This is a genomic window from uncultured Vagococcus sp. (assembly GCF_963518325.1).
Classification (GTDB): domain Bacteria; phylum Bacillota; class Bacilli; order Lactobacillales; family Vagococcaceae; genus Vagococcus_D.
In genome coordinates, this window is the sequence record NZ_CAUQJB010000039.1 from 1 (window position 1) to 41629 (window position 41629).

Annotated in this window: 38 protein-coding genes; 7 read left to right on the plus strand and 31 right to left on the minus strand. The window is 39.2% G+C overall.

All coding sequences use genetic code 11. The annotated features are described in order from the left end of the window. Positions 1-731 precede the first annotated feature (731 nt). Entirely contained in the window at positions 732-1370 is a 639-nt protein-coding gene (locus RWN13_RS20780) for a type 1 glutamine amidotransferase family protein (protein ID WP_314067650.1), read from the plus strand. A 50-nt stretch (positions 1371-1420) separates the two neighbouring features. On the opposite strand, the gene RWN13_RS20785 is transcribed toward RWN13_RS20780, so the two are convergent. The 4 genes from RWN13_RS20785 to RWN13_RS20800 form a co-directional block, all read right to left on the minus strand. Next, positions 1421-2107 (minus strand): T7SS effector LXG polymorphic toxin, encoded by a 687-nt coding sequence (locus RWN13_RS20785; protein ID WP_314067652.1) that lies wholly within the window; start codon positions 2105-2107, stop codon positions 1421-1423. Next, positions 2097-2447 carry a DUF3958 family protein gene (locus RWN13_RS20790; RefSeq protein ID WP_314067654.1) on the minus strand — a complete coding sequence of 117 codons (351 nt, stop codon included), beginning with the start codon at positions 2445-2447 and terminating at the stop codon, positions 2097-2099. The genes RWN13_RS20785 and RWN13_RS20790 overlap by 11 nt, the downstream gene beginning before the upstream one ends. Then, the gene (locus tag RWN13_RS20795; RefSeq protein ID WP_314067655.1) at positions 2447-2734 is read right to left on the minus strand and encodes a TIGR04197 family type VII secretion effector; all 288 of its coding nucleotides are present in this window, start codon (positions 2732-2734) and stop codon (positions 2447-2449) included. The genes RWN13_RS20790 and RWN13_RS20795 overlap by 1 nt, the downstream gene beginning before the upstream one ends. Before the next feature lie 568 nt (positions 2735-3302). Beyond that, complete coding sequence (locus RWN13_RS20800) at positions 3303-4235, minus strand: YafY family protein (RefSeq protein WP_314067656.1); 933 nt, start codon at positions 4233-4235, stop codon at positions 3303-3305. Between the two features lie 99 nt (positions 4236-4334). Here RWN13_RS20800 and RWN13_RS20805 point away from each other — a divergent pair, with 99 nt between their 5' ends. Continuing rightward, entirely contained in the window at positions 4335-4826 is a 492-nt protein-coding gene (locus RWN13_RS20805; RefSeq protein ID WP_314067657.1) for an isochorismatase family cysteine hydrolase, read from the plus strand. Positions 4827-5115: 289 nt separating this feature from the next. Here the strand turns inward: RWN13_RS20805 and RWN13_RS20810 are convergent, their stop codons facing one another. The 5 genes from RWN13_RS20810 to RWN13_RS20830 all read right to left on the minus strand — a co-directional run bounded on the left by RWN13_RS20810 (position 5116) and on the right by RWN13_RS20830 (position 10828). Then, the gene (locus RWN13_RS20810; protein ID WP_314067658.1) at positions 5116-6045 is read right to left on the minus strand and encodes a hypothetical protein; all 930 of its coding nucleotides are present in this window, start codon (positions 6043-6045) and stop codon (positions 5116-5118) included. 228 nt (positions 6046-6273) lie between these two features. After that, a complete protein-coding gene (gene arr / locus RWN13_RS20815; RefSeq protein WP_314067659.1) occupies positions 6274-6687 on the minus strand; it encodes an NAD(+)--rifampin ADP-ribosyltransferase in 414 nt (137 codons plus the stop codon). 498 nt (positions 6688-7185) lie between these two features. Then, on the minus strand, positions 7186-8397 hold the full coding sequence (locus RWN13_RS20820; RefSeq protein WP_314067660.1) for a PTS transporter subunit EIIC: 1212 nt from the start codon (positions 8395-8397) through the stop codon (positions 7186-7188). Between the two features lie 107 nt (positions 8398-8504). Further along, the gene (locus RWN13_RS20825; RefSeq protein ID WP_314067661.1) at positions 8505-9452 is read right to left on the minus strand and encodes an ROK family protein; all 948 of its coding nucleotides are present in this window, start codon (positions 9450-9452) and stop codon (positions 8505-8507) included. After that, on the minus strand, positions 9449-10828 hold the full coding sequence (locus RWN13_RS20830; RefSeq protein WP_314067663.1) for a glycoside hydrolase family 1 protein: 1380 nt from the start codon (positions 10826-10828) through the stop codon (positions 9449-9451). The genes RWN13_RS20825 and RWN13_RS20830 overlap by 4 nt, the downstream gene beginning before the upstream one ends. Positions 10829-10943: 115 nt before the next feature. Between RWN13_RS20830 and RWN13_RS20835 the strand changes: the two genes are divergently transcribed. From RWN13_RS20835 to RWN13_RS23725, 3 genes are all read left to right on the plus strand, one after another. Then, positions 10944-12029, plus strand: a complete 1086-nt coding sequence (locus RWN13_RS20835; protein WP_314067665.1) for an AraC family transcriptional regulator — start codon at positions 10944-10946, stop codon at positions 12027-12029. Between the two features lie 226 nt (positions 12030-12255). Further along, on the plus strand, positions 12256-12606 hold the full coding sequence (locus RWN13_RS20840) for a cupin domain-containing protein (RefSeq protein ID WP_314067667.1): 351 nt from the start codon (positions 12256-12258) through the stop codon (positions 12604-12606). 150 nt (positions 12607-12756) lie between these two features. Beyond that, on the plus strand, positions 12757-13095 hold the full coding sequence (locus RWN13_RS23725) for a helix-turn-helix transcriptional regulator (protein ID WP_399553709.1): 339 nt from the start codon (positions 12757-12759) through the stop codon (positions 13093-13095). A gap of 159 nt (positions 13096-13254) precedes the next feature. Here RWN13_RS23725 and RWN13_RS20845 read toward each other — a convergent pair whose 3' ends face one another. The 20 genes from RWN13_RS20845 to RWN13_RS20940 form a co-directional block, all read right to left on the minus strand. After that, positions 13255-13926 (minus strand): hypothetical protein, encoded by a 672-nt coding sequence (locus tag RWN13_RS20845; protein ID WP_314067669.1) that lies wholly within the window; start codon positions 13924-13926, stop codon positions 13255-13257. A gap of 580 nt (positions 13927-14506) precedes the next feature. Beyond that, on the minus strand, positions 14507-15151 hold the full coding sequence (locus tag RWN13_RS20850; RefSeq protein WP_314067671.1) for a type II CAAX endopeptidase family protein: 645 nt from the start codon (positions 15149-15151) through the stop codon (positions 14507-14509). A 299-nt stretch (positions 15152-15450) separates the two neighbouring features. Continuing rightward, positions 15451-16965 carry a LysM peptidoglycan-binding domain-containing protein gene (locus tag RWN13_RS20855; RefSeq protein ID WP_314067673.1) on the minus strand — a complete coding sequence of 505 codons (1515 nt, stop codon included), beginning with the start codon at positions 16963-16965 and terminating at the stop codon, positions 15451-15453. A gap of 30 nt (positions 16966-16995) precedes the next feature. Beyond that, positions 16996-17232: a hypothetical protein gene (locus RWN13_RS20860; RefSeq protein ID WP_314067674.1), complete on the minus strand. Its 237-nt coding sequence runs from the start codon at positions 17230-17232 to the stop codon at positions 16996-16998. Further along, on the minus strand, positions 17232-17804 hold the full coding sequence (locus RWN13_RS20865) for a recombinase family protein (protein ID WP_314067676.1): 573 nt from the start codon (positions 17802-17804) through the stop codon (positions 17232-17234). The genes RWN13_RS20860 and RWN13_RS20865 overlap by 1 nt, the downstream gene beginning before the upstream one ends. Before the next feature lie 197 nt (positions 17805-18001). Beyond that, the gene (locus RWN13_RS20870) at positions 18002-18643 is read right to left on the minus strand and encodes a hypothetical protein (protein ID WP_314067678.1); all 642 of its coding nucleotides are present in this window, start codon (positions 18641-18643) and stop codon (positions 18002-18004) included. Beyond that, entirely contained in the window at positions 18640-19266 is a 627-nt protein-coding gene (locus RWN13_RS20875) for a hypothetical protein (RefSeq protein ID WP_314067680.1), read from the minus strand. Before RWN13_RS20875 ends, RWN13_RS20870 begins: the two co-directional genes overlap by 4 nt. A 6-nt stretch (positions 19267-19272) precedes the next feature. Continuing rightward, positions 19273-20358 (minus strand): pilus assembly protein PilM, encoded by a 1086-nt coding sequence (gene pilM, locus RWN13_RS20880; protein ID WP_314067682.1) that lies wholly within the window; start codon positions 20356-20358, stop codon positions 19273-19275. 13 nt (positions 20359-20371) lie between these two features. Beyond that, a complete protein-coding gene (locus RWN13_RS20885; protein WP_314067683.1) occupies positions 20372-21145 on the minus strand; it encodes an A24 family peptidase in 774 nt (257 codons plus the stop codon). An 80-nt stretch (positions 21146-21225) separates the two neighbouring features. Then, positions 21226-21681 (minus strand): prepilin-type N-terminal cleavage/methylation domain-containing protein, encoded by a 456-nt coding sequence (locus tag RWN13_RS20890; protein ID WP_314067684.1) that lies wholly within the window; start codon positions 21679-21681, stop codon positions 21226-21228. A gap of 150 nt (positions 21682-21831) precedes the next feature. Then, positions 21832-23046 carry a type II secretion system F family protein gene (locus tag RWN13_RS20895; RefSeq protein ID WP_314067686.1) on the minus strand — a complete coding sequence of 405 codons (1215 nt, stop codon included), beginning with the start codon at positions 23044-23046 and terminating at the stop codon, positions 21832-21834. Beyond that, positions 23046-24197: a type IV pilus twitching motility protein PilT gene (locus tag RWN13_RS20900; protein WP_314067687.1), complete on the minus strand. Its 1152-nt coding sequence runs from the start codon at positions 24195-24197 to the stop codon at positions 23046-23048. The genes RWN13_RS20895 and RWN13_RS20900 overlap by 1 nt, the downstream gene beginning before the upstream one ends. 80 nt (positions 24198-24277) lie before the next feature. Next, the gene (locus RWN13_RS20905; protein WP_314067688.1) at positions 24278-27130 is read right to left on the minus strand and encodes a hypothetical protein; all 2853 of its coding nucleotides are present in this window, start codon (positions 27128-27130) and stop codon (positions 24278-24280) included. A 98-nt stretch (positions 27131-27228) separates the two neighbouring features. Continuing rightward, positions 27229-28842 carry a pectate lyase-like adhesive domain-containing protein gene (locus RWN13_RS20910; protein WP_314067690.1) on the minus strand — a complete coding sequence of 538 codons (1614 nt, stop codon included), beginning with the start codon at positions 28840-28842 and terminating at the stop codon, positions 27229-27231. Between the two features lie 44 nt (positions 28843-28886). Next, positions 28887-30575, minus strand: a complete 1689-nt coding sequence (locus RWN13_RS20915) for an ATPase, T2SS/T4P/T4SS family (protein WP_314067692.1) — start codon at positions 30573-30575, stop codon at positions 28887-28889. A 49-nt stretch (positions 30576-30624) separates the two neighbouring features. Further along, positions 30625-32745, minus strand: coding sequence for a hypothetical protein (locus RWN13_RS20920; protein WP_314067694.1), 2121 nt, complete (start codon positions 32743-32745; stop codon positions 30625-30627). Position 32746: 1 nt separating this feature from the next. Next, positions 32747-33259, minus strand: a complete 513-nt coding sequence (locus RWN13_RS20925) for a hypothetical protein (protein WP_314067696.1) — start codon at positions 33257-33259, stop codon at positions 32747-32749. Positions 33260-33274: 15 nt separating this feature from the next. Next, entirely contained in the window at positions 33275-35497 is a 2223-nt protein-coding gene (locus RWN13_RS20930) for a helix-turn-helix domain-containing protein (protein ID WP_314067698.1), read from the minus strand. Positions 35498-35526: 29 nt separating this feature from the next. Further along, positions 35527-36474, minus strand: a complete 948-nt coding sequence (locus RWN13_RS20935; RefSeq protein ID WP_314067700.1) for a hypothetical protein — start codon at positions 36472-36474, stop codon at positions 35527-35529. Positions 36475-36653: 179 nt separating this feature from the next. After that, the gene (locus tag RWN13_RS20940; RefSeq protein WP_314067702.1) at positions 36654-37019 is read right to left on the minus strand and encodes a hypothetical protein; all 366 of its coding nucleotides are present in this window, start codon (positions 37017-37019) and stop codon (positions 36654-36656) included. A gap of 880 nt (positions 37020-37899) precedes the next feature. Here RWN13_RS20940 and RWN13_RS20945 point away from each other — a divergent pair. Next, a complete protein-coding gene (locus tag RWN13_RS20945) occupies positions 37900-39384 on the plus strand; it encodes a helix-turn-helix domain-containing protein (RefSeq protein ID WP_314067703.1) in 1485 nt (494 codons plus the stop codon). A 226-nt stretch (positions 39385-39610) separates the two neighbouring features. Beyond that, positions 39611-39820 (plus strand): double zinc ribbon domain-containing protein, encoded by a 210-nt coding sequence (locus tag RWN13_RS20950; protein WP_314067704.1) that lies wholly within the window; start codon positions 39611-39613, stop codon positions 39818-39820. 686 nt (positions 39821-40506) lie between these two features. Here RWN13_RS20950 and RWN13_RS20955 read toward each other — a convergent pair. Continuing rightward, the gene (locus RWN13_RS20955) at positions 40507-41181 is read right to left on the minus strand and encodes a putative ABC transporter permease (RefSeq protein WP_314067706.1); all 675 of its coding nucleotides are present in this window, start codon (positions 41179-41181) and stop codon (positions 40507-40509) included. Positions 41182-41375: 194 nt separating this feature from the next. Continuing rightward, positions 41376-41567, minus strand: a complete 192-nt coding sequence (locus tag RWN13_RS20960; protein WP_314067708.1) for a CsbD family protein — start codon at positions 41565-41567, stop codon at positions 41376-41378. Positions 41568-41629: the final 62 nt, after the last annotated feature.

Consider the following 41629-nt stretch of genomic DNA (forward strand, 5'->3'; position numbering starts at 1 on the left):
TTATTCTATTTTGAGTAAAAAAAACTGACATGTAACCTTTAAGCGTACATTCAAACGGCTGTTTTCGTTATGTCTAAACGTCGCTAACAACTGAGACACATAGGGTATCTGAATGAAAATAAGTCATGAAAGGTTGTTTCAACTAATCCCTTTAAACGCGACATCCCTTCAAGTAGCTCAAAGTCATTTGTTATGTTAATATCGTGCTAACTTTTGGTTTATCACGTTATGACAATTGAAAACACGTCATGAGAAGTTGTCTCTATCATTCCTGCTAACGATACAGTTATTACTATTTATATCATAATCAGCTAATAGATGTCGAAGTTCTAACTTTCCAATAGAGAGCTTAACTTTCCAGAAATGGGCTTAATCTTCCAGTTCTTTTTCTGTTGTTGTTTCTCATTGTTGATATTAAGGGTATTTGGTTTTATTTTTAAGAAAGTTATCCTGAAAAATGGAAAGTTAAGGCTTTTTCTGGAAGGTTAGATTGGTTAGAACTCCATAAGATGGAAAACAGTTAACGGATAGTTCAACAAGGTTCTGCACTGGTACCGATTATTAATCAATATATAGAGCCAAAGACATGGACCTGTGACTGTTTGGTCTCAATCGTACCGCATTTATCTCAACCTTATTTTTATATTGTTGCCATACTGTTGTCAACAATAGACTTGTATACTAATAACAGAACCATCAATCAACCTATCACAACTAAATGGAGGATTATTATGAAAACAATTTATATCTATGTACTGGATACTTTAGCTGACTGGGAACTGGGGCATGTTACCTCAGAATTAAATTCTCGACGATTTTTCAAAAAAGATGCGCCAACCTTATCAATTAAAACGATTAGTTACTCCCTAGAGCCCATCACGACGATGGGAGGAATGACCATTGTTCCTGATGGCTTAATTGACGATATTCTTGTAAGTGACTCAAGCATGCTGGTATTACCAGGAGCAGATACATGGAGTGACCCTAAGCATGAGGCTATTCTCCTAAAAGCCGACGAGTTACTGTCTATAAATGCAACAGTGGCTGCTATTTGTGGCGCTACTGCTGCACTTGCCAACGTAGGCTTGCTAGATACACGCCTACATACAAGTAATGGTTCAGGTTTCCTTGAAATGTTCTCCCCTCACTATAAGGGTCAATATTTCTATAGAGATCAGCCATCCGTAATCGATACTAATCTGATTACTGCTGGTTCAACTAATGGGTTACTGTGGGCGAAACAAATTATTGAACAATTAGGTGTCTTTCAATCAGACACGCTAGAATCTTGGTACAAGTATTTTAGTACTGGTGACGCCAACTATTTCTTTGAACTTATGCAAACTCTGCCTTCTAACAATGAGGACTAAATTAATTGAATCAAAAGAAACCTACTAAAATTAGTAGGTTTCTTTATTTTTTAAGCATCTGTTGCCTGCTTCTTATTGTCGAACTCTGTCCATTTATCGACAATTGTTTTCTGCCAGGTCAAATCTGCTTGAGATGGTACACTAAAAGAGCCACTTTTTGAACTGAAAGCTGTTTTTGTTTGTGCCAATCCTTGATTAACGGCGGCTTCTAAAGTCTCAATGTCTGCAAAAAGACTTGGTGATGTAACATTGAAAAGCATTAACTTTCGCAGTTTTTCTTCCAAATTGCCTTTGAGCGCTTCATACATACCAAGCATCAGTCTATTAGATGACAGTTGGGCGCTCTTTGTCGCATCTGGTGTCGAATAGTCGTATAATTCTCGACTGATTTCTTCGGCTTGTGCAATTAAATTATTAACTTGTCTGATTTTTTCTTCCAGTTCCCATTGTTTTAAGTCACCACTGTCTACATCCGAGATGTAAGCTTCTGGAAAATTTCTAACAGCTTCTGCCACGGCTTCTGATAATAGGATCCCACCCTGGGCCAATGGATAAAGGACTTGAGCAAAATACGCTTTAGCAGAGTCATAAGCTTGTCCTGTTAGGAAAGGGCTGTTCAGGGTAAATTCATTGATGGCATTTTTCAGTTGTTCATAACCTTGAATTTGTTTTTGTGTCATGCTACTAACACTGTCTGCCTGAGCTTGTGAAGCAGACACATACATGTCAACGCTCATAGTTTGGCTCCTCTATCGCTCCTTTTTTTTCATGAGCTACATCGTCAATCTCTTGTTGCACCTTCTTTTTAGCGCTGATTAAGTTATCCTCATCATTCTCCAAGTCGCTCATGATCTTGCGTGATTCTTTTAAATAATCGTCTCTAATTGATTCGTAAAAATAATTGCCGTCATTTTTATAAAACGTGTGATGTAATTCGGACATAAAATGGCCCGATTCATGAAAATGTGCTTCGTATAATTCTTTGATTTGTCTGACTTGTTTAATCTCTCTCGTTAAACGGTCTTCTTTTTCCAGCAGTCGCCGCTCTTGCTGGTCCAGTTCATCCCAATGTTTCACTAGAACAGCCCCCCAATATTGTTCCTTAAGTTTTGTCCCACTTGATTATCCATTGCTTCAAAATTTTCTGCCACGCTTTGAATATTCGCTGACGCCAGTGACACGGCACTGGCTATTTCTTGAGCTGTTATTTGTGCTGAAGTTATGGCTTTCAAGGCAGATGCATTGCCTAAAACTGTTGTTTGAGTGTCCGTCGCCACAACTGATTGGCTAATGCTATCAGTTGCGGCTTTTAGTGCCGTTGCTTTAACACTCGCACCATCTAAATCACTCTTAATAGTTGACATAACTACCTCCTTTTTATATCCGTTTTTTATAACTAATTTTATCATAGTTTTATGTGCATTAATACAACAATAACAAATTATCACCTTCTATCATAAGAGTAAATAGACATCTTAATTATCTAAAGTTATCCTCACCCTCTCGGACATCACTAACTGAACACTCTATTCCCTCCCCCTCTAGGTCATACATAATCATTATTTCTGATCAAAAGCATGGACTCTCTTACTGATCACTCTCTTATCTTTCAATGTTTGCCGTTTTATTAAAACACCGTAATGACATGAATCCATGCATGTTTATCTCATGGCTCCTTCCTCAGTATTCTTACTATTAATCGATTACCCCATAATAGTCATCTAAACGAAAACTGATTATATAATCGATTTGTGGAATATGCATCACTTGTTGGGCTACTATCGACAATCAAAAACCGGTTCACTCTCAGAGCATATTACAAATGAACTGTCCTATTTTCAAGTCAAAAAAGAGAGAGCTAAGGCCCCCTCTAGATGCTTAATCAGTTAGTTTTAAGTTACTCGCTTCTCTTTTTCAATTTAGTTCAGTCATTTAACTCTCATATAACCTAGCTAGCTCATCGATTCGACGCTTCATTTCTTTACGGATAGATGATGGCCCTAAGCACTGGCATTTATTGCCAAAACTTAAGAGAATATTGTAGTAATAATCGTTCTCTATAAAAGGAAACTGAACCACGTAATGCTCAGGATCTTCTGGCAAAAAGTCTTCGTAGTCACAAAAATCCAAGACCCTATCCATAATAGAATGATGAATCCGAATGTTGATCTTGGTTTGCAGACTTGCAAGCTCATCATTAAACTCCAGTTGGGGCGTTTGAAAGGCTCGTGGTAAAAAAGACTCTTCTTCAATGCGCAGATTGGCTAGGCGAGTTAATTTGAATAAACGAAAAGCCTTTCGCTTAAGGCAATAGCCTTGACAGTACCAGTGGCTACTTTTTAAGACAAGCTGATACGGTTCCGCTCTTCGGGCAGTTTTAGTTCCGTGACGGTCGGCATAATCAAAAGACAGTAGTTTTTGTTCCTGTAAGGCCTTTTTAATCAACTCCATATGAGGTTTGATGTTCCTGTTGCCCATCCACGAACTTAAGTCGATATGAACGTGATTAGCTTTTAGTTCAATATCCTTGGCTTTCTCAGCTGGGATAACCCCCTTAACTTTCACAAGGGCGTTTATCAGTTCATCCCCTCCCATCATCGTGGAAAGACCGGAAAGTCCCATCAAAATAGTAGAAAGATCGGCTGTCGAAAAAAACTGCTTATCAATTTTGTATTTTGGCATAATCTCAAAGCCACCTCCCACACCGGAGGTTGAACGAACAGGAATCCCCGCCCGATCAATGGCATCGATGTCGCGATAGATTGTCCGCGGTGATACTTCAAATAGCTCTGCTAAAGCCTGGGCGCTGATGCGCTCTTTATCAAGGAGGATCATAATAATGCTGATCAGTCTCTCTAATTTCATACAACTGCCACCTTTATGGTCATTTTATTTTAGATTGTTGCCATACTAGTGTCAACAATAGCATGATATAGTAGCACTATCAAGAGAGGAGTCCCTATTATGACTAAAAAAGCTTTAGTTATCAGCGACATTCAAAACGACATCACAAAAAATTACAAAGAGATTATTCACAAGATCAATCGCGCCATTGATTGGGCTGTCAGCTTGGGGATTCCCGTTGTTTATATTCGACATGAAAATTTATCACCTGGTACAAGGACTTTTAAACCTAATACAACTGGGTCGGAACTGGCTTCAGATTTGAAGGTGGTCTCCCAAACTATTTTTACCAAATACAAAGGAAATGCCTTAACCAGTCAGGCCTTTATGGCTTTTATTCGTGAAAATGACCTGTCTGAGTTTTATATTGCCGGAGCCGATGCGGTGGCTTGTGTGAAATCAACCTGTTACAACTTACGCAAAGCCAATTACGGGGTGACGGTTCTGTCTGATTGTATGACCAGTTATGATAAACGAAAATTGACTGAGATGCTCCACTATTATGAAAGTAAAGGAAGTCAGGTCAGCACTTTAGACGAGCTATTGCCATGAGCTTATGATGATTAACTAATCTTAACTAAATAATCTCACTTTTACTATTTCATCTTCACAGCTTTTTCATACTTTCAGGCTATGATATACCTATACCAACAAACAACCCTAACAAAACTTTTTCATTAACAAATCTCCGGCCCTCAGTTCTCCAACTGAGGGCTACTCCTTTGTATTCAATGATAACTTTTGATTAACTCTCTAAATAAATAACCGAACTAATTTCAACCTTAAAAGGCAGATTCTCTTAAGAGTCTGCCTTTTTGCTATTATCTTAAAGTCATAAGTGCTAATTAAACCGGTCCATCCCTTGAAGGTACAAAAGATTTTCAATAATAAAATGGGTCTGTGACCAAATGCTGCTGATTGCAAATTCCTTCGGGTATTTATCCCATGACCACGTGATCGGCCACGCCCCGTTCGCCTCTTGTGTCTTAAGGATGGACTCACATTCGTAATCTGCCACGTCTTTATTTTCCAAATAAAATAAACTGTTTTTTGTTCTAAAAAAATGGGAGGGTTTCGCTACATAATTCGTCCACTTAGTAACATCTTTCTCGATCCCATTGTGGACGGCGCTTTTCAAATGTGTTTTTAACACGCCCAGCTCAATCTGAGATGGCAGGTCATCTGTTCGTTCAAGAAAATCTAACAACCGGCAAAAACAACTGATTTCATGCATTTCAATTGTGCCATTCTGAACTATTTTGGCAATGGCCTCTTGAACGATCTTGAGTGCTTTCTGATAGAGCTCTGAAGAACTATCGGCTGTTTTCAGTATAAAACCTGCCAGTATCGCCGTTGGGTTATAGCCCATGCCACCATAAAAGCTCATTTCGGTTTCTTTTGAATACTCCCACCAAGCAGCATGAGGTCCTTCGTTATTAGATGGGACTTTTAAGAACCACCCTTTTTCAGTTTGAAAGGGCGTCTTTTCCAAATAAGTCAGTATGCCTTGAACCATGGGATCTGCCGGGTCAAAAAAATCAATATCTGATAAGATACTTATTGCCGTCGACGTTGCCAAAGGAGACGATTGACTGTTCCAAAGGTCAGGCTCTATTCCATGTGCAAACCCACCATCCTCATTTTGGTAGTAAGCCAACGCCTTCAACACGTTTTTCTGATTGCCCTTTTCAAATTGATAGCGCCAGAGGGCTAAATCCACTGGTCTGGCATTTCTGTAGATAAATTTTCTTGCCTTATGAACGGCTTCCACACGCTTCAACCTCCTTGACTGTTTAATTAAATCCTCTTTATCTTTTCATTATATAATGAAACCGCTCTATTTGCTATCCTCTATTGATAAGTGGTCTCACGTTATATCGGAATTATTTTGGAGTCCTTTAGTAGTCGGCAACTTATATCATTCCTTAAAGAGGAAGCCAATCACGTCAGCATGATTGGCTTCCTCTTCATGGTTGTCTCTAATGTTGTTAGAACAGGCTTAATCCAAAATTTCCGCCAAGCCATCTTTTCGCAACTGTTCAAGATTAGCAAGCATCTGATTAATCACCTCATCTGAATGGCGTTCCCATGTTGCTAGTTCGGCTACTACTTTTAAGGGTAACTGACTCCGAAACGAACGGGTCGGATTTCCCGGAAAACGTTTATCGGTTAGGTTAGGATCATTCTCAAAGTCTCCCAATGGCTCCACCACATAAATTCGCTCTTGTCCATCTCCCTGAGCTAATTCTGCTCCCCATTTAGCGGCTTCCAATGTACCAGTAAAATAAACATAATTAGAAATCCGTCCTGTTTCAAAATTAGACCCATGTTTAGGATTTAACTCGTCTCCTAGCTTTAGTTCTGCTTTGGTGCCATGAAAAAAAGGGCCGTTGTCAATTAACGTTTGTGTCATCCCTATCGCTCCTCTCTTTCTCTCAATTATAGCATTATTGTTCTATTTTGATACCTGATAATACCTGTCCCCTTTTAAGGTGAGAGACTTACCTCTTTCTTAACCCTTTCGTCTATCTTTTACTGATTCTCCTTCACAGCTTTTTCATATTTTCAGGCTATTATTAAGACAAACCAACAAACAACCCTAACAAACTTTTTCATTAACAAATCTCCGGCCCTCAGTTCTCCAACTGGGGGCCACTCCTTTTTTCTATAGATAACAAGTATAATAATTCCTACTAATCTATTTTCCCTAACATCACTCAGTTGACGCCCACACGTTGAAGCATATGCTATCAAACCAGAAGGTAAATGGAATCAGCTAAAATTCGCCTTAGCCATTTATAATGCGAACAATTAGAATCCCCTTCGATTAACTCAAGCTAAATAGAGCCCCCTCGGACTCTTATCCTAAGTCTGAGGGGGCTCCTTCTAAAAAAGATGATCTATCTGAGGACTATTCAACTGGTAATTCCTCTTCCAAGGCTTTTTTATCGGCTATTTTAAAGAATGGGTACCAAATAACTACGGTCATCGCTAAACAAGCCAAACCAATAAGCAATAAGGTGATCCCACCTCTAAATAGCATGATAACAAGAGCTGGTGTTGTCCATGGAAACGAGACTGTTGGATTGTAATTAGCGACCTTAATAAAGGTTGCAAATAGCCAGCCTGTTGCTCCCATAACTAATGGCCCTACTGCCATGGGGACAAAAAAGATTGGGTTCATAATAATTGGCATCCCAAAAATTAAAGGCTCATTGATATTAAAAATTGAGGGAACCACAGTTAGTTTAAACATCTCTTTATAACGCTGAGACTTAGCTGTGGCCATGGCAATCACCAAACCTATGGATGAGCCTTGTCCGCCAAAGCCTGTTCCGCAGGCTAATCCTACCAACGAAAACATTAAGTATGGTATTTTTTCACCAGCTGTATAAGCCGTAATGTTAGCGATGGCGTTAGCCATTAAAATAGGGGTGATGACACTGTAAACCACTTGTGGATGAATGCCAAAATACCAGAAAAAATTAGCTAATGTTAATATTAAAATAAGCGACAACGGCGAGCCAACAATGTCTTGTAACGGTATTTGAATAACTCCTGTAATGAAACTAAAAATATTCCCATAAGTTGAAGCAAACGGCACATACTTAAAGAATAGTCTGATAGCAAAGGCTAAAATCATGACTGTCCCAGCAATAAACGATGGGCTTAATGACTCAGACACATTTGTTGGGACACTCTCTGGCAGTTTAATGACAAAGTGCTTCTTATTTAAGTATATATACAGCTGTGACACTAGATAACCCATCAATATGGCCACTAAAATACCTGATGCGCCAATATAATCCGTGGAAAAGGCATGTAATTCTTTGACAGCACTGACTGTTACATCTGCTGGCAGTTCTGCTACGCCACCATCCACTGTATGAAGGACGTATTTTTGCGGAATTAAGATCAAAAAACTAGCCAGTGAAAGCAACCCGGCAATAAATGGGTTATACTCCTTTGCGTTAATTTTGACAAAACTATAGGCAAATGAAAAAGCCAAAAACAAACCTAGGGCATTGATGGTGGCATTCTGTGCGGCAATAAAGTCTTCGTATAGCCCGACTTCCGTCAACCATGTTTGCCAGCTTGGAACCGGAAAGAATCCCACAATCATCAGAACAGAAGCTCCTAAGGTAATTGGTGTCATTCGCAGAAAGGCATCTGTTAAGGCTTTTAAAGAAGGGACTGCTGTTCATATATAAAGCAATTGGTCCAAAAAACTTATCGATAAATTTTTCCATTTTTTCCATCTGATTCATTCCTTTCAATTAATTGAGAGACAGCCCCAATCATACCTGCTGTATTGCCTAATTTAACACGTGATAGTTGGGGGAATCCTAAATTTTCAATGACCGTATATCGGGCGAGTAACTGCTTCACGGCTTTTTCGATACCAGCCATGATGATTGGGCTGTCACTTACCCCACCTCCAATTAAAATCTTTTCAGGGTCAATAGTGACCGCGATATTTAGCAATAAAACGGCTGTATTTTGATAAAACTCACCCAAACTCTCCGTGGCTTTTTGGTCTCCCTCTTCAGCTAATTTTAAAATATGAGGAATATCGACTGTCCAATCGGCTGCGTTTGGTTTCCCTAATTTTGTGCTGTAAATGCGACACAGACCAGCAACAGCACCACAGTATAAACTAGCCGATTCGTATGCCACTGGTTCTGTTTTTCCCAATCCCATCAATGCCATCCCAAACTCACCAGCAGCACCTGTCCGCCCTTTTAGCAGTTGCCCATTCACGATAATTGCCCCACCCACGCCTGTTCCTAAGGGAAGACAAACAAAATTCTGACAATTTTTGCCATTGCCAACCCACTGCTCCCCATAACCAATGGCATTAGCATCATTCACTAAGACTATGGGTTTCCCCGTTTGCCTAGCTAGGAGTTGACTAACCTCTATTTCATGAAGGCCTACAATTGCACCTGAGGTAATCAGGCGATTCTCATGGTTGATAACACCTGGGATACTAATGCCTATCCCCTTGATCTCATACCTTTGTTGCAAGAGGGAACTAATAGCGACAATCGTTTGAACCACTGCTTGGGGATTGCTTCGATCGGTGGATTGTTTATCGGAAAACAACAACTGCCCTTTCCGATTTACCACGCCATATTTGATGTATGAGCCACCTACATCAATTCCAATATACGTCATTGCTTCTCCTCCATTAGGCCATTCGCTTCAATCAGTCGCTGATACCAGTAAAAGCTGTCTTTCTTATGACGACTTAAATCCTTTAGCTCTTCATCGTCTCGATTCACATAGATAAAGCCATATCTTTTTTTAAACCCTTCATGAGTACTGATTAAATCCAAGGCACTCCAAGGACAGTACCCAATAAACTCAACGCCGTCATCAATGGCTAACTTTAATTGTTTCACATGTTCCGCCAAGTAATTGATGCGATAGCTATCGTGAATATTATCTTCTTCCGTTTTCCTATCCTCTTGGCCTAACCCATTCTCAGTAATCAACAAGGGTAAACGGTATCGCGTATATAACTGATTCGCCGTAATTCGCAAACCTACTGGATCAATCGGCCAATTTGAAAACTCAGTTGATTGTAAATAATCATTAACTTCTGTTTTAAAAAATCCGGCAAGTGAAAAACCTGACTGCTGATCTTTGATTTCCTTTTCCTCATTATCTGAAGCGGCTGCCGTCATGGAATTATAATAATTAAACGCAATAAAATCAGCGGTATTTTCTTTCATTACTTGACGGTCCTCATCTGTCACATCAGGTTCTGCGTCTAAGGCTCTTAGTAGTTGCATGGCTTGATGATTGTATACCCCATAAACGGCGGCGTCCAAATATAACCAGTTTCTAAAAGCACTCAGATACTCGGCTGCCATCGTATCTTCGGGCTTTTCCGTTTTAGGATAGACACAAGTAATGTTAGGCGCTGGTCCAATCTTTCCGCCGTATTGTCCCTCATGATAGGCCTTCATGACCTTCGCCTGTGCCACTAACATATGATGATTACTTTGAAAGACTTCCTTCCAACTTGGATTACTACCATCTAAAACTTTACTGGCCAATACCAACATATTTTGTTCGTTGATTGTTTGCCAGTAAGTAATGCGGTCACCAAAGTGATCAAACAGCACTTGACAATAGCGAACAAATTCATCAATCGTTTGCCGATTATGCCATCCTCCTTTTTCAGCTACGGATGCGGGTAAATCAAAATGAAAAACCGTTGGGATTGGTTCAATCCCATTTTTAAGAAGTTCATCGATCAAGTTGTTATAGAATGCAATCCCCCTTGGATTAAGCTTTCCATATGGCATAATACGGGTCCAGGCAATTGAAAAGCGATAGGCTTTTAATCCCATTTCTTTAAATAACGCCACGTCCGCCTTATAACGATGATAATGATCGGCTGCTACTTTAAAATCGGTGGTATTAGGAAATGGCTCCCTAATATCTTGGACAGACGGTTCTTTGCCATCCTCGTTCCAAGCTCCCTCCACCTGATACGCACTTGTTGATGCTCCCCATAAAAAATCGGTTGGAAAAGTTGTCATCAGTTCCTCTCCTCTCATGAATTTAGCTTAATTATAGTTGAGAAAGCGCATTATTTATATTATAATTCTCATATCTATATCATATTTATAAGCATTTAAAGGAATGGAGGACCCGATGTTTAATCAATTACAATTAGTTAAATCATTTTTAAATTACCCTTTTGCTTTGTTTCAGAATAGAGATTGTATTTTTGACAATCAGATTGATGATTCAGATGTACTGATGTCCTTTTCAAAACATTTATGGGATTTATCTGATACCGATCACATTTCTTTGGATTACTTTCGGGGGTTGGTATTTGCTTCGATTAAATACATGCTTCACCTTGAATCATATATGTTGGTGCTAGCCCTTAGGGAAAAAGAAACCGAGTCATGGTCTGATCATGAATGGACCCTTTTCGGCCAGAAAATCACCTCCGCTGTGGCTATTTTAACCGAAACAACCCCTTTCCCTATTAAACGAATAGAAACGGGGTTACAGACTAATACAGCCACTGTCATTCAACAGACGGAAAAAAAAACAACGAAGCAGTCCCAAGATTTTCTTGATAACTATCAACTAGAAAAAATTTTTTCAAAACAATTAAAGAAAGGGGATACCATTGCCCTTAACCAACTATTATCCAGTATGGTCAAAATTAATGACAGTCAACTGTCTGCTAATAAATTAACCGAACAAAAGTATCGTCTGGTTTCGTTGATTACCTTAATGACCCGTTCGGCTATTCAATATGGGTGTCATCCTAATGTGGCTTACCCTTTATCAGATAAACTAATATTAAAAATGGATGGACTGACTGACGAAAGGGAGGTTAAGGCTTTTCGGATTTACATTATCAATGAACTTTCTATCCTTATTCGAACCCGGTCAACTCGTTATTCTTCCGAGGTTGCCAATCTTGCTGCTGAGTTCATTCAGCGAAATTTATACGAAAAAATTCAACAGTCTGATATAGCTGATTACGCCTCTGTACACCCTAATTACTTATCCTCTGCTTTCAAAAAAGCTACAGGTAGTTCCTTGCATCAGTTTCTTATTAACGCTCGTATCGATGAAGCGAAATATTTACTGAGCTATACAGAGCTCTCTTTGAAAGAAATTTCAGAGGAACTTTGCTTCAGTAACCAAAGTCATTTTTGTAAATTATTCAAGGCTCAGACAGCTTATACCCCTAAAGAATTTAGAATTCTTTTTTAACCAATCTGATCCAAAAGGTTACCATTCTTCTATTGACACCACTCGCTAAAAAACGGACGTTAACAAGTTGAATATCAATTTATCTAAGATATCTTAATAGCTTGATATCACTAGTTTATCAGAGTATCTCTGATCTAAAACCATTTTAATGAACGGATATATATTTATTGACAATAAAAAAAATAATTCCTCCCTAAGTTAAATTAACTTAGGGAGGAATTTAATTGTGGTAGCAGTCTCACCTTCACAAAACTTAAATGCTAACAAAGCACTAGATTTATTGCCCTATAAACTATTGACTTTTTCGACACGCGCTACTGATGAACTAACTTTGTATCACTGGCAAGAGGAAGCGGAACTTATTTTTTGTGTCTCTGGATCATTCAAGGTCTATTCATCAAGTGAGTCTTATTTCTTAGGTGAAAATGATTTTATTTTCATCCGGTCAAATAGGACCTACGCAATTCGTGGTTCTGGTATTAGCCACTGCCTAATCATTCATTTCCCTCTAGAGTTGTTGAATTCGTTCCGTCAATCTGACTACTTAAAGTTAGTCAATCCTCCTATTCCGCAATAAAAAGCAGAAAAAATAGAAGGTCTATTTAAATCCATTTATTGCGATCTTATGGGAGATTGTTTTACCAATCATTTAGAGTCAATAGCTAGTATCCTTGATGCCCTTTTTTCAATAACTAGTTTCTACGACGTTCCTTTCTTAGCTTTAAATATGGATAATCAGACTCAGTCTAAAACCCAAAATAGAAAAATAACTGAATTTCTTCACCTGAACTATCACCGTGACTTAACCATAAAAGAAGTTGCTAACCATTTTGGTTACAACCCCTCTTACTTTTCTAGATTATTTAAACGTAGTATGGGGATGACTTATTCAGATTATTTAAGCTCACTCCGTTTACAAGCTGCTACCACTCAACTAAGAGAAACCGACATGTCCGTTTTAGATATTGCGCTAACCAATGGTTTTTCTACTAAATCACTTAATCATGCATTAAAAAAGAAATACAACCTTACTCCAGTTCAATATCGAAGAACATACTCCCTATGATAGCCGAATGACTAATTAGCCAACTCCTCATCAATTAATTAATGACGTCTCCACAATCGGTCTCTCAAAAAAACACCAGGATCTAATTTCCTGGTGTTAAAAATTTAGTCCTTTCCAGTTAGTTAACCACCTCACAGGAGTAAAAAGGCCTAACTGGTTTTAATCAATCACGGTGTCAAAAAGGAATAGCAAATAGATCGTTGGGTATGCCAACGCTTTATCGCTCAAAATTCGGAAGGTATGTTTTCCTTTCTCTCCATACTCTATTTCAATCACGTTTTCTCCCGTGACATAATCTTGAAAATAATACGTTTCGCCCATTTCTACATACTTCAACCCATTTTCTTCAAAAAGTTGCCCTTCTGCTAAATTTTTTGCGACGTTATTATTTCTCACCAAACTAATCTGCTTATTTCCCCTTTGCCATGACTTATAAATATAGAACGCTCTGATGCCCTCCGCTTTATCCTGTTCCTCAAAGGATAAGAACGAAAGTGACTCTATATTATTGTCAAAGAAATTTAGACCTTGTTCTTTAATTACATAAAAGTCTCTGTAGGATGTGTTTTTATTGTCAATAACACCGATATACTCATGATTATAAATAAAATAATCTCGATAGAAACTTCCAAATAGTGCATCAATTCTTTTATGCTTAATAATGATTTTACTTCCTTTATCCAATTTAATCCGATTATAATCCTCAACTGACTCAAAATCTGAATTAATAGTTGGAACTAAGATATTCCACATTACAATAATAGCAATCACTCCACCAATAAAACAATTCTTTTTAGTAAATAACACTCTCTTTTTGATTTTGCTTTTCATCTATTCTCCTTTTACTATTACCACCCTTTGTAACAGATCAGTATGTTGCCAGGTTCTCTGCCCCCTCTATTTTACAGACTTATCCAATCAGATAACATAGGCTTTCGACTCATAATTTTTCCCCAAAACGTCAAATTATGAGTCGAACCAGTCTTGACTTTTATTAGAAACATTGCTTATTCCCACTTAATGACCATAAAAAAATATTAAAACACGTTATGCTTCTAAATCTCCATTTATCAACAGAATTAACTTCACATCCTAAAGGAAAAGACAAAATCCATTAGACCTTCATTTACTCTTAACCCTTTCGTCTATCTTTTACTGATTCTCCTTCACAGCTTTTTCATATTTTCAGGCTATTATTAAGACAAACCAACAAACAACCCTAACAAACTTTTTCATTAACAAATCTCCGGCCCTCAGTTCTCCAACTGGGGGCCACTCCTTTGTAAAAAAGCTCTGAACTAGCCGTCAATTTAGACGATTCGTTCAGAGTTTTTTTGGTTGAACGAGTGATAATCGACTCTCATGGTTACTAACAACTTGCTGGTGACATGATAGGCAGCCCCCGACTGATTTACAGTAAGGAAAAAGCCGCTGGTAAGTTATTAGCAATATGAATGATCATCGATGTTCCCAGTCGTTTACTCTTCAGATAGACAATACCAAAAATTAGGCTTGAGACACTATACAAAGCAACCATAAAGATATTACCCGGTGTATGGGCGAAGGTAAAGGTAATGATGCTCACCAACAACCCTATTTTAGGGGAGTCTTTAAACCAGTTGTTCATGATATATCCGCGAAACACAATCTCTTCAAGAATAGGAGCCACAATCCCAATACATAAAAATAAAGCACTAGTTGGAATATTCTCAAAGGCATTATTAAGTAATGTGGTTCGATGATTGCCATTGTCCACTTGAAAAAATAAAAGGAGATTGCTACTAAGTTGCATGACGACATAACTGGCAATCATTAACCATCCATTTTTTTTACTGACTAAACCTTTAGGTGAGCGCAGTAGCTCAAATTTTTTAGCAATAGCTAGGCCTATCAATAACAAAGTAAAAACACCTATCAATGATAGCAGTGCGACAAGTCCTTTATTCCATCCATTTAATTGTCCAACATTGCCTATTATAAAGGCTGTCCCCTGTGGCAGTTGGCAGAAGAGAAAAAGTAAAATAAATAATAATCCTTTTTTGATATGATAGGTCATTTGTCTTAACTCCTTTAAGTTATTTGTGTCTACATCATATCAAGCTATCGACAGGTCCGGTCCTTTTATTTCTTGAATGGTCGGCTTTACATCCTAAATAGTTCTCATTGTTTAGTCAATAAAACCACCTTCAATTGAGTGGTTAATTTAAGTATGATTGGACCTGTTTTTATTTACAGATGATCTTTTATTAGTCGCTTGCTCTCTCAAAAAGAGTGTCATTGATTGTGTGTTGTTCTGGTGAACAAAAAAAAAGACTCTATAGACTAGTCTTCACTAATTGATAGAGTCTTCGATGATTAGGGAATGGTTAAGACCTGCCCCGGATAAAGATCTGGTGTTTGGAGGTGATTTTCACGTTGGATGGTCATCACATCCACGCCGTAACGTGACGCCAACCGGTATAAGGTATCCCCTGATTCAACGGTATAGGTTTTCGTCGCAACTGGTTCAGCCGCCGGAACTGCTTCTGTGTTAGTGGGCGCGTGATTGTTCGTTTCTGCCTGTTTTTGCGGTTCTTCTCGTTTCACTGCATTTGCTGGTAGCCACAATTTAGCGCCGGCAAATATGCCGTCTTCTTTTAATTGGTTGACTGCCATTAAGTCTGCGATGCTGATGTTATAGGTGGACGCGATTTCTTCTAATGTTTCACCTGATTTAATCGTATGATCAAAGGAAGCTTTGGCAACTTTGACTTCTAGTGGTACCTCTGACTCTGGTGGTACAGCCGTCTCTGGTAGCCTTGAGGCGCTGGTTGCAGTTGTTTCCTGCGAACTCTCCCTTTCTTTACTGGTGGACAGCATAGGACTGGTTGAAACCATCGGCGTCTTGCTGGGCTTTCCTTCGCCAATTTTTTCCTCTGTTAACAAACCGCCCAGAATGAAGAAGGTCGTACCAATGACACCGGCCGTTCCTAATCCTATGACAATTTGAAGCCATCTACTGCCAAGTTGATGGCGATGACGTTTCTCTTTCACCACCGCTCGAGTAACCGATCCTGATCGGCGGCTTCGACGAGAAGTCGGAATCGTTTCCGGTTCCTCTACTTTGCGCTCCATTTGACTGGTTAGGCCATCTTCAATAAACGCTTGTTGTTGTTCGATGGACATTCCTTGGAGCGCCACTAAATAATTTTGATAAGACTCAACGACTGTGTCACAGGGGCCAAACTCTCTCAAACGACCGAACTCCAGCCACAGTAGCTGATCACAATAAGGGATGAGTTTTTCCATATAGGGGCTAAACAACCAAATGCTGCCACCCATTAATTTTAATTCCTCTAAGCGAGCCAGCACTTTTAATAGAAAGCGCGTCTTTAAAAAGGCCAGACACCCGTCAATCATGATGACCTGAGCGGTTCCTTGTAATTTAATGCTCAGTTCCAACTGAGCTCGCTCTTCCATGGTGTATTGGCTAATTTTTTGGTAATAGCGCTGGCCTAGTTCTGAATAGGCTTCACAGCGTTTAAGTAATTTTGAGGCCTTTTTTTTGGAATAGCCTTGGGATTGATAAACCTGCTGGGCATAAGCATCTCCGGTCTGTTCGCTGCGGGTGACCCCTTCTAAATCGATGTTAACAATCGGCCCATCGTATCCAGCAAGGGTTCCTTTTGAAGGTGTTCCTTTTCTTCGCAGTATAGCCGATAAGGCGTCCATGCCGGAATCTTTCTCGCCAATAACCCCTACAATCTGACCAAAAGGTTGCTCCAGTGTAATGCCATCTAATAGTTTTAATTGATAGGTGCCAGTTTTAATCGTGGTTCCCGTTGCTTCGTACATTGTAACGTTATCCAGTTGCCATGATTGTTCGTCCAATTTATCCCCCCTTTCCAAGTATCTGTGTCTTTACTCACCGCTGGCAATTTGAACCGGCGACTGATTCTCTGAGATAAGCTCCTCGATGGTGGCTTCTAATTCACTGATGTATAAATTGGCCTGATCCAGGGTCTTTTTCTGAGCGTCAATGGCTCCTTCTAATTGACAAATCTGATGGTCTTTTTTCACTAATTCGGCTTCAAGGGTTGCCACAATGGTTGCCATGGTTTCTTTTATCTCACCTGCTAATTGATTGACTGCTTCCATTATTTCGTGCTCCTTTCGCTTAAAGTTGAAAGGGTAAAGACACTGGGGCTTTCTACTAGTTCACGAGTATACTTATGGGCCGTTCCCAGTGACACTTCACAGGCATTGGCGATTTCCCGTAAAGATTTTTTTTGCTTGGTAAACATAAATTGAATGCGATCTATCTTTTGCTGACTTAACTGTGGTCGGCCCCCTTTTTTGCCTTTTTTTAGAGCCCGTCTTAAACCAAGTTGTGTACGCATGCTAATTAACGATTTTTCTCGATTGGCTAAAGATTTAAGCAAGAAAAAGTAGGTTTCATCTGACTCCACCTCTTTTTCGATGAAATGAATCTTAACTTTTTCATGTTCCATCAATGTCATAATGGGTAAAATCTGGCTAATCTGCAAACCTATACTTTCAAGGTTAACCACGACTAACTCATCTTTGGTGTGCGCCATCACAAAATCTGAGAAGGAGGCCAGTGCCGATTGACCGTCCACTGCCTGAACTACTAAATCACAGTTACCTTCTTCGTACAACCTTTGCCATTCTAATTCATCGTGCTTGTTTATTGTGTATCCGATCTTCATGAGTGTCTCTCCTTTGGCTATGGCCATTTTATTTGAACGATGCTATATCACTGTTTTTCTGTCGCGCTTCCCCTCAGGTTCAGGCGCTTAACTCCCCTTATATGAAACAATAGCTTGTCCATTTACTCAATAAAACTGAAGCTTAGTCTCCTCAGCTCTTTCAATAGGGGGACAAGCTACACGGTTGCTTGTGCTCCTTACTGCTGTTCATCCTTCGGCTTCGACTCTACTTCCTTCATGTAAAAAACGTCATAAACTACTGTTAGCTTAAACTTTTCATCGTCCACCTCTGCTGGTTCTTCTGGTGTCTCCTCCAGAGCTTCGGCTATTTTTTCGAAAATGCTTTCTGTCTCATAGGTATAAGAATGAAACCGAATGAAACGCCCATCGGCTTCCAAGGCTTCGGCAAACGTAAACAGCTGTTCCTTCGTCTCGGCACTAAAATCAAAGGAATAATTACCTACTTGTAAGAGTTTACTGGGGTCCGTCTCTGCTTGGAAAAATTCTTTTTCTTCCAGTGTGGCTCTGCTAATCCTAGCGCCCTTAGTCGCTAAATTAGTTTCAATCATCTCAAAGTAACGACGCACCTCAATTTCTGAAGGGATTCCTTGGATGTGGGCTGAATCATATAAGCCAGGTTGTTCGGATAATAATTGTTTTTCAGCTTTTACGACTTGGATTTTTTCCATTATGTCAGCCGTCTCTTTTTCGATGCTGTTAACTTGTGTGTGTTTTGGTGCGACAAAAAAGAAATACATCCCCACCATTGCCACAACAGTTGCTAGAAGCGCAATAATTGTGACAAACTTAATCGTCGTTGTAAATACTACTTTTTTCATTTGCCCGCTTCTCCTTTTATGGCCAGTCTTTCAGGTACTATGTTTAATAGATAGGTTGTATTGGCTACGGTCAGCTTGTCACTTTTTTTATCACCTGTCATCGTTTTAAAATGAGCGCTATCCACCCAACCAATACTTGACAACTCATCTAATGTGGCGCCAATATGCGTCAATGTTAAACTTTCAGCCTCTAAGGTGACCGGCATGATGTTTTCTCCTTGACTGGTTTGTTGAACAGCCGATTCAGCATCTGCAACTTGATTATCCTCTTCTGCTACCGCCAATGAATAGGTCAAAACTGACATCTGGTTCTTTGTGACTGTTTGATCAATTTCACGCAACAAGGGTGAAAACAAATAGCTAGTGCTTTTTATTTCAGCTAGTTTGGCTTGCATAAGACTGGCTTGTTCTTTTTTTAGCTGATCAATTTCCCCAGTGGTTCGGGCTAATACGAGACTTTGTAAATTCTGTTCTTCTTGCTTGGATCTAATCTGGCTTTCAGTAAGCAAACTACTTAGAAACAACGCAATGGCTCCCACGATTAAGACAATCACCACCACCACTGCTGAGTACAATGGGGCTCGATTTTGTATGTTTTCTTGTGGCAATAAATTCACGTTCATGGATGATTACACCTCTTTCATTGCCAATCCTAAGGCTAAATTGTAACGGGCCGGAATTTTTTTACCGGAACTATCCTTGGCCATCCCTGATAGGATCTCAAAGGAAATATCCAACTCTTGTTTAAACAATTTTTTGACGGTGGTTTGCAACAGGGGATTATCGCCAGTCACCATCATTTTGCTCAATTCTTTGTTGACTGAAATAACGGATGAATAGTAATAAAGGACATTACTAACCACCTCGCAAAGCCGTTTGAGGGCTGCTTTTTCGACTTCTTCGTCAAAAAGCCACTTAATTCGGTCATCATCGGCTTCTATATCGTTCCAGTCGACTGACTTAACGTCACGATTTAACAACCAATCGACTTCTTCAGAGTCTTCTGGTGCCGGTGCCCAGTGTCCAGGATTGTATTCTTCGTATTGGGTATAGATCGGAATGTCTTTTTCAAAAATCGTAAATGTTGCCACACCACAATCCACTTCCAACAGTAAAAAGCTGTCGCTGCTTTGTTTTTTGCGTTTTTCTTTTATGATCCGTTGATAAGCGAGGGAGGTAATGTCAACCGCTGCGGCATATTGCTTGACCTTTTTTAAAGTCGTGGCTACTAAGTTCAAGGATTCTGCTGGAGTTGCCACAAAATAAACCACTTGATTGGTTTCCACTGCTTTACTTTTGCCGCGTTTTTTCTTGGTTGAACTACTAGTTTCCGTCACTTCAATTAAATCAAAAACGGGATTCTCGAAGGGCATTTGAATGCCATCTCCTAATTCCAAAAAGAGAAACTTTTTTATTTCATCTGCTTTCATTCCTGCTGGTAATTCAACGGACTTAATTAAAACATTTTGGTTAAAGGCAGCATAGACCATCCCTTGATTGCTTAAATGGTAACTGGAAAAGATCTTTTTAAAGGCTTGCCTTAAGGCGGAATCGTTTTTTATTTTGCCGTTTTTTATGATACTGGATGGTAAGGTCTTTTCACCGTATTTTTTTACGACTGGTGGGTTGATACTTTTCATTTCCACAAAGCGAACGATATTTTTTTTAATATCTAGGCCAATATAGGTTGGCCTGGTTTTCTTGATTAATGCCATGTTCTCACTTTCCTCACGTTAACATCTCATTTATAATAAATTTGATTCTGTCAAATTGCCCACTTAGTACGAAATAGGTCAGATAGGCACCGATTGCAATAAAGGGGCCAAAGGGAATATAGCGACTTTTATCAACCTTGCGAATCAGTTGATATAGGCCATAGATCAATCCCAAAACAGATGCCACTACTAGTGTGATCAACGTTCCTTGCCATCCCAAAAAGAGCCCTAAGACACCAAATAATTTGATATCGCCACCGCCCATGCCACCTTTGCTTAAATAGCCTAATAAAAATAAAAGTCCAAATCCTATGACGGCGCCTAAAATGGATGACCACCATGGATTGAGTGGGATAAACAGACGCTCGACCACAACTAAACCTAAAAAAAACACTAGAATCTTGTTGGGAATTAACCGAGTGGTAATATCCGATACTGAGATTATCACTAACAGACAAACCATCGTCAGACAGACTAAGGTTTCCCAATGCCATGACAACAACCAGGGCGTAACCGCAAATGCTAGTCCCGTTAAACATTCGATTAATGGATACACGATGCTCAATTTAGCGCCACACTGCTTGCATTTCCGACCAATCAGAAAATAAGAAACAATTGGAATTAATTCGCCGATTCCCAATTGGTGACCGCAGTCTGAACAGTGTGATCGAGGTTTGATAATGGATAACTTTTTAGGAACCCGCTGCCCCACAAGCATGCAGAAAGAGCCAAAGACCGTTCCTACTATGAAGAGATAACTATATGTAAAAATAATCTTAATAGGCATTTCAGGACTCCTTATCCAGTTAATAATTTTTTTGATAAAGGGGATGTCTATAAAATCCAACATCCCCATATTTTTACAATTTATTCAGCAAACTTGAAATCAGCTCTTTTTAATGAACTAATTTGCTTATCATTCACTGTATGTGCTTTATTCTTTTTCTTGCCAGCAAGTAAAGCATCATCTGCCACTGCAATACTAAGCACACCATTTGCATCTTTTGTCACAATAATCTTTGCTGAATCTGCAAAGGTTACTGCTTTTAATAGGCCATCAGTTATTAACTTTTGAGCGTCTACTGGCGCATCTGTGACCCAAGCTTTAGTTTCATCCGTTGCATTTTGAGCATCGTAAACTTGTGCAGCAGCCATTACTTGTTGAATAGCTGCTACCTGTCCATCTTCACGAGCATTTTGAATAACTGTACCAATTCCAACAGCCCCAATTCCTAGAATCACTGCTAAAATAACGACTACCGCAAGTAACTCTACTAATGTTAAACCCTGTTCATCCTTCATTACATCTTTCAAACGTTTCATTTGTATTCCTTCTTTCATTTTTTATTAGTTTATAAAAAGGCCTTTTTTATAACACAGTTAACTTTATCAAGTCCATTCACTCATTACAATATCCTTTCGTCGCAGTTTTCGTCACTTTTGTGACAAAATATGGAACAAATATTTAATTGTTTATCCTTGCATTTGTTGGTACAACGAAAACATCGGTGTCATAATGGCTGCAATAATGAAACCTACAACTACTGCAATAAAAATGATAATTAAAGGTTCCATGATTGATTTAAAGCGTTCAGAAGCAACAGCTACTTCTTCTTCATAAATATCAGCTAACTTAGTTAGCATCGACTCAAGGGCTCCAGTCGATTCGCCAACTTCCACCATCTGAGTGACTAACGCAGGAAATGCCCAACTTTGATGAAGGACAATGCTCATAGAACTCCCCTTCTCAACCTCATTGCGGCACTTTAGCATGATATTTTTCATATACAGATTGTCAACTGTTCCTTGCGCCATTTCCAATGCGGTGACAACCGAAACTGAACTAGATAGTAAACTTGCTAAGGTACTCATAATGATTGAAATATTACTTTTTTGTATTAACTCACCAAAACCTGGTAAACGTAACTTGAATATGTCGATCTTTAATCGAAACTCTGGACTTCTCAATAATAATCGAAAGATAACAAAAGCAATAATGAGAAACACTACAATAAGCCATCCTTTGGTTTTTAAGAATATACTTACATCTCGTGTCACGACCGTTATACCTGGTAGTTCACCTCCCATTTGATCAAATACATCAACAAACATCGGCACCACATAAACCATTAGAAATATCGAAACACAGACTGCCATAACCATCAAGATTATAGGATAAATCATCGATGATATCAGTTTGTTTTTACTTCTGTTTTGCTTATCAAAAAAAATCGCCATTCTTAATAAGGTGGCCTCTAACGTCCCCGAAGCTTCGGCAGCTTTAATGACATTCGTCAGCATCGGTGGAAACACTTTGGGAAATTTCTCATAGGCACTTGATAATGTTTGTCCGGCTTTTAAATCATCCACCACACTTTCCAAGGCATTTTTTAAGACTTTACTGGATGTCTGTTGAACAAGCATCTCATTGGCCCGAATCACTGTAATACCCGCGCTGATCAATGTGGAAAACTGTGTTAGATAGAACACCAAATCCTTTAATTTTACTTTTGGTTCTAGAAAGGTTATTTCTTTTGTGGCCAATGTCTCGGGCATTTCAAAGACTTCAATGGGCTTTAGGCGCTTGCTTTTTAGCTTATCTCTAACTGTCGAACGTGAATCGGCTGACATTCGACCTTTGCGAACGTGGCCGTTTATGTCTCTGGCTTGATAACTGTACTGTGCCATTAGTCGCCTCCTTCCATCATGGCTTCTGCGACACTGACATCTACGCCATGATTTTGTATTAATTGAGTTAGACTGCTTTCCATTGTATGCATGCCAAGGTCTCTCCCCATCTGTAACATATTCGCAATCTGATGGGTTTTATCGCTGCGAATCAAGTTGGCAATCGACTTGGTGTTAACTAACATTTCTGTTGCCACTACACGGCCACTGTGATTTTGATTTGGCAATAGGCGCTGAGCTAAAATCCCGACCAACGCACCGGCAAGTTGCGTGCGGATTTGTGATTGTTGTTCTGGGGAAAACACATCTACCAACCGTTCAATCGTCGAAGCTGCGCTGGAGGTGTGAAGTGTGCCTAATACCAAATGCCCTGTTTCCGCTGCGGTTAAGGCGATTGATATTGTCTCAAAGTCCCGCATTTCTCCTACTAGGATAATATCGGGATCTTGACGCAGTGCAGCTCGCAACCCGTTAGCAAAACTTTGGGTATCTACGCCCACTTCCCGCTGATCAATGATGCTTGATGCGTGATTGTGGACATACTCAATGGGATCTTCCAAGGTAATCACGTGTTTCTTTTGGGTGCGATTCAAGTGATCGATCATGGAGGCTAAGGTCGTTGATTTTCCAGAACCCGTTGGACCTGTGACTAAAAATAGTCCTTGATGCTTTTGGATCATTTCTTTCAACACTTCCGGCAAAAACAAACTGTCCATTTTGGGAATTGCCGTGGGAATCAAGCGGATGGCGATTGACGTGTTGCCTTTCTGCTTGAAGATATTGACCCGATAACGACTGACTGCTTTAATTTCATAAGCCAAATCCACTTCTCCCATGGCTTGATAAGTGTCCCAACGTTCTTTTGTGCAAAGTGCGCGAGCATAAGACAGGGTCTGATCATTGGTGAGTATTCCTTCTTCGTCTAATAAACGTAGTTCACCATTTTTCCGGAAAATAGGTGGGACGCCAATAGTGAAATGAACGTCCGACACCTTGGATGTGACGGCTAATCGTAAAATGTCCTCAATGTGAGTATCTGCTTGTTGTGACTCATAAGAGCTCTCGCTCTCTTTGTTTTCTTTTCGACTTTTACGTTTTTTCTTTGTCTTCTCACCCATCTGGTCAAAGTGAGTACTTCTTTGATCGTCCATCTTGCCCTCCGACTACCCTTTTTATTTATGCCTGTTTATTACTTCTTCTCATCTTGATTATCTATCCTTTAGTTGAAAAACTAATTCATACGTCCGTAACCGACTTCTTCACCTTGGTAGAATCCCCTAACTTCGATAATATCTCTAGAGCTAATTCCAGAATAAATTATTATCCTTCTAGAAAAATTTTCCTCATAGCTAACTTTCATAATTTTAGCGAGAATGCCATCTACGAATAACTCTAACTTATCAGCTTTCATGTAATCAATTACAATATCTCCAGCTTGAATCGACACCTTATACTCATTCTCCACAGGCCATTTCAAACTGCCAATAGGTCGCTTCAACAGATTAAAGTCCGCTTTTAAATCAAACGTATTTTTCATCTTCAAACGGGCTTTCGCCGTACCTTGTAACCCGTATTCACTTGAGAATCGTCCTTCAATATCTTTAGTCAACCACTGATTATTAAGCAGATCGTAGGTCAACGTGGCTTCACTGGTCATCATGGTGTCGGCATAACCACCTATTTTGATAAGAGCGGGCATTAGACTGTCCAACATGACCCCAATGCCAACATTTAGCCCTAGTTCGGTTTTCATCTGTCCTTTTAATTGTGCCTCCAGCGTGCTGCTGCTGACTTCTTTTTTATCGTAGACATCTACAACATAGTCAGTTGTGCCGATTTTGATTTCTTTTGTTTGACTGCCTTTATTGTCGTCAGTCGTTTTATTGTCTTTGCCTTTGTAATTCTTTTTCTGAATGTTTAAGCCCGTCAGATAATCGGTTGTTGAACCTAGAGAAAATGTCCCTTGCAGATTGGTTGACCCTTTGGCATCACACAAAATCATAAAGGTCACCATGGGACTAAATCGTTGGAGGCTCTTCTCGTTTTCAGCTAAATATTTGGTTAAGCTCATGCCGTATTGAATGTCCACAGCGTTGCCCGTTTTAAAGCCCACAAAACCTAGCACGATGCTGTCACTCATTTTAACCCCTTCAAACTTAAACAAGTTGGCGAATTTTAATTCATTTTTATAGTTAAGATTAGTGGCATCTTTAAACTGCTTCAACGCTTTGCTCATATTCATGGTGCCACTTCCTAGATTTTCTGAAAAATCACCGCCGAATTTTAGCCCATTAGTCGTTTCTTCTTGAAATTCCATGGCAAATCGCAGTTGATTTACCTGTCCTTTTTTCAAATTAAGATCCACAGCCGAATCGACTGTCAACTTATTTAAACTCAATTCTGCCAAGAGACTAATTTGATCGTTTTTCGTCTCTGAATTCCCATCATGATCGTAAATTCTCAAGCCACTTTTACCGTCTCCCAAGCTAAATTTGCTGGTTTCCCCTAATTCGATTTTAGGGCTTATAAAGTCTGCCAGTTCTCCCCAGTCCACAAAATGATTAGGTTTCTTACTTCTTTCCGCCACCGTATCCGGTGTCACTTGCGCTTCTTGATACTCACCACCAACGATTGAGCCATCTGCCGTCATGACATAAGCCAATCCTTCAGTCAGGGAGACCGTCTCATCAATATCCCAACTCAACTCTTCTTCAAATAATTCGCTAATATCCGGCTCAGAAAAGACATAACGAATCCCTTCTTTGACTTCCTCACGTCTGATTAACTTACCGCTATAGCCTGCTGGAATAACGGGTGAAGATGGCAGATATATCATGTGCCCAATGGTCAATTTCTTATCTTGATAGGCTTTTTCGATTAAATTGTCTCGATGCAACGTCATCTGCAACTCGTCATCGCTGACGTCCGGCGTATTTTTCGTATCGACGACTTGTGACACAAAGGAATTGGCTAGTTCTATGGCTTCCTCATCCGTCACAAACACATTGCCTTCTTTTAAGGTCACTTCCGTTGTGACTCGTTTAATGGTTAAAGACTCTTCCGTCACATTCCCTTGCGCATCTTCTGCTCTGATGGTGACATAATTCATCCCAATGGACAGAGGCAATGACTGTTGCCACGCCGTCGTACCAGTCATGGTACCTTCGGCTATCTTCTCTTGATCCCCATTGTAACTGTCGTAAGTCACCTGCTTAAGCTGTTGGTTGTCTGAAGCTACGCCAGAAAGGTCAATAGTTGCTTCTGGTGTTGTCAGGTACCCTTCTTCAGATTGAGGTTCCGTTAGCTGTAAGATCGGTGGCTCCGTATCGATTTCAACAGGTTGATTTTTAATAAAGGCGGCCACCTCTTCACTGCCCGTTACATGAAGGGTATCTGCTACCAATGACAATTCTTTGGCGTAAATCGCCCCAGTCAGGTTGATCTTTTTGCCAATAATTGTGACTTTGCCATTAGGGGCGTAAATAAAACCATTAAGTGACAAATCAGTGGCTGACAGTGTGATATTTCCTTTTTCAGCATATAAAATACCCGTTTGTCTTAATTCTTTAGCAGTGGCTAACACACTATCTTGGGCCCCGATACTATTATTAATCGTTAACAGCCTGAGACCTGCCAGGTAAATATTTTTACTGTGAATCACATTAGACACCACTAGTTGACTTTTTATTTGAGCCGTTAACCGGTCTTGATACTGCCCACCATCTGATAGACGAGTCAACACAGCTTGATGGAGTTGAGGGTCCTCTAGAGGTGGTGCCCCCAAGACTTTATCTGTTAGTTCCAATTTTTTAGTCAAATTTTTTAACTGGCCACTAACATTGGCTTGACCACTCACTTTGACATTCTTACCGGTTAGTAGAAGATGACCATTACTCTGAATATCACCGGTAATATGGCCCTCTTTTATGGCGGTTAACACAAAACTATTGCCCGTTTCTTGTGTTGAAACCAACACAGGCGGGCTCTCTATCATCGGTTGGGTCTCTGCACCATTGGCGGTCAGACCACATACTAAACCACTCACTAGCAATCCCATACTTATTACTTGCCTAAACTTTTTCATCTCACCACATCACATTCTATTTTTCTAAGAAACAAGACTAATTTCTTTAGCTACCATACAAGAAGATACACAGGGGAGGTTATTTTCTTCTCGCTAGACTAGTTCCAGCGACCGTAGCCTACTTCTTCACCTTGATAAAAGCCTTTAACTTCAATAACAGCTCTGGGGCTAAGACCTGGATAACTAACCATAATACTTGATAAAATCTCTTCATAGCTAATATTTATTATCTTAGCCAGATCACCATCAACATAGAGCTCTAAGCGATCGGCCTGTATATAATCGATAACTATTTGACCAGCTTCAATTGCCACTCTATAATCATTCCAAATTGGATTAGGTGGCACCACATTTGATTTTCCTTTTAGGGAAATCTTGCCGTAGTTTTCCATTCTAAAGTTCCCTTTAGTTGCAGTATCCGTGGCATTAACGCTTAGTGTTTGACTATTACACAATTTACCAAAGTTGACGTTAAAGAGATTATTCTCGCCAAAAGTTCCCGTTGGATTGACGTTATAATCGCCACCTAATTGATTCCAATAGTTAATCTCAGATAAATCAGTGGCATTGATTGTGGTATTAGTCGAATAAAACAACTTATTGCCTGGTTCTTTATTGGTAATTTCAAAATTACCTGGTGCCGTTAAGTTAAAGGTAGCGCCTTTATACTCGCTCTCCACTACACCTTTTTTACTTTTACCGGTCACAACTAATTCTGCCCCTTCGTTCACGTTAACCCGTGATCCGTAGTACTGTAGTTTCATCGTGGCATAATTTCCGCCACCACGACCATTAAAGTAAGCTTTACTGTTTTTGGCTAGATTTAAGACGGGTGATTTATAACGTTCTTCAGGAATATCACCTAAATAATCCGCTCGCGGAATAAATTGAAAGGCAACGCCAGCAGCATCAACATCTAATGTGGCATTTTCATCAATGTCCACTTTGTAAACTTTGTCGTAAAAAACTGGGTAATAATAGTTGACGTTGCTTTGCGGTCCTATTTTTACGGTTACTTGGGCATCGGCCCCAATTTTGACGGTCCCTACGGCTTTGCCATTAACGAGACGACCGTTAAAATAAAAGGCCGAAAATTGACCATGATCCTTATTGGCTGCGACACCGTTATAGATTGAATTAGGTAAAAACTCCAAGGAGTGAACCCAAGCATTTTCTGCACGAGTATTAATTGTATTAGTGCCACCAAAGGTTAGTTTCCCTTCGCTTAAGTGGATAAAACGAGCACCTGTATACGTTACGCCCTCAGCGTAAACATCCCATCCTCTACTTGATGGCCCGTTTCCTGCTCCACCTGTAAAGAATCGGCCAACGGCTGCATCCCCAGCAATCTTGGCATTTTTAATGGATAAGAGGTTCGTGCTGTTGTAATTTTGTTTGCCATAAATTGAATTAATTCCTGAAGTAATCACAACTCCCTTATCAGCATTCCCATTAATGACTAAGTCACGGTTGGGAATATTGTGAATATCTCCTTTAAAACTAAAACTTTTAGTGACATTAATTTCTGTGACGTTGCTGTTAAGTAGCGCAGACTTAAATTGATCCAAACTGGTCACTTCTGCTGTTTGAGCAGCTTCAACTACTGTTGGCGATTGTCCAAGTATGCTTGATGGTGTGATGAGTATTGCCGCGGACAAAGAGATTGTCATACCTGCCAGCAACATGCCCTTAATAATGCGTTTTTTCTTCATTTATTATCTCCCTTTTCCCCTGTGCATCTTCTTATATGGTTGCATTACTCACTCGTTGCGACTCTTAATACTTCTTTAATCGTGGTGTAACCTGCGATGGCTTTAGCCAAGCCATCTTCTAAAAGTGAGGTCATCTTTGATCTCCGAGCACTTTCGACCAACTCATCTTTCTCTGCCTCCTGAGTAATCAAGGTTCGAATTTCTGGCGTAATCACAAATAACTCGTGAATTGCCATTCGCCCTTTATAACCTGTCATGCCACAAGTCGGACACCCGGCACCTTCATACAAAACAGATGCAGACAAGTGATGTTTTTGCAAAAACGCCTGATCCTCCTGACTGGCTGGGACTTCTTTTTTACAGTTTAAGCAAATGGTTCGCAATAAACGTTGAGCCACAACCCCCGACAAAGAGGTTGAGACTAAGAACGGATCCACTCCCATATCGGTTAAACGATTGACGGAGCCAATGGCGTCATTGGTATGCAAGGTGCTTAAGACCAAATGACCAGTCATGGAAGCCCGCACTGCCATTTCCGCAGTCTCCGTGTCCCGAATTTCCCCCAACATGACAATGTCCGGATCCTGTCTTAAAATTGACCGTAAACCAGCAGCGAAAGTTAAGCCGATTTGACTGTTGACTTGAACTTGATTAATTCCCACCAACTGATATTCCACCGGATCTTCTACCGTGATAATATTCACATTAGGATGGTTAAGTTCCCCAAGGGAGGCATATAGCGTTGAGGATTTCCCTGATCCTGTCGGGCCGGTAATCAACAACAAACCATGTGGTTGCTGAATCAAACGCTCATATTGGCTTAATGTAGCCGCTGAAAAATTCATATTGCGCAATCTTTTTAAGTTCGCCGACATCTCCAACACTCGAATGACCACTTTTTCACCAAAGACCGTAGGTAGAAAAGACACTCGTAAATCCACCCGCTTTTGACCCACCGTGATTTTAGCACGACCGTCTTGAGGCAAGCGATTTTCGGTAATGTCTAGCGAAGAGATGATCTTGATCCGTGATAAAATGGGGTTTTGTATGTTTTTAGGCAACCGTCGTTCTTCGACTAATTCACCATCTACTCGAACACGGACAACCAATTCCGTTTCCTGAGGATCAAAATGAATATCACTGGCTTGTTGATCCACGGCATTTTCTAAAATAGCATTCACTAATTTAATGATCGGTGCATCTTCAGTCTGGCTCAGGATCGCTCCCGTTTGTGGGACAGCAACTTGCTGTTCCTCTAGCATCCACTCTTCCAAATTGGCATCTGTAGTAAAGTTTTTGGCAATCGCCAAATTAATGGACGCCCGTGTGGCAAACACCGGTTTAATTTGCAGGCCTGTCAACAAGCGTAATTCAGTCGTCGCTGAATAATCCAGAGGGTCCGCCATGGCTACTTTTAAGCGACTGTCTTTTTTCGATAAAGGAATCAACGCTCTTTCTTGAGCAAATTTTTTACTGACTAACTTCAATACTTTTTGAGAGAAGGAGTAGCTGTACAGGTCAACAATTGGAATTGCCATTTCTTTACTTAGCAGTTCCATCAGTTGAATTTCACTAAGTAGCCCTTCTTCAATGACCAACTGTTCTAATTTTTTTGTAGCAGTCGTTCGTGCTTTTAAGTTTTTTAATTCTGATTCAGAGATGACTTTGGCTGCCACCAATAGGTCATCGATACGCATGACTTTTCTTTTTTTCCGACTTCTACGTCTGGCCATCATGTCCTCCTTTTACTTCCTTGTATTAAACATAGAAGACTGTCATTATTTAATACTTAATATTCTCAATGAAGGCACTGGTTCTGTTGATGTATTGTAGCGTATCCTGATTGCCAGTGTTTGAGTAAACTAGTGTCACTTTACCGTTACTGGCTGCACTGTCATCATAAGTACCTGTGGACTGATTAACTGTATTTGAAGAAACCCCTAGGTCCGTTAATAATTTTTTTACTTTCGTTAAATCAGAGCTACTGCCTACTTCCAAAACGATTTTGCCATTTGATCCCTTGGCTTTCCAATCTTTTAAAAAGGTGGTATCAAAGAATAGAACATTCGGAACAACCTTCATGCGAAAGACCGTATTGTTTTCCATGGCTAGTTCAAAAGGTTCCACACTTGTGTAACCTAATTGGATACGACTTTGATTTTTTAATTGGATTAGTACTTGTCCATCAAATCCTTTAGGTACCGTAGATGAAAAAGCTATATAATTTTCAGTTGCAAAATTAGGTTCTACTAGCTGATTAGTCAGTACTTTCTTTTTATTATGTTTTGGAGCATCGATGTGCGTCACCCCTTTAACATTCAAACTTGTATTTTTACCATCCAAAATCAAAACACTTCTCTTATTTGATAATAGATTTGATAGATATTTTCCATCAATATCATTTGATAAAATTCTATAATGCATATTACTTAATAAAAAATTTCCCTCTACATTAATTTGTCTTGTATCAGTTAAATTGGTTTTAGACGTGATCCCATTAACTTTATATTCAGCTGGACCTAATGTAACCAACGAGTTAGTAATCATGAGTGAGCCCCCTTCAGAATGCTGAAGTTTATTCCACTGCTCCCCTTTTAATATTGGACCAAACACACTGGAAGGGCGGTACTCATCCAGATTCACTTTATTCAACGTTTCTTTCACTTGAACGACGCCTCTTCCTAAAATCAAACCAGACTCATCGCTCTTTTGATTATTAATAGCACCATTGACCCAGAAATTAGGTGAAGTAATTATATTTTTATCACTGTTATCAACAACTAAGCGACTATTCGGTTTTACGGTTGCTTTAATGCCATCACCATTTAAATCAGCAATCTGCCCTCCACTGTTTAACTCATTTTCTCGAGGATTCAAGCCAATATAGATTCCCGAACCAGCATTTAACGTTATATCCTTCACATAATTTTCAGTTGTACTGCCTTCATTAAGATTAGACAGTTTAAGAACGTTATAAATATCCAGTGAGGCAGTGGGCATAACCGTTGAATCACCTAATAATGACACGCCCTTTTCAAAAATTAGAGAGCCCACAAATGTATTATTCGTTCCCACTCGATTTAATTTTGAAAAATCAGCAACCTTGTTTTTATCGCCATAATCTACCAAATACTCTCCTCGTTTACCATAAATCTGATCTGAAACTATTCCTGGTGGTAAATTCGTCAGCTTTAAATCTTGATAATAACCAGTTTCTTTTTGTGACTCCATTAAATTCAAAAATGTACGGGAAATATAGTTAGGATTTGAAAAACGGAACCCCCGATTTACATCAATCGCTTTAAAATTACTCGCCCAATAATCAGCTTGGACAGCTATTTCTCCAGCTTTTTTACTGACCCATTGCAAAGAATAGTTATAATCACATGTTAGTTTCTTGAGCTCTCCTTCTTCTGACACGACTGAAATCCTTAATGGAAAAGTCGTTCGGTATGCATAAATATTATCCTCTAAGGCTTTTTCATCTGATATATTTACTTGATCATACCCCTTGGCTTGGGTTTTCCCGACCGAAATCGGCTCAATTTCCATCTTATAACTTGGCGTTGATGAACTTGATAGCGGATGTTCGCCTGATAAAGTTGTATTCCACTTTGTCCTGATCTTATTCATTAGGGCTGTCAGTTTCACTTCGTTCTCGCCAAAACTTTTTACTTCACCACTTTCAGGTGAAATCTCATCATAAATCAGTTCGGCTAATTGCAACTTCGCATCTTGAATGGCTAGCTCTCCTATATCAAGCTTTTTTTGATGTTGGTCGACTTTTTTGATTTGAGCACTCGTTGATAATACTGCCGATAAAATAACAAATGCCAATAGTGAAATAAACAAAGAAAAAATTAAAACAAACGCTAATGTATACCCTTTTTCATTTTTGATCATCTCACCACCATCCTTTGCTCCCTTTTTCGACGTATGTTGTTAAGTCGACGCGTCTCGTATAAATCAATTGATTGTCTTTATTAAAAAAATCCAAGGTCACCATATTTAAATTCGTGTTATTCTCCCGATAGTTGGGTTTACCAAGCCCCTCGGGATTGGTAACAATCAACTTCGGATTAATTTCCTCCTTATCAATCAAGATGCGATTGTGGGAATTTGTCAACCTAATTGTTTTTCTGCCACCACTCTTGTTTACTAAACTAATCTCTGCAGTATTATTATCTTCAATGGTTAATCCTTGATTATGCTTTAACATCGTTGTCATTTTAGCCACTAGAATATTGGCTGTTTGCTGACATTCGGCTTGAAGGGTCTGTTTACGGGTAATCGCCATTACGGAGTTTAGCACTTGCATGGTGCTTACAAATAAAATAGCCGACACCACTACTACTGCTAATAACTCAACAAGGCTCAGTCCCTCTTCCTCAATGACAATTTGTCTAAGTGTTTTCATAGTGACCTGCCTCCCCTACTCAGCTATTGGATTTTTATCCTCATCATTGATAATCACCCACTTAAAGTAGGTATCCGTTAATTGATCACCGCTCTGGCTGTCGTATATGGTTAATTGAATGTTTAAGCCATATGGAACGGATTCGTCCTTGGCAACGACTCTTGCCCCTACTAAATAGCGGAGATCCCCACGATAATAACCTAAACGTTCAGGTAAACTAGTCAATTTACTTGGCAGGGTGACCCCATCATAAGTTACCTTTCGCAAAGGCACTCGTGGCACTGTATTTCCTTGTACGTTGACATAGGAGGTGCGAAATTTTTTCTCACCAAACCCACTGACGTTGGTAGCTGGATCAACGACAAAACCGGTATCATCCAGCAACAAATACTTACTTCTAGCCACCTCGGCCGGATCACTGGAGCCCACACCGGTAAAACAAGTCCAATTAATATCACCTACGTCAATGGAAACGGCTCGGTTCATCAGCCATTCTTTGACATCTAATTTAACACTTTGTGCCTCGGTCAATTTAACATTATAATTCAACGCTTTTTGGTTGCTGACGAAAAAGCCTGCCATCGATGTGATGACCAAACTCAAGATCACAATGGCTCCTAAGACTTCTATCAGGGTTGCCCCATTTTCTTGTTGCAGTCGATTCAACTGGTGCCCGTGGAGGTCTTCTTTTCTTAGCATCTTGGTTTTGGCTCCTTCAATCTTAGCGCCGTATAACTTGGCTATCCGTTCTTTAATCCGTCTCATATCAAAAGCCAGCATTGGCGAAGAGACGTACAGCACGCTTTGGTCTGCGGCTTTCCGCTCAAAGGAGTCGATGGTCGTCACAATTAAATCAGCTTGGTGCCGGCCGGCGTTTCCAGATTCGATTACATAGTTACTTGTGACATTTTCTTCAAGATAGCGACCGATTTCTTGTTTAAACAACCCGTTAGACTCCAGCTTAAGGTTGAGCGAAAATCCTAGTTCGTAGTCGCTCATGTCAATCACTAAGCTAAAGATACCGATTAATATTTCTTTCAAATAACTATCGGACAATTGAATATCCTGTGAAAATGTCGTTTTGACGACTTTTTCGAAAAAGAAGTTGAATTTTTTTTCGAACAAGACGTGCCGTTGATAAGGTGAAAAAATGTAGCGGCGCAATGTTTTTTGAGCAATTTGACTGTTGATGGTCGGATGCGCATAGACCATCACATTGGTTAGTTCTTCAATTAAGCCTTTCTTACTATGAAAGCTTTCTTTGACAAAAAAAGTTTCAAATTCACTTACTAACTTTTCTGCCGTGTCGTAAGGATTGGTTTTAAAAAAGGAAAAATAAAAATGTTTTAATTCTAATAAATAAGCTTGGTAGTTCTCACATGGTCTTTGAAAATAAAGGAATAAAAACATCTGTAAATCTTTTGTCAAACTGACTTTCCCTTTGATTTTATGCTGATAGACGATGCTAAATTCTCTTTCGAAAAATTCCTTTAAAGGTGAGAGTCTGCGCCTTAATTTTGCTGTTTTGGTCGGATTGGCCTCGGTATAGACAAAGGATTCTGCTTCGATGACTTTCTTTTCAGTTCGCTGGTTAATTCTCAAATAGAGAACTGCTAATTGAAAGAGAAACTGTTCTTTTTCAACATCGGCTAAGCCACCATCGGTTTGGCACTCAAATTGTTGGTAAATCCGCGTTATTTTTTCTTTCGACACGATTTCGTCAAAGGGCCAGGATATCCCACCATAGACATCCCAGAATAGTGAGCTGTAAAACATGATGATGTTATATTCGTCTCCTTCAATTCGCAAAGGTCGATTGGTGAGAATTAAATCATAATGGGCCAATTGTTCCTTTAAATAATTGCATTTTCTGGTGACACTGGACCGGGCTAGGAACATGAGGTCAGATAAGATGGCCATTTTGGAAATGCCATAAAAGAGCATGGATTTCAATATAATAAAATAATCGGAGGCTTCGTAAAAATACTTGTAAACGCGCTTCAAATGAAAGGATTCCGAAACGGATAAAACTATCTTGTGTTCTTCTTTCTCAATTACCACTGAGAGGTTCTCTTCATCAAAACTTTTATTAAGAACATAAATCAATTGATTTAGGGTTTTCGAACTAATATTCAAACAGTCTTTGGCTTCGCTGTAAGAGGACTCACCTGCTTTTGATAAGAGCAGCTCAACCAGCTCCAATTCTTGTTGTTTGACTAGAGGTAATAAAAATCTCATGCTTAGTTGCTCCTTTCCCTAATGCTTTCTTACCTTGAGCGGCTGACTAACTCCACTTTGGCAATGGCGTCGGTTTTTATCAGCATCTTTTCTAGTAAATAGCGTGTTTCTGATTCTAAAACAAATAGTTTCTCTTTTAGAAAAACCAGATCTTCCTGATAAGCAGCCTTTTCACGTTCAAATTTTTCGGTTGATTTCTTAATGTCAAAATTGGCTCTCATGATTAACTGGTTGGCGATGTCTTTTGCTTCCAGCATGACTTGTGCAATATCGGCTTTTTCCTGATCTGCTGGTTGACTGGTCTTTTTAATCGGAACAGATTGAACTGGTTGTTGGTTCAGCTGATGCTCCAAACTTCTGATTTTCTGATCCCGTCTCGCTAGTTTTTGCTGAATATCGATGGTTCGATTATTGACCAGTTGGGCTATTTTATCGTTAATCGCTAAGCTGTCCTGACTTTGTTTCTGGATTCGTTCGTTAAGTTCTTCTTCTAATTTCTTGATTTCTACTTCTTTATTTGCAATAACCTGGTTTAAGCGGTTGACTTCTGGTTCATTCACTGTGGAAGTGAGTTGCGGTCCCTTTTTATGGCGATGAGCGTCTACTCGCAATACTAGGTTTTCTTCAATTAATTTACGGTTGGCCTGTTCCACTCGTTTTTTTGCATCGAGATATCGATCAGCCAATTCTTTACTCTCACGTAAGGCCTCAATCTGTTGGTGAGCCTCCAATAAGTCCTGTTGACTGTTGTCACTGACGGGTTTTTGTTGTTTTTCCAAATGCTTGAGGGTCTTTTTTAATTGGCCATTAGCTTTAGTCATGAGTTGTAACTCGTCAACACATTCGGCTAATTTTTGTCGCAAAGACTTGTTTTCACTCTCTAATTCATCCTTTAGTCCTTGTAACAATTTGACTTCTTGACTGATTTCACTGTTTTTTACCGAACTGGCTGAACTTTTTCGTCTATTAATCTGCATGATAGGTGATTGGCTCCTTATGACTTTGATTATGGTTCTTTTTTGATTTTCATTTCTAACGGTCTAACTGTTGTAAAAAAATCAGCACGATAACGCCATTTGATTATTTTGTCCGGGCTAGATACCCTTTAAATAAATTACCCCTTTTTGAAAAAGACAAATAAAAAAAACTGCCTTAATCATTCTGCCCCTTTTTTGATATACTGGGTATTTTCCAATACTTCATCGTAGTTCATTACACCAAAGGGCGGGTACTTAAGGACGGCTTGTAAATGAGCGCTAATCTCAGATAGTTCAACTAAGCGATGATAGGTCTGCTCCGTCATTTTTGCACGTCTTGTAAATAGTTTGAAGCGAATAGTTGAAAACAGTGCTTCTTCCTGCTTTTCTTCAGACAAAAACTTTTCCACCACAAAATGGTATTTAAATTCATACCAGTCATTTGGTTTTTCTTGTAAAAACTTTCGCCAGGTAAAACTAAGTAGGCGAATATTTTGCTTAATTTCCTTGTACTCCGAATAGGATATCGTCACGTTTAATTTCATATACATAAACTCCTATCTTTTATTCTTCAATTTACACTTTTATATATTTCATTTCACAAGTGCCTCTGCACATGGCCAATTAACATTTAAACCCATCATACACGGCTAAGTCTCCCTTTGCTAGTTCACAATTTAGTTTTTTTAACACTCGTTAATGAATGTTATTTTTATACTTACCTTCGCATCTAATCGGCGAAAAGTTTCATATTCATGAAATTCCGCAGGGTAATTCGTTTTTTTTACAAAAACTGTTCAAAAAACCTTACCTGTTCATAAAACATCTTTTTTTAAAGTTAATCGACTTTCTCTTCTGATTTTATTGTCTTTCCAAAATAAATGCCTTATGGTTGTGTCAATAATTAGTTTTTTTAGACCCAATTTTTGATTTGATTAATTTTTTAATATCTATTTAAAAATGAACTCAAATGCTTTATGGTTATAGATAGCCTTAGCTAGATGTTTGTGAGGGTGTTCAACAAACTGTTGATTAATGTTATAACTATTGGGTAAATGAATCGCTAACCGTCTTGCTCACACCGCTTACGCCTCTTTTGACTGATTCGCCAGTCGACCTCTGGACTGAACAAACCTTTTACTTGCTGAGGTTTAATCACAGGTCTCAATTAGGATGGCAATACCTGTCTTGATTAATTTGCTTTACAATTGTCCCAGTCACCACAATTGTCGCTAGTGGAACCGAGTTGTGGCATTGAATTGATTAGATTATTGACTAAAGTTAAAATACCCCTCTTTGAAAACGACTCAAACTCGTGACACACACGGATTGAGTGCAGGAAAACTGCGATGACTAAAGGTCAACGGTTTTCCACTTGATTACCAGATGCTGCATTAAGACAACCCAACACTTGGAGGTGCTCGGATGAATGAATTACTAGATGGTGTAGAGAAGCGGGGGCTGCTCTTTTTAAAAGCGCTATATGCTGAAGAACGCTGGTGGACTGAAAAGGAATTATCGGCTGTGGGCAATTGCTCATCGGAAACAACCTTTCGCACTATTGCCTTTTTGAAAGAATTTGCAGCTCAAACGGATCAATTTTTCACTATCACATCGAAAAAAAATAAAGGACTTTTCCTGGAAACTTCGGCCTCACATTCAATAGGGGAAATTGAGGGTCACTATATCAAACGATCCCTCAGTTATAAAATATTAGACAATCTATTCCAAAAGAGGAACTTAAACTATCAGCGCTTGGCAAAATTATTATTTGTTTCTCCAAGTACGATTTACCGAAAAGTCAAAAAAATTCAATTATTTTTAGAAGAAAATGGACTGTCCTTAAACTTGACGAATTTCTCAATCGCAGGTCCTGAATGGCAAGTCAGAGAGTTTTTTTACCGGGTATACTGGTCTGTTCTCAAAAGTGGTCAATGGCCTTTTAATGAGTTTAGCTATCAGCAATTAGCCCACACGTATCAACGAACGATTAAGGGCATGTCACTGAAATTAAGTAAAGTAGAAGATATTCAGTTCTATTATCGTTTGGCGATTAATAAAATCCGTCATCGTGCTGGCTTTTTTATTCAGGATGCTATTGTTCTTGACCCTTATTTTCACTACTATCGGCCAATTGTCGGGGCCTTTATTCCAGCTGTAATTCCACCAGTTTATCTGGACTATGAGACCACCTTTTTAACCTTTGCTTTAGTCGCTAATCCAATCTTTGACGAACAGTCTGACAACTCAGACTCCAGATTATTTTGGCATCAACACAACCCAAGCGATGCCTATTTATTTTCAAAAGGGATTTTAGATTCCGTCAAAGAAAACTGTCCCCAAAACCTGATTCACAACGAGGAACGACTTATGTTTAAATTGTTAAATCTCTATTACTACACCATGCTTTTTTCAAAATTAACACTGGCTCACACTAATATAGAAGCATTTATCAAAAGCTTCTCACAAGAAAACACCTATTTTTATCAGCACATCATCAACAGCATCAACAATATTCGCCACTTGCTTCCCAAAAGTGTCTTAAGTTCAAACATCAATTATTTGCTTTACCACTTATTGCTTATCTTTAGCTCAGAAATCGATGTTAATTTCATGAATAACCGGATTTATGTTAAGTTATCTTGTACGATTGAGCCTTTGAATGAGGAGTATTTAAAGCAATTTCTGATAAAAAAAGCGAACCAGCCGCTTATTGTACACACGAGTCATTCCTCTGATATTCCTCTCAATCAATATGACTTACTGATTACAGACAACTTTATGGCTGAATATGAGTACCCTTCAGCCATCACTCATTGCATTTGGGACTATCCGCCAACGCAGCGGGATTGGCATAACATTTTAGAAAAAATTGACACCATTGCCTCTCATACTTTGGTATCCCTCTAGCATCACTTAAAAGAGCCTTCTGATGGCGATCAGAAGGCTCTTTTAAGTGATGGATTAAGTTATGTTTTCCTCTTTGGACACGTGAATTAATTACAATAATCGCTCTTTCTTATGAGGTGGGTTTGTTTGATACGCATGGCTTGCAATCCGCCAATTTTCAATTCGCTTGTGAATTATCTTTCAATAGGTCCGTTTTATTGATAAACTAGATAAAAGGAGGTGATAGATGATGACAGTAGCGTGTTTAGAATGTGGCGTTAAAGGAAACCGAAGCGATGCTGAATTTTGCTCCAATTGTGGTGCTTCTTTAGCTGAAAATATGTGTTCAGACTGTGAAGAAGAATTGGCTCCTAAGGATTGCTATTGCTACTCTTGTGGCTCTAAATCAACTTTTTATGAAAGCGGTAAAATTAAACCAATCGAGTCTCTTTCATAAGTTTGATTCAGTGTGATAATCCAACCATTCGATTGCCTTTGCTGAAGGCAATCGTTTTTTATGGTCAGCTATGACTTCCTCCAGTAACAACGGCTCTTTTTAACTGTTTACTAAACAGTTCTTGTCACTTCCAGCAAATAAGTCGTTATTTAATCTAACTGAGGTCGGAGGATTAATGTTAGATTTCAACTCTTATAACAGCAGTTATAATTCTTTTTAGTGAAAAAAAATTCAAATAAGCCTCTCTCTCTTTATTACAAATGATAATAACTGTTTACTGACAATTGCCATTATCTTAAAGTTTATATCGCTAAAAAGGTCTAAAGTCTCGCCTTTTTCTCTTCCCGCTTAATCATTTATTCACAATCGTTCCTTATTAGGAGAAAGTTTGTATATTATGATTGTGTCTCAGTTATGTTACCTCTGTTTATTTAAGGGTTATTTATGATACAATTTTAGCTACAATATTTTATGGAGGGGGCTAACGTGTTACTATTTATTTTATTTTTTATCAATCTTAACCCTTTCGTGTTATTTTTCTTTTCCAAAACCTTTAACCACAAACCTTTACGCCAAGCAGCGATTTTCCTATTTGTTTTAGCCCTTTTTCTGGATTTATTTTTTATATGGAGACTTTCTTAAAAAACGCCTCGTGGATTTGTAGTGAACCAATCCATCGTAGCGTTTTATTTTTTGGGCAACATCATATTTGGGTAAATGGTTTTCATCATGGCATCTGGGAAAGTTTGATCCAGTCGTTGCTCAAACTTAGTTTCGGCTTTGATTCCGCTATTTCGTTCTGTCCAGCGTTTAACAGCTACAACGGATAAGCCAATGTTAATTGCCAACAAGATGATTAATAATTTCGTGTAGCGTGTCATCCTTGAAGCTGTGACTCTACTTAACACCTTCATCACTTGAGGATATCCATAGCGGACGAAAAGTAGCCCTAAGACACCCCAAAAAAGCATGTAGATTACGCTAGTGCGCCCATTAAAAATCCCCAATGCATAAGGTGGATAATGCCAGGATATACTGCCAACCACACTTTCCTGAACATAACTGCACACTACTTCATAAAGTCCACCTAGAATACTACTTGCCATAAAAATAATCCCTTTGTTCTTTTGTAATATTGGAGTAAACAAGAGGGTCATCAATACAACGGCGATCCCATAAACTGGACTCAGAGGCCCAAATAACAATCCCTGACGGCTTTCAAAGATCCCGTTCTTCACCAAACAAAAGGCGGTCTCAATCACATAGCCTAAAAAAGAGCCCAGAAGAAACAACCAAAATACAGTTACCCAATCCATTTTTTCTATGGTAACTGGCCTTGTCTGTCTGCTAGCAGATGCCATTCTTAACGCCTCCTTCATGAGTAGTTGTTTCACCTTTAACTATAAAGAAGTTGCTTCAGCTTTACCTCATGCTTAAGTCGGAACTCTCCCTCAAACTTATTGTGTATAAACAAAAAAGACGGCCGGCAGACCATTTTCGTGGTCTAACCTACCGTCAAGCAGTCCTATTTTTATTAAATGCTGCTACTTATTAATTATTTTTTATGTTTGATTTTATCGATGACTTCTTCTGCTTTGTCTTCTACTGCTTCAAAACCATCTTCGATTTTATCTTTAACTTTACCGAAAGCACCTTGGGCTTTACCTTTAAGTTCTTTGCTTTCGTCACCTGTCACTTTGCCGACAGTTTCATTTGCTTTACCTTTGATTTCATCTTTGTTTACCATTCTAAGTCCTCCTTTTTCTTATGGGTCCGACCTTCAATTCTTAGTACCTTGGTGCTTAGAAA

Coding starts and splice junctions, on each gene's coding strand:
- RWN13_RS20780 (WP_314067650.1), top strand. CDS start 732: ATGAAAACAATTTATATCTATGTACTGGATACTTTAGCTGACTGGGAA.
- RWN13_RS20785 (WP_314067652.1), bottom strand. CDS start 2,107: ATGAGCGTTGACATGTATGTGTCTGCTTCACAAGCTCAGGCAGACAGT.
- RWN13_RS20795 (WP_314067655.1), bottom strand. CDS start 2,734: ATGTCAACTATTAAGAGTGATTTAGATGGTGCGAGTGTTAAAGCAACG.
- RWN13_RS20800 (WP_314067656.1), bottom strand. CDS start 4,235: ATGAAATTAGAGAGACTGATCAGCATTATTATGATCCTCCTTGATAAA.
- RWN13_RS20805 (WP_314067657.1), top strand. CDS start 4,335: ATGACTAAAAAAGCTTTAGTTATCAGCGACATTCAAAACGACATCACA.
- arr (WP_314067659.1), bottom strand. CDS start 6,687: ATGACACAAACGTTAATTGACAACGGCCCTTTTTTTCATGGCACCAAA.
- RWN13_RS20820 (WP_314067660.1), bottom strand. CDS start 8,397: ATGATTGTGGGATTCTTTCCGGTTCCAAGCTGGCAAACATGGTTGACG.
- RWN13_RS20825 (WP_314067661.1), bottom strand. CDS start 9,452: ATGACGTATATTGGAATTGATGTAGGTGGCTCATACATCAAATATGGC.
- RWN13_RS20830 (WP_314067663.1), bottom strand. CDS start 10,828: ATGACAACTTTTCCAACCGATTTTTTATGGGGAGCATCAACAAGTGCG.
- RWN13_RS20835 (WP_314067665.1), top strand. CDS start 10,944: ATGTTTAATCAATTACAATTAGTTAAATCATTTTTAAATTACCCTTTT.
- RWN13_RS23725 (WP_399553709.1), top strand. CDS start 12,757: ATGGATAATCAGACTCAGTCTAAAACCCAAAATAGAAAAATAACTGAA.
- RWN13_RS20845 (WP_314067669.1), bottom strand. CDS start 13,926: ATGAAAAGCAAAATCAAAAAGAGAGTGTTATTTACTAAAAAGAATTGT.
- RWN13_RS20850 (WP_314067671.1), bottom strand. CDS start 15,151: ATGACCTATCATATCAAAAAAGGATTATTATTTATTTTACTTTTTCTC.
- RWN13_RS20860 (WP_314067674.1), bottom strand. CDS start 17,232: ATGGAAGCAGTCAATCAATTAGCAGGTGAGATAAAAGAAACCATGGCA.
- RWN13_RS20865 (WP_314067676.1), bottom strand. CDS start 17,804: ATGAAGATCGGATACACAATAAACAAGCACGATGAATTAGAATGGCAA.
- RWN13_RS20870 (WP_314067678.1), bottom strand. CDS start 18,643: ATGAAAAAAGTAGTATTTACAACGACGATTAAGTTTGTCACAATTATT.
- RWN13_RS20875 (WP_314067680.1), bottom strand. CDS start 19,266: ATGAACGTGAATTTATTGCCACAAGAAAACATACAAAATCGAGCCCCA.
- pilM (WP_314067682.1), bottom strand. CDS start 20,358: ATGGCATTAATCAAGAAAACCAGGCCAACCTATATTGGCCTAGATATT.
- RWN13_RS20885 (WP_314067683.1), bottom strand. CDS start 21,145: ATGCCTATTAAGATTATTTTTACATATAGTTATCTCTTCATAGTAGGA.
- RWN13_RS20890 (WP_314067684.1), bottom strand. CDS start 21,681: ATGAAACGTTTGAAAGATGTAATGAAGGATGAACAGGGTTTAACATTA.
- RWN13_RS20895 (WP_314067686.1), bottom strand. CDS start 23,046: ATGGCACAGTACAGTTATCAAGCCAGAGACATAAACGGCCACGTTCGC.
- RWN13_RS20900 (WP_314067687.1), bottom strand. CDS start 24,197: ATGGACGATCAAAGAAGTACTCACTTTGACCAGATGGGTGAGAAGACA.
- RWN13_RS20905 (WP_314067688.1), bottom strand. CDS start 27,130: ATGAAAAAGTTTAGGCAAGTAATAAGTATGGGATTGCTAGTGAGTGGT.
- RWN13_RS20910 (WP_314067690.1), bottom strand. CDS start 28,842: ATGAAGAAAAAACGCATTATTAAGGGCATGTTGCTGGCAGGTATGACA.
- RWN13_RS20915 (WP_314067692.1), bottom strand. CDS start 30,575: ATGGCCAGACGTAGAAGTCGGAAAAAAAGAAAAGTCATGCGTATCGAT.
- RWN13_RS20920 (WP_314067694.1), bottom strand. CDS start 32,745: ATGATCAAAAATGAAAAAGGGTATACATTAGCGTTTGTTTTAATTTTT.
- RWN13_RS20925 (WP_314067696.1), bottom strand. CDS start 33,259: ATGAAAACACTTAGACAAATTGTCATTGAGGAAGAGGGACTGAGCCTT.
- RWN13_RS20930 (WP_314067698.1), bottom strand. CDS start 35,497: ATGAGATTTTTATTACCTCTAGTCAAACAACAAGAATTGGAGCTGGTT.
- RWN13_RS20935 (WP_314067700.1), bottom strand. CDS start 36,474: ATGCAGATTAATAGACGAAAAAGTTCAGCCAGTTCGGTAAAAAACAGT.
- RWN13_RS20940 (WP_314067702.1), bottom strand. CDS start 37,019: ATGAAATTAAACGTGACGATATCCTATTCGGAGTACAAGGAAATTAAG.
- RWN13_RS20945 (WP_314067703.1), top strand. CDS start 37,900: ATGAATGAATTACTAGATGGTGTAGAGAAGCGGGGGCTGCTCTTTTTA.
- RWN13_RS20950 (WP_314067704.1), top strand. CDS start 39,611: ATGATGACAGTAGCGTGTTTAGAATGTGGCGTTAAAGGAAACCGAAGC.
- RWN13_RS20955 (WP_314067706.1), bottom strand. CDS start 41,181: ATGGCATCTGCTAGCAGACAGACAAGGCCAGTTACCATAGAAAAAATG.
- RWN13_RS20960 (WP_314067708.1), bottom strand. CDS start 41,567: ATGGTAAACAAAGATGAAATCAAAGGTAAAGCAAATGAAACTGTCGGC.